We start from the raw sequence: 57,671 nt of genomic DNA, 5'->3' as shown, positions 1-57,671 counted from the left end.
GCTCAAATCCCAAGCTGGGTGCTAAATTTCGTTTTAATCCCCTTCCGAGGATTTTGGTTATTTGAATTTACCAGAAGTAGCCGCCGGATTTTACACCGTTGATTGTGTTTTAATCCCCTTCCGAGGATTTTGGTTATTTGAATCCATGAGGGCACGGTCAATCAACAGCATGTCCATGTTGCGTTTTAATCCCCTTCCGAGGATTTTGGTTATTTGAATATTGATCGGGGCTACACCAACGAAGGGCAAAACATGCGGGTTTTAATCCCCTTCCGAGGATTTTGGTTATTTGAATGCGTATATTGTTCCTTTTCCCAAATATCGCGAAATGCAAGGTTTTAATCCCCTTCCGAGGATTTTGGTTATTTGAATAATCTCGGTTCTGTAGCGGGTTGCGCCGTCGTCATCGACCGTTTTAATCCCCTTCCGAGGATTTTGGTTATTTGAATATAACGCTTGACCGCCAAGAGAATAGGACGCTTTTTGTTTTAATCCCCTTCCGAGGATTTTGGTTATTTGAATACGATTGATTTCAACTGTCTCATGTGGAATGTGATTGACGGTTTTAATCCCCTTCCGAGGATTTTGGTTATTTGAATCGACCAGCTCAGCGCCGAGCGTAAAGCGGCATACGAAGGTTTTAATCCCCTTCCGAGGATTTTGGTTATTTGAATAAAGAACTTACCGAAATGGTTTGGTCGCCTTCGGAGCTTCGTTTTAATCCCCTTCCGAGGATTTTGGTTATTTGAATGTATTCACCTTGTTAGGCTTCAAGCGAAGTATTCTGTTTTAATCCCCTTCCGAGGATTTTGGTTATTTGAATTGAGTGTGAGCACGCGGAGTGGCATGCGACGAATATGTTGTTTTAATCCCCTTCCGAGGATTTTGGTTATTTGAATGTTAACCATCTCTCCAGAAGCGCGAGGGCCACGACTGGGTTTTAATCCCCTTCCGAGGATTTTGGTTATTTGAATTTGCATCGGTTCAAAGGCGCAAAATTGCATGTTTTATTATGGTTTTAATCCCCTTCCGAGGATTTTGGTTATTTGAATAGGTTATGAAGATTCTGGCTGTGAGAGTGGTTATTGTAGTTTTAATCCCCTTCCGAGGATTTTGGTTATTTGAATGATCAACAGAAACGAGAGATAAAGCTTAAGTCAATGTTTTAATCCCCTTCCGAGGATTTTGGTTATTTGAATGTATTTTAGTTCGTTCGTTTCTGCGAAGGCTACAAACTGTTTTAATCCCCTTCCGAGGATTTTGGTTATTTGAATGTACGTTGGTGACTCAGGCGGCGGGGCCACTGGCACTAGGTTTTAATCCCCTTCCGAGGATTTTGGTTATTTGAATGAACGGTACTGGCGGGGAGTGACCTATCGCCACCCCAGCGTTTTAATCCCCTTCCGAGGATTTTGGTTATTTGAATGTCAATCACTACGTGAGTGATCCCGTGTCGGAGTTTGTAGGTTTTAATCCCCTTCCGAGGATTTTGGTTATTTGAATACATATTGTGCTGAGCTTGCGGCGTTGCCGCAGCTCAAACTGTTTTAATCCCCTTCCGAGGATTTTGGTTATTTGAATTAAGTCACCATTGGGATTGGTGACGAACGTCGCGCTCAGTTTTAATCCCCTTCCGAGGATTTTGGTTATTTGAATGGTTGCCAGTACCGCAGGCGCAAACGTGACCGTTGAAACGGTTGTGAGTTTTAATCCCCTTCCGAGGATTTTGGTTATTTGAATGGAGTTCCTGTACCAATATAAAATCCACCATTCAAACCGTTTTAATCCCCTTCCGAGGATTTTGGTTATTTGAATTATCAAAATTTGGGGCAAGGTGAGCCTAAAGATTTAGAGTTTTAATCCCCTTCCGAGGATTTTGGTTATTTGAATCGAGCGGTATGGGCACAGCCGCCGACCTCGCAGGTACAGTTTTAATCCCCTTCCGAGGATTTTGGTTATTTGAATCATTTGATAACCTTGATACAGAAGCCACAAAACGGTTTTAATCCCCTTCCGAGGATTTTGGTTATTTGAATAAATGTTTACAATGATATCGCAGGAGTCGGATTACTATAGTTTTAATCCCCTTCCGAGGATTTTGGTTATTTGAATTTCACCAACACGCATGGGTGTTTCACGAATCGAAATAGAGTTTTAATCCCCTTCCGAGGATTTTGGTTATTTGAATTCGTATTATGCGAACACCCGATAGCGTTATCGACTATGTTTTAATCCCCTTCCGAGGATTTTGGTTATTTGAATGAACTATGGTTTGTCCACCGTGCCCAGCTCCGGAGTTTTAATCCCCTTCCGAGGATTTTGGTTATTTGAATGAAAATGGTTCGATCAAGGTCGTCAAAGGTGCTACAGGTTTTAATCCCCTTCCGAGGATTTTGGTTATTTGAATCCATTATTCACCAAAAGGATAAATGCTATGAGCTATGAGTTTTAATCCCCTTCCGAGGATTTTGGTTATTTGAATGCCGCCCACTGGTGGCCGTGGCCTTGGCAGCGCTTGGTTTTAATCCCCTTCCGAGGATTTTGGTTATTTGAATGCTTTTAGCCTTGCCCTAGAAATAGGCAACGCTGCAATAGGTTTTAATCCCCTTCCGAGGATTTTGGTTATTTGAATGCTGCAAGGCTCTTGGGGCGGTCAGGGTAAGATTATGTTTTAATCCCCTTCCGAGGATTTTGGTTATTTGAATTTAAGATATTCCCCGACATAGGCATTCCGTAGAATTGAGTTTTAATCCCCTTCCGAGGATTTTGGTTATTTGAATTGCCCACCCGCGACCCCATACACTGCCTCATTGAGCAATTCGTTTTAATCCCCTTCCGAGGATTTTGGTTATTTGAATGGCTTGTACGCTTGCCATGCCTCAATCACGGCGTTTCTATCGTTTTAATCCCCTTCCGAGGATTTTGGTTATTTGAATATTTTGCGACTGATTGAATCGTGTACATATCCAAAGCGTTTTAATCCCCTTCCGAGGATTTTGGTTATTTGAATGGACGCTATGTCCGAAATCTGCCAACGCGAAAATGTAAGTTTTAATCCCCTTCCGAGGATTTTGGTTATTTGAATCTTAGATTCTCGTCAACGGTAGCAGCGGGCAAGAAGCAGTTGGTTTTAATCCCCTTCCGAGGATTTTGGTTATTTGAATTTACTGCCACAGTGCGGGCAGGTATTGACCTCGATGTGTTTTAATCCCCTTCCGAGGATTTTGGTTATTTGAATCACATAGATAGAAAGGAATCCCCATGGGGGTTTGTTTTAATCCCCTTCCGAGGATTTTGGTTATTTGAATCTTCGCCAACGCGCATGGGTTGAGTCAATCCTATGTACGTTTTAATCCCCTTCCGAGGATTTTGGTTATTTGAATGTATCCCTATCGGCCAGCTTGCCAAGGCCTGCTATGCCGTTTTAATCCCCTTCCGAGGATTTTGGTTATTTGAATGCCACTAGGCGCGTTTGGGCAAGTTAGACAGATACGTTTTAATCCCCTTCCGAGGATTTTGGTTATTTGAATGCTTATTACCCGGAGTACGAAGAAGACCGTTGCGAGTGTTTGTTTTAATCCCCTTCCGAGGATTTTGGTTATTTGAATCAAAACCCTTCGCGTTGATCCCTTATTTGACATCGGGCGTTTTAATCCCCTTCCGAGGATTTTGGTTATTTGAATATTTAGGGACGTTTGCCCTGGAAACCGGATGGTTTGACCTTGGTTTTAATCCCCTTCCGAGGATTTTGGTTATTTGAATGTTGTGCTATTGTTTGTTGTGTATCTATTTGTGTATAGGTTTTAATCCCCTTCCGAGGATTTTGGTTATTTGAATGCACCAAACGGATTTGCCCTTTGCTTGCGGTGCTAACTTGTTTTAATCCCCTTCCGAGGATTTTGGTTATTTGAATATACTCACGACCTCGACCTTACCGGTCAAGGTGCTCGATTGTTTTAATCCCCTTCCGAGGATTTTGGTTATTTGAATGAAAAAGAGGAGGTGCGAGAGTTACACCACCTGTTAGAGTTTTAATCCCCTTCCGAGGATTTTGGTTATTTGAATGACTTGCGTTGGCGCACCCTTTGGATCAAGCCAAACTTCTGTTTTAATCCCCTTCCGAGGATTTTGGTTATTTGAATTTTGATCGCTACCTGCCAAGCCTAACCAAGCAAGAGCTTAAGTTTTAATCCCCTTCCGAGGATTTTGGTTATTTGAATGCTCTTGTCGATGATCTTTATAGCCCACTTATGATCACCGTTTTAATCCCCTTCCGAGGATTTTGGTTATTTGAATGGAAGATAACATTTTTAACATCGTAATAGGTAGCAATCCCCGTTTTAATCCCCTTCCGAGGATTTTGGTTATTTGAATAAACGTAAAGATTACCATTGGAATCGGTATCAACCAATTGGGTTTTAATCCCCTTCCGAGGATTTTGGTTATTTGAATTCATGGTTGCCAAACAAAACAGTAAGCATCGTTCGGTTTTAATCCCCTTCCGAGGATTTTGGTTATTTGAATAGTATATTCCTGAGAACCATGATCCACTTTTTTCGCTGTTTTAATCCCCTTCCGAGGATTTTGGTTATTTGAATAACCAGAATTGGAACCATCCAGCCGAGAAAGAATAGGTTTTAATCCCCTTCCGAGGATTTTGGTTATTTGAATTGAGAAAAAAACGGGCTTGGTCTGTCAAGTATTAATTTCGGTTTTAATCCCCTTCCGAGGATTTTGGTTATTTGAATTCGCTGATTACGAGTTCGAATACCGCGACGAGCAGTGTTTTAATCCCCTTCCGAGGATTTTGGTTATTTGAATTTATCCAAATTTGGTTAGACAGTATGGGCAACGTTGCCTATCGGTTTTAATCCCCTTCCGAGGATTTTGGTTATTTGAATCGACGAAGATGAGCCTGAGATTCGCCAGCCATTCTTGGCGTTTTAATCCCCTTCCGAGGATTTTGGTTATTTGAATGGACGTGGATTGAGTTTGATCGCATCCGCCATTCCTATACGTTTTAATCCCCTTCCGAGGATTTTGGTTATTTGAATTTATTGACAGTCAAGGCAACTTGTGTGAAGTGACGGTTTTAATCCCCTTCCGAGGATTTTGGTTATTTGAATCAATCACCACACGCGGGCCAAACACCAAACGCGAAGCCAACGTTTTAATCCCCTTCCGAGGATTTTGGTTATTTGAATTCGCACCAACTTGGGCTTTTGCGCCGCCTTCGCAATCAAGGTTTTAATCCCCTTCCGAGGATTTTGGTTATTTGAATACGTTGGTCAAGCTGCTACTGTCGAAGTTGCGCCTAGCGTGTTTTAATCCCCTTCCGAGGATTTTGGTTATTTGAATCGAATTGACCGAGGACGGTCGCCAAATTATTGAAAGCGTTTTAATCCCCTTCCGAGGATTTTGGTTATTTGAATGGCCACCGGAGGGACGAGCAAGGCCAAGAAAAAGCGCTGTTTTAATCCCCTTCCGAGGATTTTGGTTATTTGAATCTATACGATCTTCATAACGACACTGATAGACGGTCATTTTTTGTTTTAATCCCCTTCCGAGGATTTTGGTTATTTGAATGACTTTCGGGTTTACGATAGCGACCGCTATGGCGGTGCGTTTTAATCCCCTTCCGAGGATTTTGGTTATTTGAATACCAATCGGGTTGAGCTTTTGAAGTGGGGCAAGGCTAGTTTTAATCCCCTTCCGAGGATTTTGGTTATTTGAATGAATACCGCAAGGGTAAGTAGGCCTAGAGTAGCATTAGTGCGTTTTAATCCCCTTCCGAGGATTTTGGTTATTTGAATTCATTGGCTCCCCCTTTGGGTTTTCTAGCCGGTTGACCCGCGGTTTTAATCCCCTTCCGAGGATTTTGGTTATTTGAATAGGGGGATCTTTTGCCAATATTGGCAATTTGGGGTTTGTGTTTTAATCCCCTTCCGAGGATTTTGGTTATTTGAATATACTCAGGCCAGCACCAACACCCTGGTTCTGTGCCAAAGGGGTTTTAATCCCCTTCCGAGGATTTTGGTTATTTGAATCAAGAATGCCGAGGCAGAACGAGCGTGGGGTGCGTGGGGGTTTTAATCCCCTTCCGAGGATTTTGGTTATTTGAATGTGGGAAGATGATCCGAATGAGCCTGTGTATCCTGCTGTTTTAATCCCCTTCCGAGGATTTTGGTTATTTGAATTATTACAAACTGCCGAATGAAAAGAAGTGGGATATAGAGTTTTAATCCCCTTCCGAGGATTTTGGTTATTTGAATTGATGCAGATACTGAAACAGGCAGTGGAGGCGCAACGATGAAGGTTTTAATCCCCTTCCGAGGATTTTGGTTATTTGAATCTCGATAGTGGGATCGAGGATTTAGTCGTATGGGAGTCCAAAGTTTTAATCCCCTTCCGAGGATTTTGGTTATTTGAATCGATAGGCTGCTGCAATAGTCTCTGCGCCGATCCATGCCGTTTTAATCCCCTTCCGAGGATTTTGGTTATTTGAATCATCATTTGAGGGTGATTGAGTGTGTTATTAAGAAATGCGTTTTAATCCCCTTCCGAGGATTTTGGTTATTTGAATTGATAACTTTTTTCATGAATTAGTTACCGATAATCCCGTTTTAATCCCCTTCCGAGGATTTTGGTTATTTGAATTGAAAATACGGGACGTACTTCATACAAGCTCGGTATTATTCAGTTTTAATCCCCTTCCGAGGATTTTGGTTATTTGAATGTATCATTGACGCGGCCAAAGATGCGCTTGGAATTGCAGTTTTAATCCCCTTCCGAGGATTTTGGTTATTTGAATGCAATATTGCCTGTAAGATCGTCTAACAAGCCCCAATCAGTTTTAATCCCCTTCCGAGGATTTTGGTTATTTGAATTTAACATACACGATGCTTTCGTCTAATCCTTTGGTTTTAATCCCCTTCCGAGGATTTTGGTTATTTGAATATTTTTATCAACGGCGGCAACCCGTTTTTTGTTGGTGGCATTGTTTTAATCCCCTTCCGAGGATTTTGGTTATTTGAATTGTTTATTGACCTAATCAGTACGCGCACAGGTATTGTTAAGTTTTAATCCCCTTCCGAGGATTTTGGTTATTTGAATCCAGTTGCGCGAGTTTTCGCAGGGATCGTAGCGCGTACCGTTTTAATCCCCTTCCGAGGATTTTGGTTATTTGAATCGAGAAGGTAAAGACCGCGACTTGCGACGAAAAAGTAATGTTTTAATCCCCTTCCGAGGATTTTGGTTATTTGAATCGAGCAACAGCATCCCAATCGATATCGACATTGAGCGCGTTTTAATCCCCTTCCGAGGATTTTGGTTATTTGAATTTAAAGGAACGTTGACAGACCGCCAAAAAGCTAACTTTGTTTTAATCCCCTTCCGAGGATTTTGGTTATTTGAATGTTAAACTGGCGACATACCCTTGGCGGGTATTCGTTGGTTTTAATCCCCTTCCGAGGATTTTGGTTATTTGAATCTAAGACTTCGAGATCGTTCTCATCACGGGGCACAGCCGGTTTTAATCCCCTTCCGAGGATTTTGGTTATTTGAATTCATGAGCATATGGAATATATTCGCTACAATCGTGAGCCGTTTTAATCCCCTTCCGAGGATTTTGGTTATTTGAATCTGGGGACGCATCAATGATTACACCGTTGTCAGTATTTGTTTTAATCCCCTTCCGAGGATTTTGGTTATTTGAATCACCCATGCCGCCGCCGCCCTTATCCCACACAATCACGTTGTTTTAATCCCCTTCCGAGGATTTTGGTTATTTGAATGGGTTCATATGCTGCCTTCCTGCCTCTCGCGAGGCGATAGTTTTAATCCCCTTCCGAGGATTTTGGTTATTTGAATGGCGTTTGGGCGTTGGCTGATATCGCATTGGTGCGGCCATGCGTTTTAATCCCCTTCCGAGGATTTTGGTTATTTGAATAATTGATTACTGCCAGGACAAATGGCTAAAAACATATCCGTTTTAATCCCCTTCCGAGGATTTTGGTTATTTGAATCGCCTTCGGGCGCTTCGGCCTTGACCATCCAACCTACGTTTTAATCCCCTTCCGAGGATTTTGGTTATTTGAATAAATTCCACAAACCACACTCTATGATACGCTTTCAACCGGTTTTAATCCCCTTCCGAGGATTTTGGTTATTTGAATGGTGTTATGAACGATTTTGAGCGCCGCCGCCGCCGTGTTTTAATCCCCTTCCGAGGATTTTGGTTATTTGAATGCGAGTGCATCGGGCGCTAAGCAGATCAAATACCCAAAGGTTTTAATCCCCTTCCGAGGATTTTGGTTATTTGAATAATAAGGATGCAGCCCGTATGGAGCGACCAGCAATCCTGTTTTAATCCCCTTCCGAGGATTTTGGTTATTTGAATGCGGGTTTTCTCAATCACCCCAATCAACACTGGAATAGTTTTAATCCCCTTCCGAGGATTTTGGTTATTTGAATTTCCAGCACGTGCCAAACGAACACGCGGATCAGGTGAGTTTTAATCCCCTTCCGAGGATTTTGGTTATTTGAATGGCCACAGTTTCATTCGTAGTAGCCAATTCTGTTACTGTTCGTTTTAATCCCCTTCCGAGGATTTTGGTTATTTGAATGGCATTCAATCACCATCGACGGTTTTACGCGATGAAGTGTTTTAATCCCCTTCCGAGGATTTTGGTTATTTGAATCTGAATCACGGCCCGTGGCTGCCCTAAGAACCGCCCGATCAGTTTTAATCCCCTTCCGAGGATTTTGGTTATTTGAATCCATTACTTGTTGCAGTAGCTGGAATCTTTCAGATAAGTTTTAATCCCCTTCCGAGGATTTTGGTTATTTGAATACATACTGCATGACAACATCATAATAGAAGTTAAGTTGAGTTTTAATCCCCTTCCGAGGATTTTGGTTATTTGAATATAACAAGTTATTTACTTACAAAGTAGGGCCAATAAAGTTTTAATCCCCTTCCGAGGATTTTGGTTATTTGAATAAATTATCAGTAATTGTGACGATTGTTCTGCTAAATTGGTTTTAATCCCCTTCCGAGGATTTTGGTTATTTGAATTCAACAACAACTCTTCGACATCAAACTGAAAATCTTTACATGTTTTAATCCCCTTCCGAGGATTTTGGTTATTTGAATACCAAAGGTGATGTCGTCCAGCGCTCGTTTTGTGTTTTAATCCCCTTCCGAGGATTTTGGTTATTTGAATATCGATCGGCATGCGCATCACCTTCAATTATGAGTTAAGTTTTAATCCCCTTCCGAGGATTTTGGTTATTTGAATCTACAATTGGTTCAAAAACGTCGGGAAAGAGATGGTCAATGTTTTAATCCCCTTCCGAGGATTTTGGTTATTTGAATATAGTTCGGACTTGATTGGCGTTGGCACATTCTTAGTTTTAATCCCCTTCCGAGGATTTTGGTTATTTGAATATGATGTATCTCCTAAGCCCGCATCGCTGCGGGCGCTATACCGTTTTAATCCCCTTCCGAGGATTTTGGTTATTTGAATGCAGTAGCCCGATTCTTTGCCCAAGGTCGAGAAAACAACGTTTTAATCCCCTTCCGAGGATTTTGGTTATTTGAATGGAAGAAGGCGCTCGCGTCTATATTCCTTCCCATATGATGTTTTAATCCCCTTCCGAGGATTTTGGTTATTTGAATCGTTTGGCGCTTCTTGAGTGAGGGATCGGCTTCGGCATGTTTTAATCCCCTTCCGAGGATTTTGGTTATTTGAATGCCATGACGCAGCTGAAGGTGCTGCGAACGCAATTCACCAGTTTTAATCCCCTTCCGAGGATTTTGGTTATTTGAATGGCGAATTTATGACCGCCATTGGCGCACCGGAGATGCGTTTTAATCCCCTTCCGAGGATTTTGGTTATTTGAATTGTGTTGGTTGCGACAGGATAAACGCGGTCATACCATAGTGTTTTAATCCCCTTCCGAGGATTTTGGTTATTTGAATGGCGTAAGCAGTCGAACATGTTGATTATAGAAGACATTGTTTTAATCCCCTTCCGAGGATTTTGGTTATTTGAATGGAAGTTAGCTGCGCTATTGGATGAGCGACCAATCGGTTTTAATCCCCTTCCGAGGATTTTGGTTATTTGAATGTTTCCAGCGAACGTTGAATCCAGATCGTGTACGTTTTAATCCCCTTCCGAGGATTTTGGTTATTTGAATCTCAACGAAACTGTCGGCAAATCGGAGAAGGCGCTCGTTGGTTTTAATCCCCTTCCGAGGATTTTGGTTATTTGAATTCTAGATATGTAGATACCTACACTATAAAACTGCTAGGTTTTAATCCCCTTCCGAGGATTTTGGTTATTTGAATTCACAACGCACCATATCGCTATCTTTTATCGCAAAAGGTATGGGGTTTTAATCCCCTTCCGAGGATTTTGGTTATTTGAATGCATTTATTGAGCTTCAGCCAGCCAAGCGCACGTTACGCCAGTTTTAATCCCCTTCCGAGGATTTTGGTTATTTGAATTTCCTCAATACTCATTCCTTCTTCTTCGGTTCCCTCGCTGGTTTTAATCCCCTTCCGAGGATTTTGGTTATTTGAATGCTACCTGCCAGCACCAGACCGCGAGTGGGTCTTTCGGCGTTTTAATCCCCTTCCGAGGATTTTGGTTATTTGAATGCACCGTACTTCTCCTGTAGGCGATCCCACTCGTTGTAGTTTTAATCCCCTTCCGAGGATTTTGGTTATTTGAATCTAGCGTGCGTTGCGCCGTTTGGTGTTGATCCAATTCGAGGTTTTAATCCCCTTCCGAGGATTTTGGTTATTTGAATATACCCTACTTTTCATGGCTTTGCAAGGCGCTAAAACGCGCGGTTTGCGCGGTCCGATTTTTTGGGGCAGTTTTAACTCGCTTTTTAAGCAAATTTCCATGTGGATAAGTCGCTTTCTACCCTTCAGAATGGGATCGCGCGGCATGTTGAAAAAGTTAAATTGTGGATAACCATCGATTTAGCGCTTTGCTATGCCGAAATTCAAAAAATGTAAATCGTAACGCTGGTTTCAAGCGCTGGCCCATTGCCCACAATTTCGGTATTTGGGGCACAGGCAGCACAAATGCGATATGTCCGCAGATTATCGCCATCTTCTGGCCGCAGCACTTTATGCAATTTGCCGCGCAATTTGGTGTATTGCTTGGCGGTCAAGTCGCATTCAAAGACGCTATATTGCACCCGCTGGCCAAAGCCTTCAAGAATTTTGGCAATTTTGGTGCGCCGCTTATCAACCGCAATATCGTAGGAGATCAAGTACAGCATACGTGCTCCTAACGGGTTGTCCAGGCTTGGTAGCTTGTGCCAGTCTGGATTGCGCGAGCCAATAAGCGGGCTTGAAGCTCAATACAACGCCAATAGCTGACTTTGCCAGGCCGTCCGTCTGCACCATCGGGATGGGTGACTTCAGTGCGCATACGTTCTTCAAAAGCCGCTACAAAGCGTTTTTTGCCCTCATTGCTGAGTAAAATTGGGTGCTTGGGATCATCACTCGGGCTGAAATCATTGGCCGTCAGCCTGCCATCATTACAGCAGCGAATCACCAAGGCATCGACCAAAATTGGCCGAAATTCTTCGATCAAATCAAGCACTAACGATGGTCGATTGTAATCGAGTTGATGTAAAAATCCTTGATAAGGATCGAACCCTACCGCCTGAACTGCGCCAAGGGTTTTATGCACCAAAAGGGTATAGCCCAACGATAATAATACATTAACTGGGTCGGTTGGTGGGCGGCGATTACGATTATTGAACATCCATTCGCTATCAAATAAGCTGCGCAAACCACCAAAATAGGCTGCCGAGCCGCTACCTTCAACCCCAACCAATGAGCTGATTTTGGTGGTGCGATCAACCCGATCAATAAAATGGTCTAAGGCTTCAATCGATTCTAAAACCTCTTTTTCGACCTGTTGGCGGTTGCGGGCGAAGCGTTGCAATACAGCCCGGCAATTGCGTAATTTGCCGCTAACACAGGCTTGAGCCATCGCCAAAGCCCAAGTCTCATCGTCTGCTCGGCGATATTGGTTGCGCCGCAAGGCCACATGGGCGGTCACTTCACCAATCAACCGCCCATGGTAGCGCCCGTGAATCGTCAAAAATGTTACTTCAATCTGTTGATCCAACAGGCGCTTGATTGCAGGCGTACTAAACCCAATATTGCCCATCACTACAATATCTTCGAGTTTGGCCATTGGCACGTTGCCCAGCTCTTGATCAGTTTGCCAAATTGCTAGCCGTTCACCGTCACAGCGAATTTCTGCACCTTGTTCGAGAACATAAAGCGTTGCCATAATTCCCACTCCTTAGCGTTCAACTAAGCGGGCGCGGCCTAAACCGCGCGTCGTTCCAGCCCCAACTCCGCTCCAAAAAGCAAACCGCGCCAAGGTGTCAATACATGAACACCAATAGCGATCACGCGAGGTTGCGGTGTAGGTGCAATGGCCAACCGCACCAATTTGGATGGCTTGGTTTTTGGTTGGCTCGCGCTGTGAGCGTAATTCAAAATAACTGGTCGCCATGCATTCGCTAGCAAAGCGCTTCACTTCATCGGGGAATGTCAGCGGTGCAACTGCATTCCATTTATCCAGCAAACTGCCAAATACCAAATCGGGGGTTGGCATCGGCTGATTCAAGCCCCGTTGACGAAAAGTTACTGGCGAGTGAAATTGGAATGTCCAGCGGTAGGCAATCGAATCTTGGGCCATGCTGGGAGCCAGCAATTCACTATAACTGCGCTGCCCAACCCAAGGGTGTTCGTGCTCTTGGCGCAAAATAGCTTCAATTCGCCATGAGCTGCCATCAAGATTCAATAATCCCAGTTGCTCTGGTTGCCAAGTTTGAGCCAGCTGCTCTAAAGCTGGGGTCAACAAGCTTATGCGCAAGCCATAATCTTCACTGGTTTGCACCGTAGCCTGGTTGCCCTGCGCATGCATGCCCAGCACATTCGAGACGGTCAGCGGCTTCGCGCCAACTTCATCGTGTACCTGTTGGGCTAAATCAGGGTTAGCCTCGCGAATGATATTCAAGATTGCTGCATGCGCTGCCCGAGCCAAACTAGGCTGAACCGTTGCATTGCTAAGCGGTCGAATTTGGAGCATTAACGCCATTGGCATCTGAAAATCCCTCATCCTAACGATTATTGCAATAATTGATTAATCCATTGGTTGATCGCGTGATATGGATTTTGATTTAGCGATCGCTGGGTTAGTTGTTGATAATTATGGTGAATGTAGCTCAATATTCCACTTGCTGAATCGCCAAATGCTTGTTCAATTTGCATTTGCGAAACACCACCCAAACTATGGGTAATTTCGTTACGTAATTCAATTAATGGCTGGCAAGTTTTGGCGAATTTCAAAACTAACTGAACTTGTGGATCGTTCGGTGCATACATACTCAGCAAGCGTTGTAAACCCGACTGACCTACAGTAATTTTTTCAATGCGCTGTTGACGCAGCCAACCAGCATCAACTTTGGCTCCATGCGGGTCTGCTTGGCCCTGCCAATTAATGAATGGAATATTTAAATTTAGGCAAACCAAGCGTAAACTATTTTCGACATAACGTACTAATTGGGTCAGAAAATCGGCATAATTATTGCTTTGCAAGCGAATTTCGGCCAGCGCTAAAACCTCGGCTAAGGCATTTTCATGCGATAGCGGGGTTAGCGCATTGTACAATTCGTGAATCATCACATCATACAACCCATCGGCCAAACCAACCAAATCGCGAATTGCCAAAATTGCCTGAGGCACATCGAGATTGACTCGCGCAGCCGCATGCGCCAACATCCCCTCAATCACTTTGGCACTACTTTCGCTTTGCAAATCGGTAAAATAAGGCCGATACAAATGCCAACTCTCCAGCGCTGCATGATATTGAAACGTGGTCAGATTGGCCTGAATCAGCTTGCGCAAAGGGCCGCCCAGAATCCGCCGCCCAATCGATAAGCGTTCTGGAAGCATACTATCAGGCGTAACATACAAGGCAATCGCGCGGGCCTGAAACATTTCAGTGCCAGCTAATTGCAGTGCATTCGACATAGCTGGAGTGCCGCCAGTTACCTCCAAAAAAACCTGGCTTGGCTTAATTTGGCTATCATACTTGGTTAATTGGGCCTCATAAAATCGAATAAGCTCGTTTTGGCGAGTTGGATTAACTGGCACAACATGCGCCAAAACGTGTTCAGGCCGAAAATTCCAACGTTCGATCAATAATTCACGCACGAGTTCGGCGGCTTCAAAGGTATCGGTCGGCTGATAGTTTGGATTAGATTGTTGGGTTCCAAATAAAAGAATCCAATCGATCGAATCAGCCTCAAGATAATCAATAACTTTTTTGATCATCGTAATTTGAAGGTTAGAGCCAATCTTGGTTTTATTGGTGCGAATATACTTAATTTTATCGCGATGGCTGGCTTTGTGTAATTCTACTGGCAGCAATTCCATTGGCAATAAAACATCGCGATTGCCAATATTACAAATCAATAATCTGGTCATACTATTCACTCCTAGATCAAGCTATACAATTTTTGAGTTAATATCGTTTGAATCTGCTGAAACGGCGATTCATGGATATCGATCTGCATTTTGCTCAACGTATCGTGTAACAAATCCAAGGGGGTTTGCTCAGGTTTGAGTTGCATTGCCTCGTTAATTTTTTCCTTGGAAACGCCTTGAAAGCCATGGGCAATGATGCTCTGGTTGCGCATTTGAGCTAAATTGGTAATTTTATAGAGATTTTTGAGGATGCCGATGTACAGGCCTGCTTGTTGTTTGTTGAGGTAGCGTTGCCCAGCTTTTTCGCTGGCAAAATTAAGCATGGCGATCAAAACTGGCACTGAAAAATGTTGATAATCGAGCTTTTGATCACCCAGCGTTGCTTGCTCAAGATATGCGTGGAGTGCTGGATCATCGGCCAACAATTGATCGAATTTGGCAAGATTCTCAGCTTTGTGCGCTTTACTATAATCAGTTGAAATATTGAAGGTTGTTTCAACCAAATAGCGCAAGACTGTTTCTTGGAAGCGAAACATACGCCCCAAGAAATCGGCATAGCGGCCATTGGTATAGGCAATTTGGGCATTATAATAAAGTTCAACCAAGAGAAATTTCAAGTCAGCTTGATCGATCTGATACGCAGTATGTTGAATTGAACGAACTAGATCACGCAACGAACCATCAACATCAAATTGAATTTGAGCTAAAATTTGCTGAGCTGAATCAAAATCGAAATCTTCACGATACTTAGCATAGCGCAACAATCCGATAATCCCTGCATCAACTGAGCCTTCGAGCAAGGTAATTGCCCCAAGAAAATTATGCTGCTGAATCAATTGAATCGCCGTTGAAATATTAAATGAATTGAGCAATTGTTTACGAATATTCAGCGAATAAGGCCATTGATCGTGCTCAGATTTATAGAGCACAAAGCAGGCTTCGCGAAAACGGGCAATGGCCTTGAATTGGAGCGCATTATTGAACGCTTGGGTTCCGCCAGCCGCTAAAATATAATATTCAGTTTCAGGTTGATGCTTGATATTCGCTAATTGTTGGCCAAATGCTTGCATCGCATCATCGTATAAACTTGGGTTAACATCGTAAATTGTGCGGCGCTCGACCATGCGAATCACATGGCTCCAATGTTCTTGAATATAGCGCTCCAAAATCATGCCAAACCAAAGCGTGTCTTTATCGCGCAAACTCACGCCATTGCGATCTTTCACGCTACTGGCAGGTGTATCGGCTTGATCGGTGTCGAACATGATTAATCGATCAATCACAAGCTGACGATACTGAAAATAACGAGCAAAGGCATCGATAATTGGTGCGCTAAATTGATGTTCGTTATAGGTTTGCCAATGGTGTTCGCCAGCTGGTCGCGATGGCCGAATAATCGCCCCTTGGACTGCGACATCGCTATTACCAACATTACAAAATGCAATTCGTTGCATATTAAGCTCCTTATATATTAAAAATTATCATCCCGTTCAACAACAATACTTTCTTCTTGTTCAATAAATTCTTGAATAACATCCTTGATATTATATATTTTCTGAAAGTTGAATACCGACTTATATTTAATCTCATCTTTATATATAAATACACATGGCCTATATAAAGTGCTAAGAAAGTTTTTGATTTTATTAATGGAATTATCTTTTTTAATTTTTTGTATTTCATCTATATTACAAAAAATAAAATAAATTTTTGGTATAAAATCAATATCATAATCATTACATCTTCGTTCTAGAATATAAAAAACATCTTTTCTTCGTACTCCTAATAAATTATGGATATTTTCTCGTATAAATCTATTAATGTCCTTAATTCTTTTACTAGAGAAATCTATGTATATAGGTATCATATCTATTTGTTTTACTGCAATTAATATATAATGTAATAATTCCGTGAAATATGATTCAAAATTACTATTATTTATATGAATATAGTTATTCCTATTTGCTTTTATATCGTTTAGTAAATTATCCATCTCAATCGACAGATTGTTTTGGGTAAATCTAAATGTATAGATTGGTTTTTGATCACTGATGCTATTTATATAGTTATTGAATAGTAATAATATCTCTGACTCTCTAGCAGTAACATCAGATTTTATTGAATAAAATTTTTCTATTTCTATATTTATTTCATTATCTATATGCAATGGAATATCTATTCCGTATTTTGCTGCCTTTAACCGAAGGGTTCTTATATTTCTTTGAGTTGCTTCTAAGAGATTTATAGAAAAAACATAATCCAAGAAATCGCTCATTATATACCTTTCTTTATCTCAATCATATCAAATCTTTAATTTTCTTAAACTTGATATGATTGAGATAAATGTAAAGAGATTAATTAGGATAAATCTTGTTCTAGTTCAAAAATTTATGATTGCATAGTTATTCTTACCCAACCAAATGGGACGCGCAACGCACCTTTGCTATCGCGAGCGGCGCGGCGGGTTTTCGGAAAGCGATCGCCTTCACGATACTCCTTGCGACTCAGCCGATAGCGGCGCATCAACTGAGCAAGTTGCGGCGTTTTGATAATATCGCCAAGGGTTTTGCTCTTCCAGCCAGTGCCCCAGCCAATGTCGATGTAGAAGCAGTTATCGGGAGCAGCATTGGCCTGTTGGGCAAGGTTGCTAAAGAATTGCTGGAGATGCTCGCCCTCACGGCGGCCAGTCCAGAACGTTAATTCTTGCTGAATCCGCGCTAGCCCTTGTTCGCGCCAAGCCTGTTTTAATGCCTCGACGCTAAATCCTTGCTCCTGTACCCCGAATTGTTTGGCCTGCTTATCCAAGATGTAATCATCGAATTTGATCCGAGCTTGCAAAGCTACACGCGGCTTAATCGCCTCCAAATCAAGCGGAATCCCTTGATTAGCGGCTGGGAACACTACAGCGTTGTAGAGCCGGAGCGCATCATCAGGCGCGGGCTGGCTATCGCTGACCTGAATTGCCCGAAACAGGTCATAGTTGGGATTTTGGCTTGGGCGTGATGCTTTAGGGCTAAGCAAACGTGCTTCCTGAGCCTGAAAAGCCCATTCGCGCCGATCGCTTAATTGCTGCATATCGAGGCTTAGGTTGCGCTGCTGATAGTGTTGACGGACCCATGCGCTGCGCAAAGCACCTTTAAGGCTACTGCCTGGAATGTAGGGCGCATGCGTCCATTGTTTGATCACAGGCCGCATAGTTTCTAGCTTAGAAACGCCCTCAAGTTTGTAGTAATACAATTCAGGCTGCTTGTTCAGCAGGTCTGCTGTTAAGAAGCTGCCTAAATCGGGCGTATTCAAAATTTGCTGATATAGCCGATCGTTGGGGTTTTCAGGCAAAATCTGTTCAAGCACCGCATCGACATTGAGCAGATAAAGAATATTGTTGAAGATCGCAAAATCGATGTTGCGGCGCAAATCTGGCCCGCCAGCGCCGATATGCACTGGCGAGAGCGTTTCAATCGTTAATCCATAATTGGTCATTGCGAATCTCCTACGCTACAACCGACCGTGAGCGCTAGCCCATGCCGCCAAACGGGGTGATTCACGCCAGCGTTGGGGGTGTCGTAGGTTGGGGCCACATCGACGCTTGAGCCAACGATCGAATGGGCTAAGCCTGCGCGATTCAAGCGCGAGCCAACCCCAATCATCCAAATGGCTTTGCGGCGTTGGGCTTTGGCAGCGGGCGAATACATCCAGCCAGTCACATCCTCTAAACTATAGGCTGCTGGTAGATCGAGCACCCCTGCCGCAAGCTCGGCTGCGCTCGGCAAATAGCGCGAGAGCACAATTACCGAATCGCTGGTAGCGGCTGGTAAATTAAGGCTAGTGGTTTGTAGCTCTGGCTCAAACATCCCAACCCCCTTGCTGCGCCGCCCGCCTAAGCCATCGATGCCAACTTGTACCAAGAGCGACATGAGTTGTTTGATATCACCAAGCGCCAAGATTGCTAAGCCACAGCCCTCGGCAAAGCGTACTTGGCCCGTTTCGTAATAGGCCGAAGCATTGCTCCAGCGATCAACTGCCACATGCGGAATCGACTCGATTTTCCAAAGCGGATCGGCTACAGCCCATTTGTTGGCGCTAAATTCAGCTTGGCTGACCAAGACACTGCCATTTTGCAAAGCAACGCCGTTGGTTGGCTGAAAATAATGGCTCAGCGAGTGGGTTCCGGCCAGCAGATTAATAAAAATCTCGCTGGAAACAAACCGCACTTTTTTGAATTGCTTGCGCTCGCCCGGGTTTTGCTGATCGCTGGGCAAGGGTGGTAGCATTGGCACAGGCAATAGTTGAATTCCATCAACATAGGGAAAACACGACGAGATTGTGAATGGCGGATGGCTTGGCTCGTTGGCCCAACGCTGGCCTTGTTGCAATGCCTGCCAAAATAAAGCTGCATACAGCGTATCGGATGGGCAAGTTTCGCTGACCACTTCCATATCGATGCCTTGCATGCCAAAGTGAAACGCAGCTTGTGGCTTGAGCCGAATCAGATTAAATTCCATGCTGCTCTCCTCTTATTTGGCAGCGTAGCCTTGAGCCGCCCACAAAGCCCGTAGCTCGGCCAACGAACCAATTTCGCCTTTTTCAAGCACAGGCTGCTCGTGATGCTGAAAGCGAATCATGATATTTTTGAAGGCAACTTGGCCACTACCACGCGCACCTTGGCCGCCTAAATAATCTTCTTCGACCAACTCAAGCCCACGAATAACCGTATTGAATAGCTTAGTATCTTGATCGTTGTAGAGCGTGAAGGTCAACGCGCCATCGAAAATTGCTCCCGCTGGAACCCGTTCTTGTTGACGCGGTGTGGCGGCTGAGGTTACCCGATCGATCGCGGCTTCCCATTTGACTTCGGTGTAGGGCAAGTCGGTGCGGGCATCACGGAAGGCGTTACGAGTTTGTTCACTCAAGGCAGCATCGCGCACAATCAAGCGGGTTGGCTCGGTCAGAAAATCACTAGCAGGAATTCCAAAAATGTGCAGCACTGGGCTGTTATCATACTCAGCCTGAGTTTTGGCCGAGTGAATTGAAACATCGCGGCCAATCGAAGTATTTTGGGCCAAACCATATAATTTTTCTAATTGCGAGCGCATTTTGCCGCGCAACGATGAGCCTGGCACGTAAGGTTCGCTGTTGAAGGGATTACGAATGACCGGATTATCGACGTTGCCAATCGCCAATGTGCCAGCTGCGCCACCAATATGTAAGCCAGTTAAGGCATGAATTTCAAAATTGACGAAAATTCGGCCAACAATTTTGATTTTGGGTGTTTGATCTGACATAATTTTTCTTCCTTATTTGCAAAAAATCGAGCTTCGCTGATGAGAACTATTGGCCGCCAAATGATCGATGATAGGCCAGAATTGCCTCAAAGAAATCGACAAAGTTGCGAAAGCGCTGGTAGAAGATATCTGGCTTATCAGCTTTTGCTTTCAGTACCAACTTGATCGCTGGCGTTAATTCATCGCTGAGTGCTTGAACCGCGCCGCCACGCTCACGTTTGGCTTGGTAGGCCAAGCGTGGTTGCAGCAAGGCAAATTCGCGTTGAGCACGCCGCACTGCCTCAGCCCGTTGTTGTTGCAAACTGGGCATCACCCAATCCATCTCGATGCGGCGGACTGTGCCGAAAATGCCGCGAATTTGGCTGGTAGTTAAGCGATTTCGCGCCAACTTCTCACCAATTTTTTGGGCGGCTTCAACCAATTTTTCAACATCATCGCCAGCAATAATTGCTTCACGTTCTTGTTCGGTAATCTCAGGCATGATTAATCTCCTTGCTCACGAATTAATAACTGTGTCCAACGAGCGGCTAAGCCAAGCTGCTCGATTGTGCGTAAACTGATCCGATGCGGATCATCAAAGCCCTTAAACAAAAGCTCGTCGATATCATCGAGTAGGGTTTGGAGTGATTGATTGGTATGATGGCGTTGGCGAATGCGGGCTAGTTGATATTTGCCACGCCAAATCCATGGGCCATAGGCGGTGTGGCCTTTGCCTGATTTTTGGCGTTGCTGGCTATGCTCATGATATTGGCTATACAACTCCATCAGCACTTGCAACAGCGAACGCACCATGCCATGCTCGCCTTGATAGAGCCGCCATAAGCGTTGATGCCAGTTGAGCAAGGCGGGGTAGGCTTCCCAGGCAATCGTTTGATCGAGGAAATCCAAGGCGTTTTTGCGAATTGCTTGGCGTGGCACAGCATCTTTGGCCTGATCAAGCGCATGATGGGCTAGTTTGGCCGCTTGATATAAGGGGAATTTCTCGGTGTGCAAGGTCAATCCCGCCGAAACATGGATTAATCGGTTATAGCCCGTATAGCGTTGAAGATCGTGCTGAATCCGATTGGCGATATGGGCCAGCACATCCCAACTGCCAACTAAAAACAAATCGTCGCCGCCTGAATAGACGCTGTAAATTTGTTCATGGCTGGTTGCTTGATTGCTCGCTTGCTCTGGCTGGTAGATTGCGGTGGCAATATTCTGGTCGCGACAAATTTCGCCAACCCAGCCCTCGAAAAAGCGTGAAAAGGCGGCGCTTAGGCTAGAAATCCGGGCCAACGAGGCTTTGGCAAGGCTATAGCCAAAAATATCGCCAAGATCATCAACATCCATGCGTAGTACCCCAAAACGCTTGATACCCCGACTCGCTTTGGCCAGCTGATCAAACGATTTGACCTCGCCGTTAGGAGCTTTAGGTGTCACATTAACAATTGGGCGCATGCTAAAGACATGCTGGCGATAATCGGCGCGGAGTTGGCTCAGCATGGCCAGATCGCCCGCAAAGGGCCGAATAATCTGCACATGGATTGATTGTGCTGAATTTCGGTTGAGATAAGTGAGCAATTCCTGCTGATCGAAACAAATTTCTGCCTGCAAACCCAAGCCCGCCAAAATATCCTTGGCGTTTGTGCGGCCTTTGACGGCAGCGAGATTGGGCTGCGGCTGGCTGATGCAGAGAAATTGGGCATCGTGCAAGCTGAATCCCAGCTTAATTGTGCTTTCGCAAAGCCGGCAGATTTTGCTCGGTTGCTCACCTTGTTCAACCTGCTCTTTGAGAAATAGCTGGGTTGAGCCCATATAGCCACAGGTTGCGCAACGATCATCCTCGTTGCCGCGATGGCCGCGTGGCGTGAACAATTTGGCTCGCAGCTCTTGGCTATCGAGGGTTGCAAAACGGCGACGTTTATCAGCGGTTACTTGGTCGTTGACGGCGCGAAACAAGGCCTCAAAATTGTGCTCGGCATCGGCGATGGTCGCGCCACCCAAGGCGATATACAACTCGCCATCGTGGACATTCAGCAAAAATTGACCAAGCGCCCGTCGCCACTGTGCCAATTGTTCGTAACAAGCGGCTGGCACAATCACATAAAAACGCCCACCACCGCTATAGAGCAAATTGGTGCTAGGCATGCCTGCTTGCTGCAACACCCAACCAGCCAAAGCATCGGTCAGCATTTGCAAATAGAATGAGCGACCGCGCAGGCTTTTGGCCGCACGATTGGCCGCGATGGTGTAGATAAAATCCTGCACGCCCGAAAGATCGCCACCAACTAACATGGCTTGCTCGCCAGCGGCGGCTAATGCGGCTTTGGTGCGAGCATAATCGTAGAGCGACACGACCGGATCGGCTACTTCGCCAGCAGTTGGCTGATAGCTAACGGCCCAAGCATAATCGTGAAACAGGCTCAGCATCTGCGCCAAACGAATGCTTGGCTCGGCATTGCATTGCTCAATCGCTTGAATGAATTGAGTTTGTAAATCGGCTGAAACTGGCGGACGTTCAGTGATTGGAAAAAGCGCAGATTCGGTGAGGCTAAAACGTTGCGCTTGGAGAAAATAGGGCGTTGAAGTTTGGCCGTTCGGCTCGGCTGATGGAGCAATTTGATTGAAGATCGAATGCAGTGGCGTAGTATCCCAAGCCTTGACCGAGTTTGTCATACTCTTCAATGCCCGTATGACTGGGGGATCACTCATACAACCTCCTTGTAGCACGCTAACGATGGCTTACTTTAGCTGATGGGTTGCGCATATTTGTGCGCTGCATAAACGAATATCTGTTCGATTTATGCCAATTACCCTATTTAATTGATCCAATTGCGGCTAAAATTTTCCGTTTTGGCGCATTTAAGTAGCATTTGTAGATATCTATCTATTTACAAAATTAAACCTTGAGGTTGATGACTGTTTTTTATTGTGGGGCATAAATCGGCATTTGGTTGCATAGGCCATGTGGGTAATTGAGGATAGGAGTATGAGGTGGATTGTTTGTTAGGTTGATCGTAAGCTATACTTGCGATACTCGAAACAAATCCTTCCTCCTCACACACACTCTTCTCTCCTTCAAGCGGCCCCAATGGGCCGTTTGAAGTTTTAGCTTTCAAGTACCAAACAATCGTGGGGCGCAAAATTGACCACCACCGCCTCGCCGCGATTGGGCAAGTTGCTGACGTGATTATCGTTGAAGACATCGACAAACAGCAATTGTTGCTCGATTTCAACGTGAAAACGCACAATTGGCCCCAATAGCATTTGCTCTTTGACCACACCGTGTAGTTGATTTTGGGCGGCAGCGCCGTCGAGGCTCAAGCGTTCAGGCCGCAAGGCAACCCGCACTTTACTGCCTTGTAGCGATGGATCAAAGCTATCGCTGACGCTAAATTGTTGTTTGCCAAAATGTAAAATGCCTTGCTTGGGGTCGTGGAGCGAGGCTTCTAGCGTGTTGAGTGTGCCGACAAAATGGGCCACAAAGCTGGTTTTGGGGTTGTTGTAAATTTCGGCAGGCGTGCCAAGTTGCTCAACTTCGCCCTTTTGCATAATCAGCACCCGATCCGAAAGCGAAAGTGCCTCTTCTTGATCGTGGGTAACGTAAATCGCTGTAATGCCTAATTCGCGCTGAATGGCCCGAATATCTTGGCGCAACGAAACCCGAATCTTGGCATCAAGCGCTGAAAGTGGCTCATCGAGCAGCAGCACTTGTGGGCGAATTGCCAAGGCCCGTGCCAGCGCAACCCGCTGTTGTTGGCCACCAGAAAGCTGATGCGGATAGCGATTGACAAATTCTTGCATATGGATAATCGCCAGCATCTCGTTGACCCGCTGCTCAATCGCTTGCTTGCTGAGTTTGGCGATACGCAAACCATAGCCGATATTCTGGGCTACGCTCATATTCGGAAACAACGCATACGATTGAAACACAATCCCAATATTGCGTTTGCTAGGCGGCGTTTGGGTAATATCGTTGCCGTCGATTTTGATTGAACCACCGCTGGGAGCCTCGAAGCCTGCGATCATGCGTAACGTTGTGGTTTTGCCACAACCGCTGGGACCGAGCACCGACAAAAATTCGCCACGCTCGACCACCAAATTGAGCGGCGAAACCACCGTCGTTGGGCCAAATTGCTTGGTTAAATTGTGTAATTCGATAAAAGCCATGGCAGTTCCTTAGTGTGTTCCACCAAATTGAGTCTGTTGCTGATCTTTGCTATTGACCAACAGCACAATCCCAAAAATCACCCAAGTTAGGGCAAAACTAATGATTGTAAGCGCTGCTGGTTCGTAGGCTTTATTTTGACTGATGCGGGCAAGGTATGGACCGAAGGCAGGCCAAGCCAAATATTGGGCTAAGGTCAATTCGCCCAGCACCGTAGCAAAGGTCAAAAATGCGCCATTCACCAAGGCACCCCGTACATTCGGCACAATCACTTGCCAAATAATTCGCGGCCAGCCAGCGCCAAGGCTTTGGGCAGCTTCGGTCAGAGTTTTGACGTTGGTCGCCCGTAGGCCAGCATCAATCGCTCGGTACATATAGGGCAGCGTTAGCACCATATAACCGGCGATCAGCAAGCCGCGACTTTGCACCAAAATCACTGGCGGGCGGCTATACGATTTGATCAAACCAAACACCAACACAATTGGTGGAATCACAAATGGCATCAGCGAGACCAACTCGATCAAGCGGTGTAAACGGGGATGTCGCAAATAGGCCCAGTACACCGTGGGAACCAGCAAAAGCAGGCTGGCGATAATTGTCAACAAAGCCATTAATGCTGAAAATAGGAACGTTTCATAAAAACTACTATCAGCAAAAACCCGTTGATAGGCAGTAAAGCCTAAAGTATCTTTTTTGGCTCGCAGCGAAAACAGAAACGTGGCAATCAGCGGCAACAAGAAATAGCTTGTGCCAACGATGATAAACAGCCACGCAACCAATGACGAACGTTTTTTCATTGCAACCACCGTGCCGATCGGCGCTGAAGCCAGCTATAGAGCGCCAAAACCAAGGTCATAATCACCATCATGCCAAATGCCAAGGCATAGCCCAAATTAGGATTATGTAAAATATCGCCCTGAATTTGTGCTCCAATCATAATCGGCACAATATTCAATGAGCCGCCAGTTAAGGCATAGGCCGTGGCATACGCGCCAAAGGCATTGCCAAAGAGCAAAACGACGGTACTCAACAGGGCCGGAGTTAAAATTGGCAAGGCGACGCTTCGCCAGTAGTAGCCGCCCGAAGCACCTAAACTTTCAGCCGCCTCACGCCATTGCGGGCGAAGTGCCTCAAAAGCGGGAGTTAAAATCAACACTACCAAGGGAATTTGAAAATAGAGATAGGTCGCGCTCAAGCCCCAAAAGCTATAGAGATTAAAGCCTTTGTCATACAAATCAAAGCCCAAATTTTTGAGCAAAACGGTGACAAAGCCCACCCGACCCAAGGTAGCAATAAAGGCAAAAGCCAAGGGCACACCAGCAAAGTTCGAGGCCACACCAGAGAAGGGAATCAAAAAAGCTCGCACAAAGCGCGGCAAACGACCCAGCACCATGGCCCAAGCCAACAAACCGCCAACCAACGTGCCAAGCAAAGCCGTAACGCCGCTCACCTGCACGCTGAGCAGATAGGCATTGACAATGCTTGGCTGGCCGAGATCGGTGATATTTTGCAGGGTAAAGTTGCCCGCGTTATCCTGAAAGCTACCAATTACTAGCGAGGCCGACGGAAGCACCAAAAAGGCACAAGCAAAGAGGAAAAATGGCACCGTGCCCAGCCAACTCCAATTAATGCGACGAAGGTCGAGGTGCTGCCATTGCGCACCCCGACCACGTTCTGAAGCTTGTTCTGCCACAGAGCGGCGATCCTTCCTTAATTATTCCTTGACATCGACGTTGACCGTGGTGTCCCAACCATCGACGATAACTTTTTTGGCGGCTTCAAGCTGTGCCAACGTTGGGAATACAGCATTGGCATAGAGTTCGGCTGGTGGCAATTTTTCAGCAATTTCGGCTGGAATTACATTGCGAGCAACCAAATCGTTGTAGCGCACTGGGTGGCCGCCACCTTTGAGCCAAGTCAATTGGCCTTCGTCGGAGTAGAGGTATTCCATCCACAATTTGGCGGCATTTGGGTGCGGAGCATAAGCGCTGATCGCTTGGACATACACGCCACCAAGTACGCCTGATTTTGGCACAACCACTTCGATTTCAGGGTTGCCACCCAACTCATCGCGAGCGCTGATTGCCAAATAGTCCCACGTGATCATGATTGGGGTTTCGCCTTGAGCCAAGGTGCCTTGTTTAGCAATAACTGGCACAAAGTTACCAGCTTGGTTCAATTTGCTGAAGAAATCCAATCCAGGTTGGACGTTATCCAAGCTGCCGCCATTAGCAAGCGCTGCGGCATAGACTGACTGAATCGCCAAGTTCGAGACCCGTGGATCGCCTGCCAAGGCGACTTGGCCTTTGTATTCGGGCTTCAAGAGGTCGGCCCAATCTTGGGGCACATTTTTGACGACATCTTTGTTGACGGCAAATGCCAACACACCGTAGTAATCGCCAAACCAATAGCCTTCTGGATCTTTCAACTCGTTAGGAATCGTATCCCAGGTTGAAACTTTATAGGGCTGCAAGAGATTTTCTTGCTTTGATGAAGGGCCAAACGCAAAGCCAACGTCGATCACATCGGGGGCTTGTGGGCCTTTGTTATCTTTATTGGCCTTGATTGCTTCGATTTCATCGCCCGAACCAGCATCAGGATTCAGTTCGTTGATCTTGATGCCATATTTTTTCGAGAAGTTTTCGATCATTTCGCCGTAGTTGAGCCAATTGTGGGGCAAGGCGATCACAGTTAATTCGCCTTCGGCTTTGGCAGCAGCAATCAAAGCATCCATCGTTGATGATGTGCCACCTGAGCCAGCGGTTGGGGCGGTGGTACTTTCGCTAGCGGCTGAGCCACACGCACTAATCATCAACGAAACAACGAGAAATAAGGCCGCTAATTTAGCAGCACGTAGCCGAAAAGCGCCAAGCTTCGATTGAGCCATGGTTTAAATCTCCTAGCAAGCTAGACCACAATGCAAGAGAATCTGTCAGGTTATTGACGAGTGTAACCACAAAAAATGGGCTGGGTTGATGCTACGGGGGCTTATTTATCGTACTATAACATAATTGTAATATTTTGGTTAAGAACACATCAGGCTTCAACCCACTAGCCACCAACTTCGCAAGATCTGGTATGATACAACGCCGTAGAGCAATGCTGCTCACCCACTGCAACGACGCACAACCCTGCAACCATGAAGGATTTTGTTGAATGCTGAATCGCCTAGGTGAGGATCGTTCATCCTTCAACCCTCATCCTTCATCCTTACATTTGGAGGCTTTATGCGGTTAATTTTGGTGCGCCACGGTGAGAGTGAGTGGAATAAAATCGGTCGCTATCAAGGCCAAGAAGATGCGCCCTTGAGCGAACTGGGCCAACAACAAGCCCAAGCCTTAGCCCAACGCCTCAAGCGCGAAAAGCTTGATGTGATTTACGCTAGCCCCTTGCAACGAGCCAACAACACTGCTCGCGCAATTGCCGAATTTCACCCCGAAGTACCATTTATCGACGATCCAGCTTTGCTTGAAATTCATCATGGCGATTGGCAAGGGTTGTATAGCCCCGATGTTAAAGCTCAATATGGCGCTGAATTACGCGAATGGCAATATTTCCCAACTCGTTCGCAAATGCCTAATGGCGAAAGCTTCTCGAACATCCTCAAGCGCGTGATTGACTTTAAAGAACGGGTTTTGAGCGAACGCCCCAACGAAACTGTGATTTTTTCAACCCACGATGTAGTTGTCAAAATTTTGGTTGCCGATGCACTTGGAATCAATATGGATCGGATCAATCGCTTGTGGATTACCAATGCCTCGATTAGCGTGATCGAATATGGCGAAGATTTGCCTTATTTGGTGAGCTTGAGCGAAGCTTGCCACCTTGGCAAATTGGCTACCGTGCGCGAAAACCAAACCGCCCTCTAAAAATACCCTCACCCCAACCCCTCTCCCGCTAGGCAGGAGAGGGGCTTTTTGTTATTTAAGCTGGCAATAATAGCAATTTACCTGTTGTTTGACGTTGCTCCAAAGCTTGATGAGCTTGTTGCGCATCGGACAAACTATAGCAAGTATAGTGATGTAAGGTGAGTGATCCATCCAAAATGCCATTGAAAACTGCATTACTACGATAGGCTAGCTCAGCTGAATCGACGATAAAATGGCCAATGCTAGGCCGCGTGAGCATGTATGAGCCTTGAATTAAGCGTTGTGGGTCAAAGGCTGGGGCTGGGCCGCTCGAAGCACCAAAGAGGACCAAGGTTCCACGACGTTGCAATACCTTGAGGCTTTGTTCAAAGGTTGCCGCACCAACTGAATCGTAAACAGCTGCTACGCCACGTTGCTGGGTATAGGCTAAAACTGCTTCAGCAAACGCTCCATCAGCATATATAACCACATGATCTGCCCCTGCTTGATACGATAAGCCAGCTTTGGCCTCGGTTGAAACCGTCGTGATCACGGTCGCACCCAATTGTTTGGCCATTTGGGTTAGCAATAGCCCTGTGCCACCAGCGCCAGCATGCACCAAAACCGTATCGCCAGCTTTAATCGGATATGAATCGTGGGCAAGATAATGCGCTGTGATGCCTTGCTCAAGCACTGCCGTGGCAATGGCTGGCTCGATACCCTCAGGCAAGCGAATCAAACGATCAGCAGGAATGCTGATATATTCGGCGTAGGCTCCGCGAATGTTGACATAGGCCACGGGCATGCCAACTTCCCAACCCTCAACGCCAGCGCCAAGTTCGGCAATAACTCCCGCTCCTTCCATACCCAAAATTGTGGGCAAGCCAATGCCCGCAATCCGCCCACTGCGTTGATAGATATCAACAAAATTAACCCCAACTGCTTGATTGCGTACTAGAACTTCGCCCGGTTGGAGTTGAGGCATGGCAACATCGGTGTAAGTTAAGACATTGGCGGCCCCGAATTGATCAATTTGAATTGCTTTCATCGTTTAAATCCTTGGTTAAACAAGCGTCGGATCAGTTTCCAACGGTACATTTAAGCCCGCTGCATGCAACAAAATTCGGGCGGCATGTTTGGCCATCAAGGCTGCTGTGGGTGTACCCTCGCGCAACGCCGTTACCAACGCGCCATCAACTAAGAGCAATAACCCATAAGCCAACTGTGGATCAGTAATTCCAGCCGCAGCCAAAAGTTGATTAATGTAGCCGCGATAGAAATCTTTATGCGCCAACGCCGCTGTATGCGCTGGATGCTCGCGATCAGCGGTTTCGACAATCGTGTTGGTAAAGGCACAGCCACGAAAATCTGCCGCCGTAAATCGATCAGCTAATACATCGAACAAGGCTAAGAGTTGGCCAACTGGAGTATTAGCGCGAGCCGCCACATTGGCTGGCAACGATGAGCGCCATTCAGCATCGCGCTGCTCAATATAGGCCAAAATCAAGGCATCCTTCGAGGCAAAATGGTAGTAGAAGGTTTTTTTGGTAATTCCAGTCTCCGCAATAATTTGGTCAATTCCGGTAGCTCGAATCCCTTGGCGGTAAAATAAGCTTGCAGCCGTTGCCAGAATATGGCTTCGGGCATGGCCTTTGATTGGTGATGCTTGCATATATCCTCACAGGTCTGTATACATCGAAGTATAAACCGAAACAGCAGCCTGTCAAGCCCCAAAGTTGAAGGGTTTGGGCAAAATGCTGAGCTTGATGGAATTTAATCGATTAAGCCTTGTTCGCGAGCTTTCACAATTGCGGCAGTACGGTTATGTACATCGAGCTTGAGGTACAAATTGCTAATATGGCGTTTAAGGGTGCTTTCGGCAATCACCAAGGCTTCAGCGATCGCGCGATTGCCCAAGCCAGCCGCCAAGTAACGCAAAATCTCATGTTCACGGGGGGTTATCGCCAAATCAACAGTCTCTAGTCGATTGTGGTGCAGCAAGCGCAAAACTAACGGGCTACTTGGCAATTGTTGCAATAATGGAATCAACCCAGCCTGTAAATCGAGCAACGGTTGAATAATTGACTCTGGCTCGGCAATTGTCAAGGCATGTTGGAGTTGCTCAAGCGCCTTAGGCAGTTGGCCTTGGCGAGCCAAAACCATGGCCAAGGTGGCGTAGATACTGACTAAGAGCGGTACAAAATTAATCCGTTCAGCGGTAGTTAGGGCTTGATTTAATAAGCTGGATGCTTGATCCAGCGCTGCTTGACGCAAAGCTAGCAAACCGCCCAACCATTGATTAATCGGGTTATTTAAATCCTCAGGGTCGGCGTTGATCAAAGCCAACCATAGGCTGGCTTGGGCTAAATCGTGCTGCTCAATCGCCAGCAAGCAGCGGGTTTGTTGAATAATCAGGCGAATTTTGGCATTATCATGGCCAATCGCATATTCCTCAAGCTGGAGTAAGCAGTGTACTGCTTGGGGATAATCATTCTGCGATTGCAAAATTGCCACCCGCTGCGCTTGGGCCACACACCACATTTGGCGATTATCCATTATTTTGCTGTTGTTGAGGCTTTGATCGACCGCCGCCAAGGCTTCGGGCAATTGATGGCGCTGATGATAAATGCGTGACAACATCCAATACATGCCAGCCATAAATGGGCGGGGTGCTGGCAAGGCTTGCGCTTGTTCGATCAAACTCAAGCAAATCTGTTCGGCGCGGCTAAATTGGCCGACATCGTGCAATAAACCAGCGCGATTTACCGCACCAACCGTTGATAAAAAGCGACTATTAATCGTTTGGCCTAAAGTTTCAGTTTGTTGATAGAACATTTCGGCCTGTTGAGCATCACCCTGAAAATGGGCTACCACTGCTAAACAAAAGGTCATCACCCCTTGAATCGTCGGATCGTTGCTCGTATTCAGGCGTTTGGCTTGTTCACCCCATAAGGTAGCTTGCTCAAGCTTTGAGGTCATGGTTGCGGCCAATGCACCCAACGCCAAGGCCTCAGCAGCCAAAGGATTTGGTTCGTTACTGCCAACCAACTGGCTGATCCGTTCGAGATAGCCTTGAATGCCCTCGCCATTGCGCAAGGTTATCAAAATCCACATTTGAGCAATGCACAAACGTGGCTCATTCCAGATGATATTAATTGGCAATTGATCGAGCCATGGCCGTAAGGTATAAAAGGCCGCTTCGCGCACAAATTGGCCAACCCACGGCGTAAGAATTGCCGCCGCTAACTGATGCGCTTGGGCTTGCAAGGCATAGTGCATTGCATCGTGAATATAATGTTGGTCGCGACACCATTCGGCGGCGATTGCCAAAACACGATTGCGTAGTTCAGGATCGATCAAATTGGCGTGTTGCAGCAGAAAATCACGAAACAGCGGGTGTAATTGCCACCACTCCTGGTCAAGCGCCCCGATAAACAGCTGGCGTTCGATAATCTGATCAAGTTGACTTGAGCCAAGTTCCCGTTGTTGATGCATAAAATCGGCCAACGAGCGATTAAAGCGATCAAGCGGAGCCAAAGCCAACAGAGCTTGCTGAATTGATGTTGGTTGTTGCTGAAAAACTTCTTCGAGCAAATAAACGCTAATATCGCTCGCTTGACCCGAATTGAGCGCCCGTAAACCATGCTCAGGGCTAGGCGCTTCGGATAAGGCTAAGGCGGCCAGTTGCAGGCCAGCAATCCAACCAGCACTTTGATGCAGCACTTGACTTTCAATCTGCTGATTTAGCCGAACGTGCATGACATCGCGCAGAAACTCACCGCCCTCATAATCGGTAAAACGTAAATCGGCTACGCCAACGGTGGTTAGCCAATTGCGTGCTCGCCAGCGGGCCAAAGGTAAGGCTGGTTGTTGACGACACGTCAACACGATATGCAATTGCGGCGGGCAATGCTCAATCAACATGGTAAGCGCTTCATGAATGACTGGATGATCGATCATTTGATAATCATCGAGCACCAATACCCATTGATCAACTTGCTCGTGGAGTTGGTTGATCAGAGTAGTAACCACATTGATTAACACTTGATGGCCGAGTAGCTCCAGCCATTGCCAATTGAACTGCGGCAGTTGAGCCTGAAAGCCTTGTTGCAGATATTGGGCAAAGCGTAAGGGATCGTTATCGTGGTTATTGAGGGTGAGCCAAACACAATGTTGCTGTTTGGTAGTGTGCAACCAAGCACTCACTAAGGTCGTTTTGCCAAAGCCAGCTGGAGCACTGATCAAGGTTAGGCGTTGGTTACGCCCAGCATCAAGCCGCTGATAGAGGCGCGAACGTTTGACCACCCGTTCGCGTGGTGGCGGCACAACTAATTTAGTTTGGATGAGTTGGAGCATAACACAATCCCTCAAGGCCTACTTGTCAGTCTACCACAGCCAACTACACCTTGTGGCTACACCTTTTGAATGAAGCTTGATCAGCGCAATGCGCTCTACAATAGTATGAAATTGCTGTTACCAAGGAGTTGGAAGAATGCCACGCATCGAAGCCTTGCTTGCCGCTCGTCAATTTGTTGTTCCGCAACGCGCTGGCGATTATCTTTATTTTATTAGTGATTTGAATGGCCGCCTGAGTTTGTATCGAATGTTGCTGACTGGCAGTGTGCCTGAGCCATTGCTGCCGCCCGATATTGCCTTGCAAACGCCGCATCATATGGGCGGAAAATCGTTTGTGGTGCTGGCCGAATACAATCAAATTGTGGTCATGATCGATAAAGATGGCGATGAAAACTACCAACCGCTGCGCATCCCCTTGACTGGTGGCTTCCCTGAGCCAGTTTTTGGCGACCAATTTGCTGATGCCCAAACCAACCTCTCCAAGCTTGACCCAAGCACAGGGATCGGCTATTTGAATGTTGCTTCACGTGTTCGACCTGAACTTAGTTGCTATCAAATTAATGTGCTAACGGGCAGCAGCACACTGCTTTATACTGGCCCAGATGGCCCATTTTATGCAACCTCAGCAGCGGATCAACAAACAATTTTGACGGTCGATGGCTATGGCATTGGTGATAGCGTGATTTATCGCCAGCAGCTTGGCAGCACTGAGCGTTCGGTGGTTTTCGGCACACCCATGGAGCAACGTACAACCACGATCGAGCCAAATGGCATGGGCTTTGCTGAATGGGTCAATGATCAGGTTGCCTTGGTGAGCACCAGCATCTTTGATGATTGTTACAGTTTAGCCTTGTTGCGCCTTGATGGCTCACAAAGTTTGGATTCTGTGACGATCGAGGGCTTGGTGCATACTGGTCAAGGCGAGTTCGATCGTTTGCTGCACCTAACTGAGCAGCGCTTTTTGATTGGCTACAATATCGATGGCTGTTCGTGGTGCTACGAAGCTGAGCTTGATTTAGCTGGCAAGCGCATGCTTGTCACCAAGGTTTTGGTTGGCCAAGCACCGCTCGACAACGGCGTTTTAGAGTCGATCGACTATGATGAAGCGAGTGATAGCTTTGCGCTTTCGTTCTCGACTGCGATTGCTCCAACCCAAATCTACACAATTAAGCCCAGCCAAGAGCTGCAACAGCACACCAACGAACGAGTTTTGGGCATTCCAGTTGAGCATTTAGCGGCTGGCGAAGATGCTGCATTCAACTCACACGACGGTTTGCGCATTTCGGCGCGACTCTATCGCCCAGCTCCAGCTTTGGGTTACGAAGGCCCACGCCCCTTGGTTTATTACATCCATGGTGGCCCGCAAGGCCAAGAACGCCCCGACTTCGCCTGGTTCTCGATGCCCTTGATTCAATTTTTGACCTTGAAGGGCTTTGCAGTATTTGTACCCAATGTGCGTGGCAGCAGTGGCTATGGCTTTAAGTATATGAACCACGTTACCCACGATTGGGGCGGCCAAGATCGGCTTGATCATGTGCATGCCATGACCAAGGTTTTAGTCAATGACCCGTTGATTGACACCAAACGAGCCGGAGTTATGGGGCGCTCATATGGCGGTTTTATGACCCTGACCTTACTTGGCCGTCACCCTGAGCTTTGGCGAGCAGGCATCGATATGTTTGGCCCCTACGATTTACACACCTTTTCGGCGCGAGTGCCTGAAACTTGGAAGAGTTACATGGCAACCCAAGTTGGCGATCCTGTAACCGAACATGATTTCTTGGTCGAGCGCTCGCCCAAAACCTATATGCACAACTTAGCGTGCCCATTGTTGGTGACTCAAGGAGCCAACGATCCACGGGTGATTGAGCGTGAATCGAGCGAAGTGGTGCACGAATTGCAAGCCTTGGGTAAAAATGTCGATTATCTGTTATTCAGCGACGAAGGCCACGATGTGCTGAAGTATGCCAACAAAGTGACTTGCTACAACCGCATCACCGACTTTTTCAGCCAACATCTCTAGGGAGTAGGGTTCAGGATTCGGGGTTCAGAGTTCAATGGTTAGAGCCTTTAGAATCCACCACATTACAATCGAGAGGAACGTAGGACGAAAACCCTGCGTTCCTCTGAATTTGTGCTTGAAATACTGCACCATTGTCTAAAAAGTGTGGTACTATACACTCCGGTGAGAAGGGCCATTAGCTCAACGGTTAGAGCACGCGGCTCATACCCGCTTGGTTGGGGGTTCGAATCCCTCATGGCCCACCATTAACCACTCGCCTATCTCCACCAAACCACATCCTCATGCGTACTATCACCCCTACTTTATTCGTGGTTTTTTGCTTTTTAACTAAGATTTGCTATACTGCCCATAATTGAATACCTCATCACGAGGAGTCGAGGGATCTGGCCCGATGACACTCCAGCAACCGTCTCGCCGAGAAAGGTGCTTCTTCCAGCAGCAATCGCGCTGATAGATGAGTGGCAACTCAATGATTGAAGCCCTCGCCAGTGCGCGAGGAGTTTTTTTTAACCTTGGTTTTGCGCTTTGGCAGCGCAGGCCATACCAATAAGGGAATGCGTCATGACCAGCATAAAACCTTACGTCGCCGAATTGGCGAAACGTGTTCTGATTTACGACGGCGCAATGGGTACTAGCTTGGATTTGTACGATCTCAAGCCTGAGGATTTTGGCGGCGAACAGTACTTCGGCGCACGCGATTATCTCGCCTTGACGCGCCCCGATATCATCGAACAAATTCATAGCTCGTTTATGGAAGCTGGGGTTGATGTGTTGGAAACCAATACCTTCCAATCAACCCGCATTCGCTTGCATGAATGGGGCTTGGCTGATAAAACTTACGAGCAAAATTTCAAAGCTGCCCAACTAGCCCGCAGTGTCGCCGACCGCTACCAAGCCAAAGATGGTCGCAAACGTTTCGTGGCTGGCTCGATGGGGCCAACCGGCTTTTTACCTTCATCCGACGACCCAACCCTCTCAAATATTACCTGGGATGCACTCTCTGATACCTTCAAAGAGCAAACCATCGCCTTAGTGGAAGGTGGGGTTGATGTGCTCTTGGTTGAAACCAGCGTCGATATTCTCGAAGTCAAAGCGGCAATCGATGGTATTCGCCGCGGCTTGGCCGAACTCAAACGCCCTGATATTGCGATTCAAGCCCAAGTCTTTTTGGATCTCTCAGGGCGGATGTTGCTAGGCACTGATATTCAGGCCACGATGGTTACACTCGAAGCTTTGGCCGATGTTGATGTGATTGGCTTGAATTGTTCGACTGGCCCCGAACATATGCGGCCCGCCATCACCTACCTCGCCGCTAATTCCAAATTGCCAATTTCGTGTATACCAAACGCTGGTTTGCCAATGGAAGTCAATGGCGAAACCGTCTTTCCATTAGAGCCAGAAGGCTTTGCCAAAAGCTTGACTGAGTTTGTCAAGGATTTGGGCGTGCGCGTCGTTGGTGGTTGTTGTGGTACAACTCCGGCTCACCTGCGGGCGTTGGTCGATTCAATCGGCAACGATTGCCCACCAAAACCCAATCAAGCTCCTACGGTTCCCCAAGTTTCATCAGCCATGCGCTCCTTGCAGCTCAATCAAGATCCAGGTCCATTTATCATTGGCGAACGAGTCAACTCGGTCGGTTCACGCAAAGTTAAAAAGTTGTTGCTCAAAGATGATTATGATGGTGTGTTGCAAATTGCTCGTGAGCAGGCCGATAGTGGCTCGCACGCACTCGATGTGTGTGTTGCAATGACCGAACGCCCCGATGAAAAAGAGCAAATGCAAAAGTTGCTCAAAAAATTAACCATGGGCGTTGAATTGCCGTTGGTAATCGACTCAACCGAGCATGAAGTGATTGACGCGGCGCTGCAAATCTATCCAGGCCGCGCGATCATCAACTCAACCTCGCTCGAAGGCGGGCGCGAACAGAAATTCGATAAAACCATGCCCTTGGTTGCTCGTTATGGCGCGGCAATTATTGCCTTGACGATCGATGAAGAAGGCATGGCGCATACTGCTGAAGCCAAGGTTGTCATCGCCAAACGCATGGCCGAAATGGGCCGCCAAGAATATGGTGTGCAAAATGATGCTTGGCTCTTTGATGCCCTGACCTTCCCATTAACCACAGGCCAAGCCGAATTGCGCGAATCGGCCAAAGAAACCATGGAAGGTATTCGGCGGATCAAGGCTGAAATTCCCGGCGCAATGACGGTGCTCGGGGTCTCGAATCTCTCATTCGGGATTCAGCCGCACGCCCGCTCAGCGCTCAACTCGGTCTTTTTGTATCACGCAGTCAAGGCCGGGCTTGACGCAGCGATCATCAATCCAACCCACGTCATGCCATTCGCTGAAATCTCCGCCGAAACCCGCAAGGTCTGTGAAGATGTGATTTTCAACAGCGACGAAGAAGCCTTGCCGCGTTTCATCCAATATTTTGAGGCCAATACAGCGGTTGCTGGCGAAGCCAAAGTTGACCCAACCGCTACCATGAATGCCGAAGAACGAATTCATTGGAAAATTCTGCATCGCAAAAAAGATGGCATCGAAGCCGATATCGACGAATCGCGGGCATGGCGCGAAGCTGGCGGCCAAACCCAAGGCGAAGCAGCCATCGATATTCTCAATGGCGTAATGCTGCCAGCCATGAAAGAAGTTGGCGATAAATTCGGCGCTGGCGAATTGATTCTGCCGTATGTGCTGCAATCTGCCGAAGTGATGAAACGTGCCGTTGCCCACCTCGAACAATTCCTTGATCGGGTCGAAGGCACAACCAAGGGCAAAGTTGTGCTAGCCACGGTCTATGGCGATGTACATGACATTGGCAAAAACTTGGTTTACACGATTTTGTCGAATAACGGCTACACCGTTTACGACCTTGGCAAGCAAGTTCCAGTCAATACGATCATCGAAAAAGCGCTTGAAGTTGGGGCCGATGCAATTGGGCTTTCGGCTTTGTTGGTCAGCACATCCAAGCAAATGCCATTGTGTGTGCAGGAGTTACACAAGCGTAATTTGGCCTTCCCAGTGCTGGTTGGTGGCGCGGCAATCAATCGCCAATATGGTCAACGCATTCTCTTCCCTGAGCCAGAAGTGGCCTACACTGGCGGGGTTTTCTATTGCAAAGATGCCTTTGAAGGCCTCGAAACCATGGATAAACTCTCCGACCCAGCCGTGCGTGAAGAATATTTGAGCGTTATGGAAGATGCTGCCCGCGAATCGTTGAAAGCGCCAGAGCGTGGTCGCACGCTGTTGGAAAAACTGGGCAAAAATAATCCTAGTGGCGAACGCTCAGCCACCCGTAACGATAATCCCGTGCCAACCCCACCATTCTGGGGCGTACAAGTCGCCAAGAAAATTCGGCTCGATGATGTTACACCATATCTCGACTTGAATACGCTTTGGCGCTTGGGTTGGGGCATCAAAAACCTCAAGGGCGCTGAATATGATCGGGTGGTCAATGATGAGTTCAAACCACGGTTACGCCGCATGATCGATGATGCCAAGCGTAATGGCTGGCTGCAACCGCAGGCAGTCTATGGCTACTTTCCAGCCCAAGCCGCTGGCGAAGAGTTGGTGGTCTACGATCCTAAGGATCGCAAAACCGTGCTGACCCGCTTCGCCTTCCCACGCCAACCAAGTCGCGAACGCTTATGTCTAGCTGACTACTTCCGGTCAGTTGAAAGCGGCGAGTTCGATGTGGTTGGTTTGCAAATCGTCACCATGGGCCATGTTGCAGCTGAGCGCGTCGAAAGCTTGCAAAAAGCCAACGATTATAGCGAATCGTTCTTTAGCCATGGCTTGAGCACGACCTATGCCGAAGCACTCGCTGAATTTACCAACAAAATTATCAGCCAAGGCTTAGGTTTGAGCTATCAGGCCAAACGCTATTCGTGGGGCTACCCAGCCTGCCCCGATCTTGAGGAGCATACCAAGCTGTTTAGCGTTTTGCCCGCCAAAGAGATCGATGTCAGTTTGACCTCGGCCTTCCAGCTTGACCCTGAGCAAAGCACCGCCGCCATCGTCGTGCACCACCCTGATGCTAAATATTTCTCAATTGGCTCTGTCGCCGAACGCGCCGAAAGCGATGTGGCTGAAATCGCAAACTGATGACTTAAGGATCAGGGGCCAGGGATCAAGGATCAAGGGCTAGCGCTTCATGGAAGTTCTGCCCCCTGACCTCTGATCCCTAGCCCCTACTCAATACTCTGCTTTAAACCATACTTTCTAGATAAACTCTCGAACGATATCGTAGCCATAGCGCAAAATCACCCCAACTACCACCACCAAAAAGATCACGCGCACAAACTGGCTGCCCTTGGCCATGGCCATGCGCGAACCAATGATGCCGCCCACAATATTGCAAATCGCCATTGGCACAGCCAAATGCCAAATAATTTGGCCTACGCTGAGAAATTGAACCAAAGCTGCAACGTTGGTGGTTACATTAATAATTTTGGTGGTGGCTGAGGCTTGCAAAAAATCGAAGCCCAAAATGCCTACAAAGGCAAACATTAACAAACTGCCAGTGCCAGGCCCGAAAATTCCATCATAAAAACCAATTAATCCACAAAAAACCAAAACATATGGAATCGGCTTGGCTGAGGCTTTGGTTTGGCGGGCAGCGCTACCAAAATCTTTGCGTTTAAAGGTATAGATCGCCATAGCGATAATCAACACCAGCATAATTGGTCGAAAAAGCTCTGGTCGAATCAAACTGACGGCTCGCGCCCCTAACCACGAACATATTGCCGCACTGATCATACCCGGCACGACGATTCGCCAATTGACTTTGACTCGCCGATTGTAATTGACCGCTGCCGTGGCCGTACCCGTAACTGCGGCAAATTTATTGGTTCCAAGGATAAAGGCTGGGGCAAGATCTTTTTGGGTAATTAACAAGGGTGGCAACTGAATTAAGCCACCGCCACCAGCCACCGCATCAATAAAACCCGCCAACAAGGCAAACCCGCATAAAATCAACAAGGTCATGGCGCTGTATGTCCTTCTTTGAGCAATCCCGTTTGCAGATCAATCCCGACTGCTGCTCCGACCGTGTGCCATACGCTTGGCACTGGCGCGATTAACTCAAGCATCGAGCCATAACGCGGATGGGGAAATTGCAGCCAAGCAGCATGTAATAATTGATCAGGAATGCTCAAATTGCCAAACTGAGTTACGCCACCATAGCGTTGATCGCCCACTAAGGGATGCCCAATATGTTTTGCGTGCAAACGAATTTGATGGGTGCGGCCAGTGTGCAAGCGAGCCGCCAGCAAAGCCGCTTGTTGCCCAACTGCCTGCACTGTAAAACTAGTGTGCGCCCGCCGCACTCGCCGATCCTTAGGCCCATACAATTGATCGATCATTGCTTCGGGGTAAACCGACCACAGCCCAAACTCGCCACGGGAATGGCCTGTCACAACCTCTAATTCTGTCCAATCAGGCACGCCACTGCATAGCGCCAAGTAGGTTTTCTGCACCCGACCTTCGTTGAACATGCGCTGAAAACGACTATTAAGGCTAGGATTTTTGGAGACGATCAACGCGCCTGAGGTACCATGATCCAGTCGATGTACCAGGTGAAACGGTACGGCTTCGCCATCGCGCCCAAGAAAAAAACGGTGTAATGCACCTTCGAGATGCCCAAAGGTATCCCACGGTGTGGCCACGCTATACCAAGCGGCTGGCTTATTGAGCACCAAAATCCATTCATCTTCAAATAAGATGTCGGCAGGAGTGACCACGGGGTTGGCATATAAACCAGCAGGCGGCGTATGCACCACCAATTCGCCTTCAGGTGAAGCCTCAGCCAACGGATCATTGACGCGCACGCTGTTGATCCAAATCGCGCCGCGCACCATCAGGGTTTGGGCCAAGGTTGGCGAGAGGTTGAGGCGGGCCATCAGCAGTTGCCAAAGTGGCATTCCAGCAGTATCAGCTTCAAGGGTTAATTTAATAGGGTACTGTGCGGCTAAATCGCACAGTACCCTTTGATCAAGTGCCGACAACTCGGCTAGCGGGTTGAACACAATCTATCCGTTCTATTTGTTGAGCAGCACCAACGGATTATAGAGCGTATGGGTGCCGTCATCGGTTGCAAACCGTAAGAGCGTGATTGAGTAAGCGGGCAGCGTGACCGTGGTGGTTTCGCCGACTTCGGTCAATTCAACCGTTTGCGCATTACTAAAATCATCGTTCACATTGGTTTGCCCATTATACGTGATTGTGGTTGCATCGAGGCTAGCGGCTTGGGCCACATCAATCGAGCCAGAAATTGCCGGAATGACCACACCACCAGCGCGAAGTTGGACATTGGTGGTGGTCGCTTGGCCTGTTTTGTTGATTGCCATCAGCGAGATCGTATGGCCATCGCTGCCAGCATAAAAGCTGATTTGGGTTTCGGCATCGGCATCGCTGCTATATTCGAGCAGGCGATTGCCAAAAAATTGCCAGAGATGGAAGGCATAATATTGCGGGCTACGAGTGTAGCTTGGCACATCGCCAATCAAACCATAATCGGTGCCATTGCTTTGTACATTGCCATTTAACAGCCAATGGTTGGCGGCTAACACATCGCCTTGAATAATTTGGCCAGTTGTATCGGCAATAAACAACATATTCAGTGCTTTGGTCATCATCGCTTGCGGATCATACGGCCAACCAGCGCTCAAATTGTATTCGCCAATCATAATCGGAATATCGCGACCATCAGCAAAATCGGCGATTGCTTGACGAGTGCTAGCAAAAACTTCCGGCCATTGTTTTTGCGGGCGCGAAAGCATCAAATAACGACCAAGCGCATCATTGTTCGGCACATCAACAAAGGAGTAGGGGTGAATCGCGAGGTAGTCGATCACATCGCCGCCCTCGGTCAGCACTTTGGTTGTCCAGTTATTGAATTCGGTTGGGTTGGCCAAGCCAGTTACGCCGACCATAATCGTTGGGTCAACCGCTTTCATTGCTGCACGAACTTCAAGATAGCCTTCGTGGCGATTAGGTGCTGGCAAACCGTTGATGTATTCAGCGCCATCGCAAGTCCAGCCAACTTCCCAGCCTTGGACACATGATCCATAGGTTTCGTTGCCAAAATCCCAATATTTGATGCCAACTGGAGCGGCGTTGCCATGGCTGGCCCGCAGTTGAGCCCAGTGGCCGACCGTCTGCCAATTCACGCCCTTGTGATCGGTGCCAAGTGCCCGTTGATCGGTGACATCGCCATTGAAGAAGGCCACCAACGCGGCGGCTTCGCCCGAAGTTACATTGGTATTGATCGTCCAGATCGCATCGCGATCGGTTGCGCTTAGGAATTCAATAAAATCAGTTGGGGTCATGGCCCATTCATAATTACATGGCCATGCGTTGGCAATTGTGTTGGCCGCGCCCAATTCACAGTTGATTGCCCCATGGTCTTGGCTCATTGAGCCGCCAGGCAAGCGAATGGTCATATTGCCCAATGCTCCACTGCGGGCCAAAAAGGTTGTATTGGCCGCAGCTTCGACCCCCCACATACCATAATTAGTCCCGAGTGCATTACGGGCACTAAAGTCAAGCACGGTTTGATCGGTGTCGATCGTTACATTAACTGTGCCTGGCGGGGCGAAATCGACAATATTGAGGATAAGATCGTCGATGTAAAAGGTTGCTTGGGCCACGCCCGTGGATTCTTGCAAGTTAATCCGTGAGACTGCGCTGGGGTTGCCCAACTGGGCCATGGTCAATTGAACCTGAGTCCATTGGCCAGCCGGAGCATTGACTGGCACAGCAGTGACAATATTGCCACCATCAGTTGTCGTGACCCCAGCATTAAATTGTGCGCCGCCAGTACCACCATAGACCCAAAAACTAATTCCAGTCAAGGCTTCGGCAGGAATCAAGCCAGGTGAGTGCAGCGAAAAACCGCCCCACGCCTCAAAGGTCACCGCCGTCGATTTCGTGCCTGTATGCGCTTGGGCAGTACTATCAAAGGCTGCCGTCGTGCTCCACGACCAATTTTGCCAACCGGTAGCCAAGGCTTCATCAAACACAATTGATGTGCCATTCGGAATTGCGGTATGTGCCCGCGTCGAACCGAGCCATGCGACACCCAACACCATCAGCAGCGAAAGTTGAACCAAACGTCGCATTCCTAGCCTCCTGATCATCATTGAACATAGCAAGATTATAGTGAAAGTATCTAAAGAATAAACTTAAAAAATTTAGTAATTATTCACTAAAATTAAGTTTGTCTAGCAACCCTAGCCCGAAGTATAGGCTCTAAATCCATATAAAACTTGACATTTTCTACCAAAGCTGGGGTTGAGGCTTATGTTATACTCGCAATCAAAAGCAAGGAGTTTTTGCGATGAAGCAATTGAAATTTTTGGCAGTAGCAGTGCTTTTGATCGTGCCAATTCGTGCTAGCACTGCCGCGAGCAGCTATTGTTTCCCCGAACTCAAAGCCTATTGCGTTGAAGCGCCATTTGACGGTTATTGGCGTGATAACGGTGGCCTGTCAGTTTTCGGCTATCCAATCACTGCCAAAGAACGCTACCAAGCTCCCGATCAAGGCCCAACCCTCAGCATTCAATGGACGGAACGCCAACGCTTGGAGCACCATAGCAATTTGATCGGCACGCCCTACGAAATTCAAATTGGCTTGTTGGGCAAAGAACGCCTCGCCCAACTCAACCGCGAATTGGAACCCGCCGCCCGCCGTCCAGCCGCTGATTGTTTGTGGTTTGGCGAAACTGGGCATAATGTTTGTAATCAAGATCTAGGGATGGGGTTTAAGCAGTATTGGGAGAGCCATGGCACAACCACCACAGGCTTGGATAGCTATGCCCGTTCGTTGCAATTGTTTGGTTTGCCGTTAACCAGCGCTCAATACGAAATTAATGCTGATGGCGACCAAGTGGTTACCCAGTGGTTTGAGCGCGCTCGCTTCGAGTGGCATCCTGATAATCCCGACCAATTTAAGGTGTTGTTGGGACGTTTGGGCAGCGAATTAACTGGGCTTGAACCAGTAATTGAGCCTGAGCCAATTCCTGGGCCAAACCCACCAGACAAGTAAAAGAGGCGCTGGCAACATCCAACGCCTCAGTACATTTCCTACAAACCAGTCATTTTTTCTAAATCTTCGGGGTAGCGTGCGCCTTGAATGTTCACTGAAGCGGCGGCTTGCTCGATTGCTTGTACATCTGCCTCAGTCAGGCGAATTGCTGCCGAGCCTAGATTTTCTTCCAAGCGTTCGACGCGGCGCGTGCCTGGAATCGGCACGATCCATGGTTTTTGGGCTAGCAACCATGCCAAGGCAATTTGCGCAGTAGTGGCCTGTTTTTGCGCGGCAATCGCTTCGAGCAAATCGATCAAGGCTTGGTTGGCTTGCAGCGCTTCAGGCGAAAAACGTGGAATTCGATTACGAATATCGCCTTGAGCAAAGACGGTGCTTTGGTCGATTTTGCCCGTCAAAAAGCCCTTGCCTAGTGGGCTGAATGGCACAAAGCCAATCCCCAATTCTGCCAGCGTCGGCATAATTTCGGTTTCTGGTTCACGGGTCCACAAGGAATATTCGCTTTGCAAAGCGGCGACTGGCTGAACCGCGTGGGCACGGCGAATCGTTTGGGAACCCGCTTCAGAAAGCCCAAAATGCTTAACTTTGCCTTGCTGAATGAGATCCTTGACTGCGCCCGCCACTTCTTCAATTGGCACATTCGGATCGACGCGATGTTGATAGAATAGATCGATCGCTTCGATGCGTAGGCGTTTAAGCGATGCTTCGGCCACCCGTTTAATCTGATCAGGATGGCTATTGACTCCCGACCAGCCAGGTTTGCCATCAGGGTGTAAGTTAAATCCAAACTTGGTAGCAATCACGACTTGGTTGCGAAATGGCTCAAGCGCCTCGCCAACCAATTCTTCATTGATGTAGGGGCCATAAACTTCGGCGGTATCGAAGAAGGTTACGCCGCGTTCAACCGCTGTATGGATTAAGTTAATTGCTGATTGTTTATCGCCGCCAAGGCCATAGCTTTGGCTCATGCCCATACAGCCCAAGCCAATTTCCGAGACAACCAAACCAGTCGTGCCAAGCGTTCGTTGTTGCATTGCAAACTCCTTGCAGCTGAAATTTATGCTAACAACAGTATAGATCTTGGGGCTACAATCGCTTGCCTATTTCTCTTAGTTTATTGCCCAATGCTCTAAAGTTTGGTTTTTTTAGGAGTTTTTTAAGCCACGAATTGGCCGAATGATTTATGATCAGCGAAGCCAGTTTTCAATACGAAGTTCAGGAACTGCGGCGAAGTCCTTATCTGTAGTAAATTGTGGTTTCAACCTCTTGCCACGCTGCATCCCACGCCTGACCAATCGCCGGATCAGATCCCTGAGCATCGTGAAGTGCTGCTGCGAGTGAGCCTTGGGCTGGCCGAATCTGGGTTGGATTGGGTGGCATAGATTGAATTCGTTGGACGACAGCAAGCACCTGAGGATCGGTCACGGTATCTAAAGCACTTGTTAATAAGCTGATAGCTAATGTTTCCATCGATTGATGGTGAGCCAAAGCATGCTGTTGTAAGCGCAGCGCCAACGCTTCAGGAACAGTAATTGTAGGCATTGCACGTCTCCTTGCCGCATATCACAGGAAGCATAGCTGTAGTTTAGCATTGCCATGTTCTGGCCGCAAGCTAATTAATGTTTCTATGCTAGATTTTTGGATTGTTTCGGGATCATTGCCTATATTGCTAGGCTATCGTGAAACGACAATACCAGTATCGTATGCACTCCTTTTAATCGTCTTTATGGAAGTATCATTTGAAGGTCACTGGCAAGCACCAGCACAAATAACGGTAATTTCTCAGCTTGAACCGGAAACCGAGCAATATAATTACGGGTATAGGTGCAACTTCTGAATACATAATTATCTAATGATTCACTAGGTTGGCGCTCTATAGACCAATTTTCATAGCTTATTTCAATACCTTCTAAACTTTGCAGATAAACATCTCCACCGAGAATAGGAATTGCTAAATCTTCGATAATAACAATCGCATTCATTGCGTCTTGCTGGTCTAAGGCATATTCTGGCGTGCCTAACTCAGATAATAATATCCCTTTTTTGGGTAAAAATGCGTTATAAGCTGTTCTATTTTTCAACATAACACTCTCACAATGAAAAGAATCTGTGCTTAATTATTCTACTGTAGCATAGATTTGGCTTTTTGGGCTAAAAACCACAAGCCCTGCACAACTGCAAGGCTTGGTAAAGGTTGAGTTTTGAAAACTTAGCGGGTTTCAGTAACTTTGCGCAAACCACGCGGCTGATCAACATCGAAATCGCGGGTGTGGGCTAGATGCAAGGCCAGCAGTTGGCCAGGCACAATGTTGATAATTGGCGAGAGCCATTCGGGCAAACCAGTTGGGGTGCGCAAGGCTGTGCGGCTCAAGCGCAGGGTATCATGGTCATCGCTAATCGCCAGAATTTCTGCGCCACGCTCGCGAATAGTTTGGATGAAGCTTTGCATTTCGGGCAACATCTGGCCACTTGGCGCAATCACAATTACTGGAAACCCTGGTTCGAGCACGGCCACCGGGCCATGCAAAAAGTCGGCGCTGCTGTAGGGCTGCACAATTGTATAGGTTAATTCTTTGAGTTTGAGCGCCAATTCAAAGGCGGTTGAATAATTGTAGCCACGGCCAATCACCACACATTGCTGCATGTAACGATAGCGCTGCACCACATTCGCCATATCTGGCAGATTACTCAGGGTGTCGCCAACAACCCGAGGCAAACGCTCCAACGCCTGATGCATGCTAGCATCATCGGCCAAGGCAGTGCTGAGCAAAGCAATCGCGGCCAGTTGAGCAGTATAACTTTTGGTCGCGGCAACTGCCAATTCCTCGCCAGCGTGTAAATCGATCACAAAATCGCCAGCTTGGGCTAAGGGCGAATCGGTTTTGTTGGTGATTGCGGCGGTTAGTGCACCTTGTTTGCGAGCTTCGGTCAGCACGGCCACGATGTCGGGGCTTTTGCCACTTTGGCTGATGCCCAAGACACAAACATTGCCCAAAACCGGCGGGCGTTGATAGATTGAGAACAGGCTGGGTGTAGCCAAGGTGACTAAGATGCCATTGAGTGAGCCAAGCAAATATTGGGCGTAGCGAGCAGCATTATCGCTGGTGCCACGCGCAGCAATCACAATTTGGCTAATATTTCGTTCGCGAATGGCCGCTGCCAATTTGGCAACCGTGGCTTTTTCGGCCTCAAGCAGCCGAGCCAACGATTGTGGTTGCTCATAAATTTCGCGATAAAGATGGCTTTGGGTTAGCATTGACGTTGCTCCAAGGTTGTAGAACCATAGACGATGTTGCCGCCCACAAGTGTAGCGACGACTTGATAGTGCTGATCAAAAATGACTAAATCAGCAGGGTTATTGATTGCAATCCGGCCATAGTGAGCCAAGCCCAACAAATTGGCCGGAATCGTGGTAAAGGCTGGCAGAATCTGCTCAAGCGGGCTGTTCGTCCACGCTTGAAGATTACGTAAAGCCTGATCCATCGCTAATACGCTGCCCGCCAAACGGCCATCGCTGCGCCGAGCCTCACCGTTAGCCACAGTCAGGGTTGTGTCGCCCAGCAGATATTCGCCATCGGGCATGCCGAGTGCAGCTTGGGCATCGCTGACAATTGCAATCCGTTGACTGGCGCTTTGCCAAATATGGCGTACCAAGCCTGCATGAACGTGTACGCCATCGGGAATCAAGCCCATGGTGATCCGTTGATCGCTCAATGCCGCTCCGGCTAAACCTGGCTCGCGATGATGCAAGGCTGGCATGGCGTTGAACAAATGGGTTACCGCGCGAATGCCTTGATTGAAACCAGCCTCAGCTTCTTCAAATGTGGCCTCGGAGTGGCCCGCACTGACCACCACTCCTCGTTCAACCAAGGCTCGAATGAGTTCGTCGGCGGCATCAAGCTCAGGAGCCAAGGTTACCAAGCGCACACCATTGGCTGGCGACCAGGTTTCGATCGCGGCTAAACTAGGGTTTCGCAAATGGCTGGGATTATGCGCCCCACGTTTGGCTGGGTTGAGAAACGGCCCTTCGAGATGCAAGCCCAACACCCGCGAACCAGTAAAATTGCCCTGTTGTACCACCTGTTGAGCCGCCGCAACTTGGCTCAGCGGCGAAGTGATGATCGTTGGCAAAAATGCTGTCACACCATATTGCGGCAAGCCATCAGCAACCGCACCAATTGTGTTGGGATCGCTGGTAAAATCGTGGCCAAATGCCCCATTCAGTTGCAAATCGATCAAACCTGGCACAACAATCAGATCAGTCAGATCATAGCAGGGTGCGGTAGGAGCGGCTTCAGCCACATGACCATCGGCAATCGCCAAACTACGCACAGCGCTTAGCTCAGGCGTATAGATCGTGGCATTTTCAAAACGTAGGCTGCTCATGCGTCCCCTTGCAACATCCCACGATACACCCCAGGAGTCGAATCGGGGATGACAATTGCGCCAACTGTGCGTTGATAAAACTCAACGGGGCCAGCATCGCCGACAATTGCATAGCCATAACCAAGTTGTTTCATCGCATCCAAGGCCGCAACCAGCAAAGCCGTGCCAACTCCGCGCCCACGACAATCAGGGTCAACTCCGGTTGGGCCAAAGAAATTGCGGGTAGTGGTGTCGTAGCAGGCAAAGCCCAAGAGTTTTTGCTCTTCGACGGCAATAATGCAGCTAATTGGTGATTGGCTGAAGGCCACTGCACACTCGCTGCGCCACGCGGGGTAGAAAAAGCGAGCCACCCAATCCAGCACCACATGGCGTTCAGGGGCAAGGGCGCGACGAATCGTCACGCCCGTAATGCTGGGGATAGTTGGCAGTTCATACAATTTGACCAAGAGATCAGGCATAACGCACCTCGCCGTAGCTATCGCGCAAGCTTGCAAAATGTTTCAAGCTATCTTGCAAGCCACCTGGGCGATTGCGGCTCAGCCAAACTTGTTGGAAGCGCTCGATCAAGGTATCAATTTCTGGTTGCAATTTGCTAGCGGTTTCGCTTGGCTGTTGATCAAGCACCCACAAACCGCGTTGCACCGCATGGCGCAATAAATCGATCGCCCAAGCTAGCTCAACTTGGCAAAGCTCACCATCGGCGCGTTGAGGTTTGATATTTTGCAAGTCATCGCGCAGTTGCACCAAAATCTCATCGGCGCTATGCAAATCTTCGCGATCAAGTTTTAATTCGGCAATCGCTGCGGGGTTAGCCTGCAAAATGCGGAATAACGACGAGGTATTGTGCAATAATGGTGGCACAGCGCGATAGACATCGCCCAATTGATAGACCAAATTGCCTAAAACCTCGTTGCTATCAGCAAAAACCACCGTATCGAGCAAGGCGACCACATCAAGTTCCGCGAGCGCATTCCAAGCCCGCGCAGCGCCGATTGCCAAGCCAAGATAGCTGGTAACGAGCGGTTGCCAGTGGCCATTATCGCCCCAATCGGTCATCAAAAAGCCTTTTGCGCCGTGGTTCAAGCCATGTTTGGCGGCGCTAGCGATATTTTCCAAGGCATTGGTGGTACGGCCTGCGACAGTGTTCCAGCTTGAAGTGCCTGGGCAAACGTAGAAGGGCAAGCCAGCTTTGGCAATTGTGGCGGCTTGTTCTTCAAAGGGATGATGCGACTCGTAGCCCCAAATCAACACCTCGGCATCGCGCGGCAATTCGCTGACCAACTCTGGATAATGCAAAATAATATCGCTCCAGAATTGCATCACATAGCCGCGTGAATGGGCTTCGTGGTAGAGCTTTTGCAAAAATTCGAGATACACCCGACCTTTGCCGCGCTCAGCAACTGCCGCTGCGCTTGCCCCCAAGCCCAATTCAACCGTTTCGTCGCAGCCAACATTGAGCGTGCGCGTGCGGAAGTTGGGCAATAGTTCGTCGAGCATGCTGCGTACTAATTCGATGCTGCCTGGGTGTTCGGGAGCCAAGGTGAAGGGTTCTTCGAAATAGCCCCAATCGGGGTCACCAGTGTCGCAGCCGTCGGGGCACTCGGCCAAATCGCGATATTCTGGTTTGGTCAGCCAACGCCGCATATGGCCAAAACAATTTTGGTTGGGCACTAATTCGATAAAGCGCTCAAGACAGAAATCATCAAGCGCTCGCACTTCCTCAGCAGTCAGCGGCGAAGCATCAGCCCATACTGTGGGGTGATTTTGGTAGGCAAACGTATGCTCAATATACAGTTGAATTTGGTTAATTTTCCAGCTAGCCAATTCGTCGATCAGCGCGTAGAGCGTGGCCATGGTTGGCACTTTATCGCGGCTAATATCGAGCATAAAGCCACGCACTGCAAAATCTGGAGCATCATCAATTAATAGGTACGGCAATTGCCCAGCTGATTGTTGTTGAATTTGGCGCAGCGTTTGCAGGCCATAAAACAAGCCTGCCGCAGTTTGCGCAACAATCTGCATGCCATCAGCAGCAATCTGCAAACGATAGCCATCGGCGTGAGCAATGCTTGAATCAAGCGTTAGCAGCAAATTGGCAGCTTGCTCAACTACTTGATATTCGCCCAGCGCGGCTAAACTGGCTGAAACCCGCTGATCAAGCCCACTAGGTAGGCTAATCTGCCAAATTTTGGGTAAAGCATAGCTTCCCTCAGCACGCTGAAGGTTTTTTGGTTTTGGTAATAATTGCATAATTTGTTATCCCTTGACTGATCCGGCTAGCAACCCACGCACGAAATAGCGTTGCAATGCAAAGAACACTGCCAACGGCACGACCATCGAGACAAACGCGCCAGCGGTGAGTAAGTGCCATTTATTACCGAGCGAGCCAGTTAATTCAGAAAGTTTGACCGTCAACACTTTATTTGTGCCCAAGAACACCAACGAAACCAGCAGGTCATTCCAAATCCAGAGGAATTGGAAGATTGCAAACGAGGCAATCGCGGGAGTCGAAAGGGGCAGCACAATCTTCATAAAGGCCGTGAAATCGGAAGCACCGTCGATCTTGGCCGATTCGATCAGGTCGCCTGGCAGCTGCGAAATATAGTTATAGAGCAGATAAATCGCCAGCGGCAAGCCAAAGCCAGTATGCGCCAGCCATAACCCAAGGAAGGTTCCGGCGATCCCGGTTTGCGTATACAAGCGCAAAATTGGGATCAATGCTACCTGCAAGGGCACGACCATCAAGCCAATCACCATGGCAAATAGCCAATCGCGGCCTGGAAATTTCATCCAAGCAAAGGCGTAGGCAGCAAAAGCAGCCACCGTAATTGGCAAAATCGTGGCCGGAATCGTTACGACCAAGGTATTGACAAAGGCTTCACCGATACCGTTGGCGTTGATCACATCAGAATAATTCTTGAAGGTCCAGACCGATTCTTCGAATGGATGTTTGAGCGCATTCCACCAGCCTGAAGTTTTAACATCATTTTCAGGGCGGAACGAGCTAACTAACACGCCGACGGTTGGCAATGTCCAGAGAAAGGCAATCGCGATAACTGCGAAGTGAACAAATGAACGTGAGAAAAAACGTTGGATACGCATGATTACCCTCGCTGACGGCGGGCATTCCGCACATTAATAATCATCACTGGCAGCACGGCGATCACCAAAATCATGGTCAAGGCACTACTTAGGCCATAGTTTTGGTTGCGGAAGAACTCGGTAAACATGCGGTTGGCGATCACTTCAGTTTCATAGTTACCGTTGGTCATCACATACACAATATCGAACACCTTCAAGACCGCGATCACCACCGTCGTCACCACGGTCAAAATTGTAGTTTTGAGCGAAGGAATGATAATTCGCCAGAAGATGTCGAGTTCGCCTGCGCCGTCTACCCGGGCCGCATCGATGATATCGGCGGGAATCGCCTTGAGCGCCGCTGAGAGAATCACCAGACAAAAACCAGTTTGCAGCCAAATCATAATCACGATCAACGAAATATTATTGACGCTCTTATTGATCAGCCAAGCAACAGGCTTATAGTCGAAATTGCCGATAAACGCATTCAATAAGCCCACGCCTGGCGGGTTACTGGCATACATAAAGCGCCAAATCACACCTGCGCCCACAAACGAGATAATCATCGGCAAGAAGATCATCGATTTAGCAACTGATTCATAGCGCACTTTATCGAACAGCACCGCCATAATCAAACCACCAACCACGCTAAATGTGGTTACACCAACAATCCAGTAGAGATTATTGCGCAGCGCGATTTGGATGGTGCGGTTTTGAAAGGCAAAGACAAAATTATCAAGCCCAACAAAGGCCTCGCTATTTTTGTCGAGCACGCTATAGTAGGCCGTCATCACGGTTGGGTAAACCAAGTAGATAATCAGCAAGGCCAAGGCTGGGCCAACAAAAATCACTGGGCGAATCTTCTCGCGCAGCGTCTCAGAAGGAATCAGATTGAGCAACTCGTTACAGAGCCAGTAGGCAATCCAGATGCCAAAGACCCCGACGAGCAAGGCCACCCCAACCACCAACAACCGTGGCGCTTCGGCATCTTTCATAACGCCAAGGCTCCAACGCCCGACCAAGATTGAAATAATTAATGCGAGAGGCACAAGCAGCATGCGCACTATCCCGACGTTATTGCGTGAGAGCGGCTGCGTGCCTGTTTGTGGTTGTGATGACATGCCACAACTCCTTGCTGAGGAACAGTGCGACCAAAGCACTGTGCGATTACCGAGAACAGAGTCCAGAGAACAAGTGAATCTGGTCGATTCCGCTGTTCTCTGTGCTATGTTTGATCCACGAAGGACACGAAGAGCACGAAGTTAAGTTTTTTTAGCCACGAATTGCACGAATTACACGACTAATTATTTTTTAGCCACAGATTAGCACAGATTCGTTAGATTCTATTCCTGCTGTCCGATAGCCAAAAGCCTATAGCCTTTTTCCCTCTGCGTTAACCTTTGAGCGTTGCCTTCTGGCCTCACCCTTCATACCTTCCCGATCCCCAACAACCGATCCCCGACAACCATATGATACAACGCGAGGTAGGCATAAGCTACCTACCTCGCGCAGAGTTTCAGATGCGTCGCATCGTCATCGAGGGAGGCTGATTAGTTCTGTGGCCAGCTTTCTTCGATGGTTTGCAACACAGTGTCGATTTCGGTATTGTTCACGTAATCGACCATACCTTTCCAGAAGGTACCTACGCCAACTTCAGCTGGCATCAAGTCAGAAGCATCGAAGCGGAACACGGTTGCTTCCTTGATGATTTCAGCTTGGCGGCGGTCGATGTCGTTACCATACCAAGCCAAGTCTACGCTCTTGTTTGGTGAGATAAAGCCACCAGCTTCGACCCAGCCTTTGGCTGATTCTGGGCTAGCCAAGTATTGCAAGACGGCGCGAACTTCGGGGCGGTCGTTGAACATAGCGAACACGTCGCCACCACCCAACACAGGCTTGCCTTGGGCTGGATCAATTGGTGGCAAGTAGAAGAAGTTGCTGTCGGTGCCAGCTTTCTTGCCTTCTGGGAAGAATGATGGAATCCAGCCAGCTTGGCGGTGCAACCAGCAGCCTGGTTTGTCGGCGTTGAACATTGGAGTTTGGGTATCGGCCACGGTGGTGGTCAAGATACCTTCACGGCCACCAGCAACGTAGGTTTCGTTGAACCAGATTTTGCCCATCACTTCGGCAGCGTTCTTGACGCTTGGGTCGGTGAATGGGATTTCGTGGCTGACCCACTTGTCGTAGGTTTCAGCGCCAGCGGTGCGCAACATGATGTCTTCCATCCAGTCGGTAGCAACCCAGCCGGTCACGTTGCCGTGTTCCAAGCCGATACACCATGGAGTGTTGCCATCAGCAACCATCTTGTCGCTCAAAGCAGTCAATTCATCCCAGGTTTGTGGAATAGTGTAGCCAGCTTCTTCGAAGGCTGGAACTGGATACCAGACGATGCTCTTGGTGCTGGCGCGGAAGAAGACACCGTAGAGGGTGTTATCAACTGAGCCAAGATCGATCCATGATTGGATGTAATCTTTTTGCAAATCTGCTGGTTTGATGAAGCTTGAGATATCGACCAACTTGTTCTTGCGAGCCAAGGTTGCCATCAAGCCTGGTTGTGAGAAACCAGCGATGTCAGGGGCGTTACCACCTTCGGCGCGAACAGGAATCAAGGTTTCGAAATCTTTCGAGCCTTCGTACTGAACATCGATGCCAGTGCGGGCTTCGAAGGCAGCCAAGGTTTGATTGAAGGCGGTGTCTTCAGCTTCAACCCACAAACCGAAAATGCTAACTTTGGTACCTTTGAATTCGCCAGCTTCGGCGCGGACTAATTCGGCATAGTTAGGATTGACGGCTGGGACGCTGCCAGTGCTATCTGTAGTTTTGGTTGCGGCTGGTGCTTCGGTTGCGGCTGGTGCTTCGGTCGCGGCTGGTGCTTCAGTTGCTGCCGGAGCCGTGGTGGCTTGTGCAGCAGTGTCAGCGGTTGGTGCGGTCGTAGGTGTTGTGCTACCACCACAGGCGGCGATCAGCATGCTGATCAGCAGTAACAACAGGAAACTGCGATGTTTCATCTTGATTGTTCCTCCTAGTGTGGGGATTGGTGGGCTATGCGTGACCCATAACCCGTGGTTTCCCCAAATCCAACCTAAATCGATGTGGTACTGGTATGGTTTTGCCGTGGGATTCTGTGCCAATCCCTTGGCGAGTTAGGCCATTTGCGTTTGCGCAACCCGCGCCAACGCTTGGCTATCGAGCAAGGCGATCCCGCCCCATGCACCAGCAGCAAAATCACGATCTAAGAGCTTAACTCGCCCTGTCGGAAGTAACGATGCTGCTAGAGAACTTTGCTGACGTAAGACATCAAGTGCTTGTTCGATTGGTGCGAAGAAGGCTGAGCCTGCGCGGCTAACACCGCCTCCAAGCACAATATGGTCGCAATCGTAGGCAAGCACCATGGTATAGAGGGCTTGAGCAAGTTGTTCGCCAACCATGTGGGCAACTGCCAACGCTAAATCATCGCCAGCTTCAGCAGCGGCGTAAACTGCTGGAGTGGTTATCGAATTAAGCTGATGGAGTTGGCTATGCGGGAATGATGAGAGCAGAGAGTGTGCATAGTTGGCAATTGCTGGCCCAGCAACAATGGCTTCAAGACAGCCATAATTGCCACAGCGACAGCGAATTGTTGATGATCCGAAACGTGCATGACCGATTTCACCCGCCATCCCGTGACTACCACGGTAAACAGCTCCATCAAGAATCATGCCAGCGGCTATGCCAGTACCTATACTAACATATAATATCGAATCGATCGAACCAGCCAACCAATAGCGTTGAATGCCTAATGCTGCTGCTCGAACATCGTTTTCAATCACACAGGCCGTGCCAAAGGTTGCGTTGATGAATCCACGTAGATCAACTGCTTGCCAGCCAAGATTGACGGCGTGCCGAACAATCCCGCTCTGCGTATCGACTTGGCCTGGAATGCCAATCCCAATGCCCGCAAGGAGCCGAATGGGCAGGTCGGCTTGTTTCAAGGTTTCCCAAATCGCGTCAGCAAGAGACTTGAGGGCATTGTCTGGAGTTGCGGTATCGGTTGGGCGTTGAACGCTGGCCCAAACCCGATTATCGCCATCGACAAGTAGGGTGGCAATTTTCGTCCCCCCTACATCGACTCCCAGCCGCCAGCCATTGGCGTTCCGGCGCTGTCGTTGATCCACGCAAACCCCCTATACAAGGAACTAAGTGGCTAAGCCTGTCGGGGGTGGTTTGCTGGAACTTAATCCCGAACAATGCCTAGCTCATTGGCTAGTAACAGAGCTGCTGCACCTAAGGTAACAATATCGCTGCCGAGGGTGCTCACTTGCACATCGGTGGCGGCGACCAAAGTCTGCAAAGCGTGTTGTGCTAGCGAACGGCGTAACGGTTGGAGTAAATCATTGCCAAGTTGGGCCAGCGACCCAGCGAGGATAATTGATTGAGCGTTGAGCAAACCCACTACATTTGCAATGGCGATGCCAAGATAGTAGGCGGCTTCGTCAACCAAGGCTCGGACAGTCGGATCATTCGCGGCTAAGGCCGCTTGGACCTCGGCAATTGTCCATGGCTGTGATTGTGGTTGGGTTGCATCAAGTTTTGTTAGCAGCGCACTTGTGCTGGCAACAGTTTCGAGGCAGCCATAATGGCCACAACGACAGAGAGTTCCATGAGGTTGAACCACGACGTGACCGATTTCACCCGCTCCCCAAGCATCACCACCAACAATTCGACCATTGATAAAAATGCCTGCGCCGATCCCACGCCCAACGTTGATCACCACAAGGTTTGCCGCGTTGCGCTGGCTGCCAAACGTGTGTTCAGCAATCGCCGTTACATGACTATCGTTGGCCAAATAGACCGGTAACCCATAACGCTTGCCCAACAAATCGCGGAGTGCGAGATTGTGCCAACCAAGGTTGACTGCTTGTTGGACAACTCCAGCGGTGGTGTTAATCACCCCTGGTGCGCCGATGCCAATTCCGAGAACTGGGCTGTGGGTGTTCGCCAGCAATTGATCAATCAGTTGATACAATTGTTCGAGAACATTGCCCCCATTCAGCGCGAGCGTTTGGCGTTGGCGAATTGCCCCACGTAAGTTGATAATCGTGCCCCGCAGTTCGTGTCCCGCAACATCCAAACCGATCAAGTGACGACCATCATCCAATACGCTCAGCAATGTCGCTGGCTTTCCACCACCAGAGGGCGCTAACCCGACTTCTTGCACCAATTCTTCTTCGAGTAGGATCGCGACGTTACTCGAAACTGTGGTTGGCGTGAGGTTGGTTAAGCGTGCTACATCCACCCGACTAATCGCGCCACCGTCGTAGATGGCTTTGAAGACAAGTCGGTAGTTGTGAAGCTTGCTTTGCTCCCGACTGGCTTTCTTGGGCAGTCCCTGCATAACTTATTCCAATGAATTTACTAAGTGAGAGTATCCCACAAGCGGCTCAATTTGTCAAGCGCAGCTTTGCGAGGGGCAAAAGGCTGAGCTTCGAGGATCAGAATAGTCTGATTTTAGGAGAGTGTAATCGCTTCCATTGCAGCGTTAACGCGACTATTTCTGAATACGGTTCTATTTTATCCGATAATTGATAAGTAGGGGTCAGGGATCAGGGGTCAGGGGTCAGTATTAAGAACGTAGAACATAAGGAAAAGGATGAAGGATGAATTATGAGGGATGAAGGCAGTAGGAACAGAATCTAAAAAATCTGTGTCAATCTGTGGCTAAAATAAGCATGCATGGAATTCGTGCAATTCGTGCAATTCGTGGCTAAAATTGCCTTCATGGATCAAAAAAGGGATCGATAACAACCACGTTACCGATCCCCAACCACCGATCCCCAATCCCCCGCTTCTCGAACTACTTCACAATATAGGGCATAAATACCTTATATTGGCTGACTGGAATACTATTAGCGGTTGAAACCAAGCTGGTACTGCTAGTTGCGCTACTATCAGCAGCCGAAGTTGCTGTAACCGTGACGCTATCGGTGCTATTGGCAGTGGCGTTGGCCGGAATTGCCACCGATACTTGGACTGTAGTGCTTGCACCAGCCGCCAAATTAACACTGGTTTGACTCAAGGTTGTTGACCAAACGTTGCCACTCAAGCTCAGGTTAAAGCTATCGCTCACATTGCCTGTGTTAGTGACGCTCAGCGTGTAGGTGATGGTTGAACCAACGAAGCCACTCAAGGCTGCTTGCGGTGCACTAACTGCGACATCATGGACAGTCGAGCTACCAACATTCAAAACCACCGGAACCGTTTGGTCGCCGTTGACGGTATTGGCTCCTGCGTTAACCCGCAAGCGAGTGCGATAAGTGCCATTGGCAAGGCCTGTAGCATTGGCAGTCACTTGGACGTTCGCCGAACCACGCGCTGCTACATCAAAGTTGCTGGGTGTCCAACTGAGCCATGGGGCACTACCAGCATAGGCCGCAAATTGAATTGTCAAATTATCGTGCAAACGGCCAGTGCTGTTATAGACCCACTGATAGCCATTGGCCCCAGTGCTATCTTCGATACCAACGCTAACGCTATTTTGGGTATCAACGTTCTGATAATTGAGCGTAACATCGCCAGTTGTCAGATTCAGCACAAATTGAAAATCTTCGGGGCTGAAGTTGCCATTGTTTGCCCAGTGTGGCACACCACTAAATTCAACAATAAATTGATTGTTGGCGCTATCGTTATAGGTAAAGACCCCGTTCGTGCCAGTCAAGTTCTCTGGATCAAGGTCGTCCCACAAGGCTGCAATCACGTTGTTGGGAGTTGAGGTGCTTGGCACAACGCCGTTGGTCGATGTACCAGTTGAGCTACAGGTGGTGGCGTTGGTTGGGCTAACGAAACCATTGCTATTGACAATCAATTTGCTATAGGCGGTGCCATAGTAATTGAAGCTGCTTGGCAAGTTCACCACCGAACAGGTATCATCGCCTAAACTGAGGCGAGTGCCAGTGCTACTGATATCGTTCCAAGTATAGCTTGGGCCGC

The 57,671-nt window shown here is 48.0% G+C and carries 38 protein-coding genes, 1 tRNA gene, 1 CRISPR repeat array and 1 riboswitch (2 of these 41 running past the window's edge); of the genes, 5 read left to right on the top strand and 34 right to left on the bottom strand.

The genetic code is table 11. The features are described from left to right. Nucleotides 1–10,815: direct repeats of the CRISPR family, unit length 37 nt; unit sequence GTTTTAATCCCCTTCCGAGGATTTTGGTTATTTGAAT; it reaches 1,787 nt to the left of the window's first position. A gap of 201 nt (nt 10,816–11,016) precedes the next feature. The 15 genes from cas2 to LCH85_13440 all read right to left on the bottom strand — a co-directional run bounded on the left by cas2 (nt 11,017) and on the right by LCH85_13440 (nt 26,699). Continuing rightward, nucleotides 11,017–11,298 carry a CRISPR-associated endonuclease Cas2 gene (gene cas2 / locus LCH85_13510; protein ID MCA0353007.1) on the bottom strand — a complete coding sequence of 94 codons (282 nt, stop codon included), beginning with the start codon at nt 11,296–11,298 and terminating at the stop codon, nt 11,017–11,019. An 8-nt stretch (nt 11,299–11,306) separates the two neighbouring features. Continuing rightward, on the bottom strand, nt 11,307–12,326 hold the full coding sequence (gene cas1, locus LCH85_13505; protein ID MCA0353006.1) for a CRISPR-associated endonuclease Cas1: 1,020 nt from the start codon (nt 12,324–12,326) through the stop codon (nt 11,307–11,309). Between the two features lie 12 nt (nt 12,327–12,338). After that, on the bottom strand, nt 12,339–13,148 hold the full coding sequence (cas6, locus tag LCH85_13500; protein ID MCA0353005.1) for a CRISPR system precrRNA processing endoribonuclease RAMP protein Cas6: 810 nt from the start codon (nt 13,146–13,148) through the stop codon (nt 12,339–12,341). A gap of 23 nt (nt 13,149–13,171) precedes the next feature. After that, the gene (locus LCH85_13495) at nt 13,172–14,533 is read right to left on the bottom strand and encodes a hypothetical protein (protein ID MCA0353004.1); all 1,362 of its coding nucleotides are present in this window, start codon (nt 14,531–14,533) and stop codon (nt 13,172–13,174) included. 11 nt (nt 14,534–14,544) lie between these two features. Continuing rightward, nucleotides 14,545–15,987, bottom strand: coding sequence for a hypothetical protein (locus tag LCH85_13490; GenBank protein ID MCA0353003.1), 1,443 nt, complete (start codon nt 15,985–15,987; stop codon nt 14,545–14,547). 17 nt (nt 15,988–16,004) lie between these two features. Then, on the bottom strand, nt 16,005–16,808 hold the full coding sequence (locus tag LCH85_13485) for a hypothetical protein (protein ID MCA0353002.1): 804 nt from the start codon (nt 16,806–16,808) through the stop codon (nt 16,005–16,007). A gap of 113 nt (nt 16,809–16,921) precedes the next feature. Continuing rightward, on the bottom strand, nt 16,922–18,013 hold the full coding sequence (csm5, locus tag LCH85_13480; GenBank protein ID MCA0353001.1) for a type III-A CRISPR-associated RAMP protein Csm5: 1,092 nt from the start codon (nt 18,011–18,013) through the stop codon (nt 16,922–16,924). Continuing rightward, nucleotides 18,010–19,035, bottom strand: a complete 1,026-nt coding sequence (csm4, locus tag LCH85_13475; GenBank protein MCA0353000.1) for a type III-A CRISPR-associated RAMP protein Csm4 — start codon at nt 19,033–19,035, stop codon at nt 18,010–18,012. Before csm4 ends, csm5 begins: the two co-directional genes overlap by 4 nt. 12 nt (nt 19,036–19,047) lie before the next feature. Then, nucleotides 19,048–19,815 (bottom strand): type III-A CRISPR-associated RAMP protein Csm3, encoded by a 768-nt coding sequence (gene csm3, locus LCH85_13470; GenBank protein ID MCA0352999.1) that lies wholly within the window; start codon nt 19,813–19,815, stop codon nt 19,048–19,050. Between the two features lie 46 nt (nt 19,816–19,861). Further along, nucleotides 19,862–20,296, bottom strand: coding sequence for a type III-A CRISPR-associated protein Csm2 (gene csm2 / locus LCH85_13465; protein ID MCA0352998.1), 435 nt, complete (start codon nt 20,294–20,296; stop codon nt 19,862–19,864). A gap of 2 nt (nt 20,297–20,298) precedes the next feature. Next, on the bottom strand, nt 20,299–22,509 hold the full coding sequence (cas10, locus tag LCH85_13460; GenBank protein MCA0352997.1) for a type III-A CRISPR-associated protein Cas10/Csm1: 2,211 nt from the start codon (nt 22,507–22,509) through the stop codon (nt 20,299–20,301). Between the two features lie 396 nt (nt 22,510–22,905). After that, complete coding sequence (locus LCH85_13455; protein ID MCA0352996.1) at nt 22,906–23,967, bottom strand: ABC transporter ATP-binding protein; 1,062 nt, start codon at nt 23,965–23,967, stop codon at nt 22,906–22,908. A gap of 9 nt (nt 23,968–23,976) precedes the next feature. After that, nucleotides 23,977–24,762, bottom strand: coding sequence for an ABC transporter permease subunit (locus tag LCH85_13450; GenBank protein MCA0352995.1), 786 nt, complete (start codon nt 24,760–24,762; stop codon nt 23,977–23,979). Next, nucleotides 24,759–25,595, bottom strand: a complete 837-nt coding sequence (locus LCH85_13445; GenBank protein ID MCA0352994.1) for an ABC transporter permease subunit — start codon at nt 25,593–25,595, stop codon at nt 24,759–24,761. The genes LCH85_13450 and LCH85_13445 overlap by 4 nt, the downstream gene beginning before the upstream one ends. An 84-nt stretch (nt 25,596–25,679) precedes the next feature. Next, nucleotides 25,680–26,699 carry an extracellular solute-binding protein gene (locus LCH85_13440; protein ID MCA0352993.1) on the bottom strand — a complete coding sequence of 340 codons (1,020 nt, stop codon included), beginning with the start codon at nt 26,697–26,699 and terminating at the stop codon, nt 25,680–25,682. A gap of 493 nt (nt 26,700–27,192) precedes the next feature. Between LCH85_13440 and LCH85_13435 the strand changes: the two genes are divergently transcribed. Further along, entirely contained in the window at nt 27,193–27,834 is a 642-nt protein-coding gene (locus LCH85_13435) for a histidine phosphatase family protein (GenBank protein ID MCA0352992.1), read from the top strand. Between the two features lie 55 nt (nt 27,835–27,889). Here LCH85_13435 and LCH85_13430 read toward each other — a convergent pair whose 3' ends face one another. The 3 genes from LCH85_13430 to LCH85_13420 form a co-directional block, all read right to left on the bottom strand. After that, the gene (locus tag LCH85_13430; protein ID MCA0352991.1) at nt 27,890–28,861 is read right to left on the bottom strand and encodes a quinone oxidoreductase; all 972 of its coding nucleotides are present in this window, start codon (nt 28,859–28,861) and stop codon (nt 27,890–27,892) included. A gap of 15 nt (nt 28,862–28,876) precedes the next feature. After that, complete coding sequence (locus LCH85_13425) at nt 28,877–29,485, bottom strand: TetR/AcrR family transcriptional regulator (GenBank protein ID MCA0352990.1); 609 nt, start codon at nt 29,483–29,485, stop codon at nt 28,877–28,879. Nucleotides 29,486–29,586: 101 nt separating this feature from the next. Further along, entirely contained in the window at nt 29,587–32,169 is a 2,583-nt protein-coding gene (locus LCH85_13420) for a tetratricopeptide repeat protein (GenBank protein ID MCA0352989.1), read from the bottom strand. A gap of 136 nt (nt 32,170–32,305) precedes the next feature. On the opposite strand from LCH85_13420, the gene LCH85_13415 reads away from it, so the two are divergent. The 3 genes from LCH85_13415 (at nt 32,306) to metH (ending at nt 38,296) form a co-directional block, all read left to right on the top strand. Further along, nucleotides 32,306–34,192, top strand: a complete 1,887-nt coding sequence (locus LCH85_13415; protein ID MCA0352988.1) for an alpha/beta fold hydrolase — start codon at nt 32,306–32,308, stop codon at nt 34,190–34,192. A 169-nt stretch (nt 34,193–34,361) separates the two neighbouring features. Then, nucleotides 34,362–34,437 (top strand) — tRNA-Ile (locus LCH85_13410). A 113-nt stretch (nt 34,438–34,550) separates the two neighbouring features. Beyond that, a riboswitch (SAM riboswitch) is annotated at nt 34,551–34,653 on the top strand. Nucleotides 34,654–34,753: 100 nt separating this feature from the next. After that, nucleotides 34,754–38,296 carry a methionine synthase gene (gene metH / locus LCH85_13405; protein ID MCA0352987.1) on the top strand — a complete coding sequence of 1,181 codons (3,543 nt, stop codon included), beginning with the start codon at nt 34,754–34,756 and terminating at the stop codon, nt 38,294–38,296. A 117-nt stretch (nt 38,297–38,413) separates the two neighbouring features. Here metH and LCH85_13400 read toward each other — a convergent pair whose 3' ends face one another. Genes LCH85_13400 through LCH85_13390 form a run of 3 tightly spaced genes read right to left on the bottom strand, consistent with a single transcriptional unit; the run spans nt 38,414 to nt 42,312 of the window. Next, the gene (locus tag LCH85_13400; protein ID MCA0352986.1) at nt 38,414–39,178 is read right to left on the bottom strand and encodes a TSUP family transporter; all 765 of its coding nucleotides are present in this window, start codon (nt 39,176–39,178) and stop codon (nt 38,414–38,416) included. Then, nucleotides 39,175–40,218: an RluA family pseudouridine synthase gene (locus LCH85_13395; GenBank protein MCA0352985.1), complete on the bottom strand. Its 1,044-nt coding sequence runs from the start codon at nt 40,216–40,218 to the stop codon at nt 39,175–39,177. The genes LCH85_13400 and LCH85_13395 overlap by 4 nt, the downstream gene beginning before the upstream one ends. 12 nt (nt 40,219–40,230) lie before the next feature. Then, complete coding sequence (locus LCH85_13390) at nt 40,231–42,312, bottom strand: hypothetical protein (protein MCA0352984.1); 2,082 nt, start codon at nt 42,310–42,312, stop codon at nt 40,231–40,233. 218 nt (nt 42,313–42,530) lie between these two features. Between LCH85_13390 and LCH85_13385 the strand changes: the two genes are divergently transcribed. Continuing rightward, nucleotides 42,531–43,238: a hypothetical protein gene (locus LCH85_13385; protein MCA0352983.1), complete on the top strand. Its 708-nt coding sequence runs from the start codon at nt 42,531–42,533 to the stop codon at nt 43,236–43,238. A gap of 38 nt (nt 43,239–43,276) precedes the next feature. On the opposite strand, the gene LCH85_13380 is transcribed toward LCH85_13385, so the two are convergent. From LCH85_13380 to LCH85_13320, 13 genes are all read right to left on the bottom strand, one after another. Further along, entirely contained in the window at nt 43,277–44,272 is a 996-nt protein-coding gene (locus LCH85_13380) for an aldo/keto reductase (protein ID MCA0352982.1), read from the bottom strand. Between the two features lie 202 nt (nt 44,273–44,474). Beyond that, the gene (locus LCH85_13375; protein MCA0352981.1) at nt 44,475–44,780 is read right to left on the bottom strand and encodes a hypothetical protein; all 306 of its coding nucleotides are present in this window, start codon (nt 44,778–44,780) and stop codon (nt 44,475–44,477) included. Between the two features lie 182 nt (nt 44,781–44,962). After that, nucleotides 44,963–45,322, bottom strand: coding sequence for an immunity 40 family protein (locus LCH85_13370; GenBank protein MCA0352980.1), 360 nt, complete (start codon nt 45,320–45,322; stop codon nt 44,963–44,965). Between the two features lie 125 nt (nt 45,323–45,447). Continuing rightward, on the bottom strand, nt 45,448–46,494 hold the full coding sequence (locus LCH85_13365; GenBank protein ID MCA0352979.1) for an SIS domain-containing protein: 1,047 nt from the start codon (nt 46,492–46,494) through the stop codon (nt 45,448–45,450). Continuing rightward, nucleotides 46,488–47,624 carry an N-acetylglucosamine-6-phosphate deacetylase gene (nagA, locus tag LCH85_13360; GenBank protein ID MCA0352978.1) on the bottom strand — a complete coding sequence of 379 codons (1,137 nt, stop codon included), beginning with the start codon at nt 47,622–47,624 and terminating at the stop codon, nt 46,488–46,490. Before nagA ends, LCH85_13365 begins: the two co-directional genes overlap by 7 nt. Next, nucleotides 47,621–48,082 (bottom strand): GNAT family N-acetyltransferase, encoded by a 462-nt coding sequence (locus tag LCH85_13355; protein ID MCA0352977.1) that lies wholly within the window; start codon nt 48,080–48,082, stop codon nt 47,621–47,623. Before LCH85_13355 ends, nagA begins: the two co-directional genes overlap by 4 nt. Further along, a complete protein-coding gene (locus LCH85_13350; protein MCA0352976.1) occupies nt 48,075–49,874 on the bottom strand; it encodes a family 20 glycosylhydrolase in 1,800 nt (599 codons plus the stop codon). Before LCH85_13350 ends, LCH85_13355 begins: the two co-directional genes overlap by 8 nt. A 6-nt stretch (nt 49,875–49,880) precedes the next feature. Beyond that, complete coding sequence (locus LCH85_13345) at nt 49,881–50,726, bottom strand: carbohydrate ABC transporter permease (GenBank protein MCA0352975.1); 846 nt, start codon at nt 50,724–50,726, stop codon at nt 49,881–49,883. A gap of 2 nt (nt 50,727–50,728) precedes the next feature. Continuing rightward, nucleotides 50,729–51,826 carry a sugar ABC transporter permease gene (locus LCH85_13340; protein MCA0352974.1) on the bottom strand — a complete coding sequence of 366 codons (1,098 nt, stop codon included), beginning with the start codon at nt 51,824–51,826 and terminating at the stop codon, nt 50,729–50,731. A gap of 429 nt (nt 51,827–52,255) precedes the next feature. Next, nucleotides 52,256–53,713: an ABC transporter substrate-binding protein gene (locus LCH85_13335; GenBank protein ID MCA0352973.1), complete on the bottom strand. Its 1,458-nt coding sequence runs from the start codon at nt 53,711–53,713 to the stop codon at nt 52,256–52,258. A 135-nt stretch (nt 53,714–53,848) separates the two neighbouring features. Next, on the bottom strand, nt 53,849–54,859 hold the full coding sequence (locus LCH85_13330; GenBank protein ID MCA0352972.1) for an ROK family protein: 1,011 nt from the start codon (nt 54,857–54,859) through the stop codon (nt 53,849–53,851). Nucleotides 54,860–54,918: 59 nt separating this feature from the next. After that, entirely contained in the window at nt 54,919–56,079 is a 1,161-nt protein-coding gene (locus tag LCH85_13325; protein MCA0352971.1) for an ROK family protein, read from the bottom strand. A gap of 459 nt (nt 56,080–56,538) precedes the next feature. Beyond that, a protein-coding gene (locus LCH85_13320; protein MCA0352970.1) for a carboxypeptidase-like regulatory domain-containing protein crosses the window boundary here: on the bottom strand, nt 56,539–57,671 show its 3' end. Its footprint extends 2,053 nt past the window's final position; 1,133 of the gene's 3,186 nt are visible here — the last part of the coding sequence; its start codon lies off the right edge, out of view — the gene reads right to left on this strand; its stop codon occupies nt 56,539–56,541.

It is taken from the genome of Chloroflexota bacterium (assembly GCA_020161265.1).
GTDB lineage: Bacteria > Chloroflexota > Chloroflexia > Chloroflexales > Herpetosiphonaceae > Herpetosiphon.
The sequence above is the reverse complement of the archived record's forward strand: the minus strand, read 5'-3'. Positions and strand labels throughout refer to the sequence as shown.

Bases quoted from the DNA above. Each gene is read 5' to 3' on its own strand.
- LCH85_13365 (MCA0352979.1), bottom strand. From the start codon at position 46,494: ATGCTAACCCAAAGCCATCTTTATCGCGAAATTTATGAGCAACCACAA.
- LCH85_13380 (MCA0352982.1), bottom strand. From the start codon at position 44,272: ATGCAACAACGAACGCTTGGCACGACTGGTTTGGTTGTCTCGGAAATT.
- metH (MCA0352987.1), top strand. From the start codon at position 34,754: ATGACCAGCATAAAACCTTACGTCGCCGAATTGGCGAAACGTGTTCTG.
- csm3 (MCA0352999.1), bottom strand. From the start codon at position 19,815: ATGTCAGATCAAACACCCAAAATCAAAATTGTTGGCCGAATTTTCGTC.
- LCH85_13375 (MCA0352981.1), bottom strand. From the start codon at position 44,780: ATGCCTACAATTACTGTTCCTGAAGCGTTGGCGCTGCGCTTACAACAG.
- LCH85_13415 (MCA0352988.1), top strand. From the start codon at position 32,306: ATGCCACGCATCGAAGCCTTGCTTGCCGCTCGTCAATTTGTTGTTCCG.
- LCH85_13490 (MCA0353003.1), bottom strand. From the start codon at position 15,987: ATGCAACGAATTGCATTTTGTAATGTTGGTAATAGCGATGTCGCAGTC.
- cas10 (MCA0352997.1), bottom strand. From the start codon at position 22,509: ATGAGTGATCCCCCAGTCATACGGGCATTGAAGAGTATGACAAACTCG.
- LCH85_13335 (MCA0352973.1), bottom strand. From the start codon at position 53,713: ATGAAACATCGCAGTTTCCTGTTGTTACTGCTGATCAGCATGCTGATC.
- LCH85_13455 (MCA0352996.1), bottom strand. From the start codon at position 23,967: ATGGCTTTTATCGAATTACACAATTTAACCAAGCAATTTGGCCCAACG.
- LCH85_13430 (MCA0352991.1), bottom strand. From the start codon at position 28,861: ATGAAAGCAATTCAAATTGATCAATTCGGGGCCGCCAATGTCTTAACT.
- cas1 (MCA0353006.1), bottom strand. From the start codon at position 12,326: ATGGCAACGCTTTATGTTCTCGAACAAGGTGCAGAAATTCGCTGTGAC.
- csm4 (MCA0353000.1), bottom strand. From the start codon at position 19,035: ATGGAATTTAATCTGATTCGGCTCAAGCCACAAGCTGCGTTTCACTTT.
- LCH85_13440 (MCA0352993.1), bottom strand. From the start codon at position 26,699: ATGGATGCTTTGATTGCTGCTGCCAAAGCCGAAGGCGAATTAACTGTG.
- LCH85_13345 (MCA0352975.1), bottom strand. From the start codon at position 50,726: ATGCGTATCCAACGTTTTTTCTCACGTTCATTTGTTCACTTCGCAGTT.
- LCH85_13390 (MCA0352984.1), bottom strand. From the start codon at position 42,312: ATGCGACGTTTGGTTCAACTTTCGCTGCTGATGGTGTTGGGTGTCGCA.
- LCH85_13425 (MCA0352990.1), bottom strand. From the start codon at position 29,485: ATGCAAGCATCACCAATCAAAGGCCATGCCCGAAGCCATATTCTGGCA.
- LCH85_13400 (MCA0352986.1), bottom strand. From the start codon at position 39,178: ATGACCTTGTTGATTTTATGCGGGTTTGCCTTGTTGGCGGGTTTTATT.
- LCH85_13485 (MCA0353002.1), bottom strand. From the start codon at position 16,808: ATGAGCGATTTCTTGGATTATGTTTTTTCTATAAATCTCTTAGAAGCA.
- cas2 (MCA0353007.1), bottom strand. From the start codon at position 11,298: ATGCTGTACTTGATCTCCTACGATATTGCGGTTGATAAGCGGCGCACC.
- csm2 (MCA0352998.1), bottom strand. From the start codon at position 20,296: ATGCCTGAGATTACCGAACAAGAACGTGAAGCAATTATTGCTGGCGAT.
- nagA (MCA0352978.1), bottom strand. From the start codon at position 47,624: ATGAGCAGCCTACGTTTTGAAAATGCCACGATCTATACGCCTGAGCTA.
- LCH85_13350 (MCA0352976.1), bottom strand. From the start codon at position 49,874: ATGCAATTATTACCAAAACCAAAAAACCTTCAGCGTGCTGAGGGAAGC.
- LCH85_13450 (MCA0352995.1), bottom strand. From the start codon at position 24,762: ATGAAAAAACGTTCGTCATTGGTTGCGTGGCTGTTTATCATCGTTGGC.
- cas6 (MCA0353005.1), bottom strand. From the start codon at position 13,148: ATGCCAATGGCGTTAATGCTCCAAATTCGACCGCTTAGCAATGCAACG.
- LCH85_13435 (MCA0352992.1), top strand. From the start codon at position 27,193: ATGCGGTTAATTTTGGTGCGCCACGGTGAGAGTGAGTGGAATAAAATC.
- LCH85_13420 (MCA0352989.1), bottom strand. From the start codon at position 32,169: ATGCTCCAACTCATCCAAACTAAATTAGTTGTGCCGCCACCACGCGAA.
- LCH85_13325 (MCA0352971.1), bottom strand. From the start codon at position 56,079: ATGCAGGGACTGCCCAAGAAAGCCAGTCGGGAGCAAAGCAAGCTTCAC.
- csm5 (MCA0353001.1), bottom strand. From the start codon at position 18,013: ATGACCAATTATGGATTAACGATTGAAACGCTCTCGCCAGTGCATATC.
- LCH85_13370 (MCA0352980.1), bottom strand. From the start codon at position 45,322: ATGTTGAAAAATAGAACAGCTTATAACGCATTTTTACCCAAAAAAGGG.
- LCH85_13340 (MCA0352974.1), bottom strand. From the start codon at position 51,826: ATGTCATCACAACCACAAACAGGCACGCAGCCGCTCTCACGCAATAAC.
- LCH85_13355 (MCA0352977.1), bottom strand. From the start codon at position 48,082: ATGCCTGATCTCTTGGTCAAATTGTATGAACTGCCAACTATCCCCAGC.
- LCH85_13495 (MCA0353004.1), bottom strand. From the start codon at position 14,533: ATGACCAGATTATTGATTTGTAATATTGGCAATCGCGATGTTTTATTG.
- LCH85_13385 (MCA0352983.1), top strand. From the start codon at position 42,531: ATGAAGCAATTGAAATTTTTGGCAGTAGCAGTGCTTTTGATCGTGCCA.